Genomic DNA, 51,305 nt, shown 5'->3' on the forward strand with positions numbered 1-51,305 from the left:
TGGCAGATCAAACAAACTGGCACAGGAATCACCCAGATAGGCCATCTCAGTGGTCCATCTATGCCTTCAGATCTGAAACCGGTGTTGCTGAGCGCGATTCCCAACGGTGAGTGGTGCGAACCCATTTTGCCGTTTCTGTGGCAGAAACTGGCTATCAATGCGGCAATAAATCCGCTTACAGCAATTGATAACTGTGCAAATGGAGCCCTCGCAGCACCTCAATATGAGCAACGAATCTGCGATATAGTCACTGAACTGGTGGATGTCGCTATGGCCACTGGGGTTGAATTGAACAAGTTAGCACTCACCAACCGAGTGTACAGTGTTATCGAACTCACCAGCGCTAACTTCTCTTCGATGCATCAAGATGTAGCGAATAAACGTCGAACTGAGATAGACAGTATCAACGGTTACATAGTCGAAAGAGCCAAGGAACATGGGTTAACCGCCAAGGTCAACCTTTCACTGCTAAACCGCATAAAAGCAATCGAGGCTGACTACCTAGTTTGATCCCATTTGGGAGGCTGATCACTTTGCCTTCAGACCAATTGATAAACTATTTTCAAAATGCGGCAATTCATTTTTAAGTCTACTATTAGGTCATTGGGCAGTAGATTGAAAACAATGGATTAGTTTATGCAAAGAGAGCAGTGGAACTCGCGAGTTGGCTTTATTCTCGCCGCTGTGGGCTCCGCCATCGGCCTTGGGAATATCTGGCGATTTCCCTATATGGCCTATGAAAATGGCGGTGGTGCATTCTTCATTCCCTATCTGTTTGCCATGATTTCAGCCGGCATCCCCTTCATGATCATGGAGTTTAGCTTGGGCCATAAGCTAAGAGGCGCAGCCCCTAAGGTATTTGCCAAGCTGGGACAGAATTATGGACTAAGACTAGAGTGGTTAGGCTGGTTTCAGGTTTTTATCGCCGCCATTATCGCCATCTATTATGTTGCCATCATTGGCTGGGCGATATCATTTCTCGGTTTTTCGTTCACCCAGAGTTGGGGCGCGGATACCAATGCCTTCTTCTTCAAAGAGTATTTACAGTTAGAAGACAACTCACCCACCCGACTAGGTCAGTTTCAGCTGCATATCGCGATCCCTATGGCCATTGCCTGGTCTATTACTTCACTCGCCATCTTCACCGGGGTCAGAGGCGGAATAGAGCGAGCCAGCAAGATCATGATGCCCTTACTTTTCATCATGGTGCTGACACTTATTGGACGCATTATCATGCTCCCCGGAGCCCTGGAAGGCTTAAATTATCTGTTTGAACCAGATTTCAGTAAAATTTTCGATGCTAAGGTCTGGTCCGCCGCCTACGGACAGATATTTTTCACTCTCAGCGTCGGTTTTGCCATCATGCTGGCTTATTCAAGCTACTTGCCTGAGAAATCAGACATAAGCAACAATGCCTTCATGACAGTATTAATTAATTGTGGCTTCTCAATCATGTCGGGGATCATGATTTTTGGCGTCTTGGGTTATATGGCACAGGAGCAAGGTAAGGAACTGACCGAAGTAGTTTCCTCTGGTGTAGGTCTCGCCTTTGTTACCATTCCGGCTGCCATCAATTTACTCCCTGCCCCCTACATATTTGGGCCACTCTTCTTTCTCGCATTGGTGGTTGCCGGGTTAAGCTCTCACATATCTATCATCGAAGCCGTCACATCAGCAGTGATGGACAAGCTAAACCTGGCCCGTAAAAAGGCTACTTTCCTTGTCTGCGGTACAGGCTTCTTTGCCTCTATGGCTTTTGCAACCAACGGCGGCTTACTGCTTCTCGACCTTGTTGATTACTTTATTAATAATGTTGCCCTGCTCTTTAGCTGTTTTATCGAACTCATCATACTCGCCTGGTTATTTAAGATCGCCGACATCAGGGATTATGCCAATCGCTTGTCTGAATTTACTGTGGGCCTATGGTTCGACTTGTGTCTACGATTTGTCAGCCCCGCCATGCTCGCCATCATCTTAGTAAAAAACCTCATCAATACCGTCACCGACGGTTATGGCGGCTATCCAATCAAAGATCAAATCATCCTGGGTTGGGGGCTAATCGCAGCCATGCTGCTACTCTCATTAATCATCAACCTATTCACATCAGACAAGGAGGACGCTTTATGACAACTGGTGCCATTATCATGATGACTTTGGCCCTGTGCATTACTTGGGGCGGTGCTGCCTTATGCATAGCCATCGCAATGAAAAAGAGGAAAAAATCCCAAGGCTAACCGGTATTCTTACTTCAACACAGCAGTCTCTTAGCCCTTAAACAAAGTCTTGATGCAATTGGGCACACAAACAGGTAGATTAGCCGGCTATCTTCTGGGAAAACTCTCTACGTTGCAGCAAAACAATGAAAAATATCTCCTTACTTGAATCGAATCGAGTGCTGACTGCGCTACTTGGCTACGGCTTTATGTTGGCTTTGACTATTGTCAGTATTAATTTCTGGGACCGACCCATTGCGGATGCCATGCATGCCCATGGCTATTCAGGTACATTACTTAAGTTACTAAGCCAGATCCCAACTGTGCTCGAGGTCATCGCGGCGATTTTCATTATAGGCGTCTTAATTAAGCGCAGCCGCGAACGTTTTAGCTCACTCATCATTAATCTCATCGCCACTATTGTCTTAGCCAGCTTATTGAGAGTATCCGCCAAGATGGCTTTCGGTCGTACCTGGCCAGAGACCTGGGTCAATGACAACCCATCTTGGATTAATGATGGCGTTGAGGCATTTCATCCCTTTGCTCAGGGTGTTGCCTACAACTCATTCCCATCTGGCCATGCGCTATTTACCTTCTCTCTAGCCACAGTGCTTTGGTATCACTTCCCGCGTCTTCGACCCGTTTGGCTAGCCTGTATGCTAGGAGTGTTCATCGGCCAACTTGGACAAAATTATCATTTTCTTGGTGACTTACTTGCCGGAGCCACATTGGGTACGCTTATCGCGCATATGGTTATCCTAGTGAGTAACAAAGCGAGACAACACTTTCATAGCCAAAAGCATAAACAAGCCTAATAGAAAGTAATTATCTAGACGCCGTCTTAACCCCACATCACTAAGACTGCAGCCAAGGCGATGAGTATCAGTGCCAGCATATCTTTTATTTTTACTTTCTGCTTGAGCCAAAACATGGCTATTAACAAGGTGAAGAAAACCTCAATCTGACCTAAGGTTTTCACATAAGGTACGGCTTGAAGTGACATGGCGCTGAACCAACCAATAGAGCCCAGGCAACTCGTGATGCTAGTGAGTAAGGTGAGTCTGGGTCGCTCTATCAAGGCCGTTAATGTCTGCTTGTCTGTGATTAACAGATAGGCAAGCAAGACCAGAGTTTGAATAGTGATGACAAAAAGTAAGACCCAGGCAGCTCTGTGAGGGAAAGGTAAATCCAATATTAAACTGGCCTGGCGAACCCAGAGAGAAGTCAGTGCAAATAAAGTACCACAGGCCAAACCTATGAAAGCCGTCTTAAATGAGATGCCTCTGAACCCTTTGGCACTACTCATCATAAATACCGCTACGCCGCCTATTAGCACACCGAGCCAGCCTAAATCGGTAAGCTGAGTGCCAAAAAACAACACGCCTAACACGGCAGCGACAAGCGCCTCACTCTTGGCAAGCCCGGCTCCAACAGCGAAATTTTTAAGTTTAAACAGCTGCACCAGTAATACCGTTGCCAATATCTGCACAGCTGAAGCACCAAGCACGTATAGGCTGAACTGAAGCGATATTTCAGGCATACCCACCGGTTGCCAAAAATACAGGCAGCCGAGATAGAGTGCGGCTATGGGACCTGCCCACAGGAAGCGTGCCAAGGTGACACCGGCGACCTTAACCTCTTTGCTAAGTTGACTCTGAAATGCATTACGCCAAGCCTGCATACAGGCGGCGAGAAAGGTAAAGAAGATCCACATAGGGTACGACTACTTCTTACAAACAATAAAAAGGGGGCTAAGCATATCCCATAGATGAACAACAGGCGATATCAGAGCAGGGAAAGTTAAATATACTCACTATGACTACAATGAATAATCTGCATAAAAAAGCCCCGAAAAGTTCGAGGCTTAATATGATTGCTAGCTTACCAGAGAATGCACAGCTTAATAGGTGTAGCTGGCCCCCAAGCCTAGCGGCAGACCGATCGACCAGTAAATCAATAACCAGCTACTCCACAGCGCCAGTAAACATAAGCTAAACGGCAACATCATAGATATTAAGGTACCTATTCCTATGTTTTTCACATAACGCTGACAATAGACCACCACAAGTGGGAAATAAGGCATTAATGGGGTAATGATATTTGAGCTGGAATCCCCGACTCGATAGGCTGCTTGGGAGAGATCTGGGCTAATGTTTAGCTGCATCAACATAGGCACTAAGACCGGACCGATCAAGGCCCATTTAGCCGATGACGACCCTACAAACAAGTTCACAAACGCCACTAGCATGATCATGCCTATAACGGTCACCTCAGCAGGCAAGTTCATCGCTTGTAGTCCACTTGCTCCTTCTACCGCAATCAAGGCCCCAAGATTGGATGCAGAAAACGCCGCAACAAACTGAGCACAGAAAAATGCCATCACAATGTAGTGAGCCATACCGCTCATAGATTTGGACATGGCTTGAACCACATCACTGGAGTTTTTAAAGGTACCGGTCATATAACCATATACCACACCAGGAATAACGAAGAAGATGAAGATCAATGGCACGATTGATTGCATCAAGGGGGCGCTGAAACTGGTTAACGAGCCATTGGCATCTCTAAGTGTTGAAGTTTCAGAAATAGTAAGAGAGAAAAAACCAATAATCGCTGCTAACATGACTAAACTTGCTACGCGAAACGCTTTCTCCTCTTTAGGCGTACTTTCTTCCATAGAAGGCACATCGACCTCTTCAGTATTCACCTTGTGGGTGCGGTTCAGCCTTGGCTCTAGTACCTTATCGGTTAAGTACCAGATCACTAAGACAATAGGAATACATGAGGAAGCCGCGAAGAACCAGTTATTCAACGGATTAATTTGAATATCTGGATCGACTATTTGCGCAGCCGATTGCGTAAAGCTTTGTAGCAGTGGATCGATACCTGACGGAATAAAGTTTGCGCAAAAACCGCCAGAAACACCAGCGAACGCTGCTGCAATACCCGCTAGTGGATGACGACCAACGGTAAAGAAAATCACCCCAGCCAGTGGGATAACCACCACATAACCTGCATCAGTTGCAGTATGAGAAATAATTCCCACTAAAACCACAGCAGGAGTAAGAAACTTAAGCGGTGTCACTTTAAGCATCTTTTTAAGCGCGGTATTGATAAAACCTGAATTCTCAGCAACCCCCACACCTAACATAGCAACCAGCACAACCCCCAAGGGTGCAAAGGCGGTAAATGTGGTTACCATACTAGTTAAGAAATGAGTTAACGCATCTGCACTGAGTAGGTTTTTTACTTCTATCGGTGAACTGGTTCTAGGATCTATTGCCTCGAAACTCACTCCTGACAGTAGCGCTGATAATCCCCATACCGCAAAAAGTAAAATAAGAAATAACATGGCCGGATCAGGTAATTTATTACCGACCCTTTCGATACCATCTAAAATCCGCCCAAGCTTACCCGAGGCAATCTGTTCATTTGCCATAGTTCATCATCCTCTGTTTTGTTATTGACGCGCTCAGGCTCTTTGCAGTAAAAGACAGACGCGACTTTTTTAAAGTAGGATACAGACACAATCTGTAATCAAGCTTAATCCCGAGTAAAAACCACCTACAAAAAAGCCCCGGTCAATGACCGAGGCTTTTACGATAACCCGTTGGCCAGTACTATTTACTGGTATCAATCGCATCGAAAGACTTAACTAGGTCATCCACAGCCTTCATCTGATTCAGGTAGTTTTCTAGTTGATTCAGCGGTAATGCACATGGTCCATCACATTTAGCATTATCAGGATCCGGGTGTGCTTCAATAAACAAACCAGCTAAACCTAATGCCATACCACTACGTGCAAGCTCGGTTGCTTGAGCGCGGCGTCCACCAGCCGAATCAGTACGGCCACCAGGACGCTGAAGCGCATGAGTGGCATCGAAGATAACAGGATAGCCGGATTGCTTCATCTCATCCATGCCGAGCATATCGACAACCAGGTTGTTATAACCAAAACTAGATCCACGTTCACACAGAATAATATTGTCATTACCAGCTTCGTTGAACTTAGTGATGATATGACGCATCTCATGAGGCGCTAAAAACTGCGGCTTCTTCACATTGATGATGGCGCCGGTTTTTGCCATGGCAACCACAAGATCAGTTTGACGAGCTAGAAAAGCAGGTAACTGAATGATATCGACCACTTCAGCCACTGGCGCGCACTGGTGGATCTCGTGCACATCTGTGATCAGAGGCAGATTAAAAGTTTGCTTAATCTCCTGGAAGATCTTAAGCCCCTCTTCCATACCGGGACCACGATATGAATTTATCGACGAGCGATTAGCCTTATCGAATGAGGCTTTAAAAACATAAGGAATACCTAACTTTTGCGTCACTTCGGCATATGTTTCAGCGATTTTCATCGCTAAATCACGAGATTCGAGCACATTCATGCCACCGAATAACACGAAAGGTTTATCGTTTGCTATCTCGATAGCACCCAGAGCTATGACTTTATTACTCATCAATAATTCTCTCTAAAAGGCCAAGGCAATTGCCTTAGCGTTAATCAAAATAAGTTCAGCAGCTATCCACATATCCAGGCTATATATACCTTCACCCAGTTCACAGCACGACTCTTAACCTACAGGCCTTGAGTTGAGATTATCTGTAATAGCTGTCCACACATCCATGCCATATATGTTCCAACAGCATAGCCCAATACCGCAAGTAGTACACCCACAGGTGCTAATGCAGGATGGAATGCTGCGGCGACCACAGGCGCAGAGGCCGCGCCGCCCACATTGGCCTGGCTTCCCACCGCCATATAAAACAGCGGTGCCTTAATCAGCTTAGCCACAATGAGCATAAAGCTGGCATGAACTAACATCCAGATGATGCCGATGGCGAAATACCATAAGTTATCCGGATCTGCCAACTTAGATACATCCATATGCAAGCCAATAGTTGCCACGAGAATATACAGGAACACCGAAGCAACTTTTGAAGCCCCGGCAGCTTCCAAATGGCGTACAGGGCTGAATGACATGGCCAGACCAATAGTCGTTACAGTGACGATCAACCAGAAGAATTTAGACGTTAGACTGTAATCTCGGGTCCAGGGATAGTTAGCCTCGAAGAAGGGTCCAAGGAAATCGGCAAATACGTGAGCTAGACCCGTAACACCAAAACCAACCGCCACGATCAACATCAAGTCGTTTAGACTGGGAATTCGGGAGTTTTCGGCGTGGTACTTTTCTACCTTGTCTTTCAATTCTTCGATTGCCCTGGTATCGGCCCCCGTCCAGGCATCGATCTGCTTGGCCTTAGAAGCCATAAACAGCAATACAGCCATCCAGATGTTGGCGACAATCACATCGACAGTGACCATGATAGAGAAGATATCGCCACCAGCCTCATAGATCTCTTTCATCGCAGCCTGATTCGCGCCACCACCGATCCAGCTTCCCGCTAAGGTCGTCATGCCACGCCAAACGGCTTCGGGCCCAGTGACACCCAAAATTTCCGGATGTATGGCTGAAATGATAAGCAAGGCGATAGGTCCACCGATCACAATTCCCACCGTGCCAGTCAGGAACATGATTATGGCCTTTGGACCTAGGGAGAAGATGGCTTTAAGATCGACGCTTAAAATCAATAGGACTAAACAAGCCGGCAGTAAGTATCTTGATGCCACGAAGTAAAGCTGCGAGGTGTGTCCATCGATGACGTTAAAGGTGTTAAGCAATGAGGGAAGGAAATAGCACATGAGAAGTGCGGGAATAAATTTGTAAAACTTAGTCCAGAAAGGATGTTTACTGTTACTTGTATAAAAAACGAAACCTAAAACCGCTGCCAACAGACCCAAGGCCGTGGCATCATTTGTCACTATGGCTGTGCTACTCATGCTGTATTATCTCCCCTACGATAGCATTATTCTTATTATTTTTTTGTTATTGTTTAGCTTTGGTATTTCTTGCTTTTTGATTAGTTTAACGGCTCGATACAGGCGAATATAGAGCTAAATGAGAGTGACCAGAATCCTTGCCTGCCACTCGTTATTTAATGAAAATCACTTATCGATGCGTCCTCTGAACCGTAACAGCCTGCTTATTGACAGACATGTTAATGATAAACTTCTTGTTTACCCTTGAGCTCTTTGAGTTGCATCTTAACCAGTTCAATCACAGGATCATGTGGGCTGTTATCAACAAAGTGTTTAAGGTCCGCCGCGGCCACACTGATACAACCTAGCTGTTGCGCGATAAAGGCACGTTCTCGATTAAGGTTAAGATCATCTGAATGCCATTGAAGCAGTAAATTACAACACTCCATCGCTGGCTCAAACTGATGTGAGACGATACTGCCGGCTTTAAGCTCGTGTATCATTCTAGAGATCAGGCGCTTCAAGCTTACAGGCTTAAGATAACTCGGTTTAAAGCCTACGCCATTACCGAGCTCTCCCCGCACTAACACATGAAGTTCATGTCGTGTTAGGTCATCACCGGTTAACGGATCTATATAACGGATCTTGTCATCGATTCGGCTACATAGCACAGTCGTGCCAGGCAGTAGCAAAGGCTCTAATTCTAGATCGAGTTGCTTTGCGAGCAACATCAAGACTGTGGCCAAAGTCGTACTATTTCCCTGACGCGTGGTGACACAAGCCCCCAAATCAGCGGCTTCAACGCTAAAATAGGATTCACGGGCGCAAAAACCTAAGTCGTGGTAAAACCAATGTAAAAGGCCATCTAATCTCTCATGACGATCCGCTACATAGTGACTCAAGACTGAGCCCGCAATCTCTAACCAAGCCCATTTGGCAGATTCGAGTTTTGAGAAGCCCAGATGCTGTGAAATTTCAAATGCCATTTCCGGCAACTGAATACTGTCTTTCAGAGTCAGAGTTGTCATTAGACCATTAGCACCGCTTGCTTAAAAATGGCTATCTTAGCGGCATATACTACCCAAGCAATCGCACCGAAAGCAGCAAACACCTTGAATAGCTTTCCTTTGTTAGCCTTTAAAGAAATAGTAGCTAAAAGGATATATGCCACAACAGCGCCTAACTTCTCGGTGATCCAAGGGTCGACGAAGGGATATTGCTGAATGACGAAACACAAGGTCAAACCAGATAATAAGAGTAATGTATCGATGACATGGGGAGCGATTTTAACCAGCTTCTTATCCATGATAGGAGACTGACGCATATGAAGCACGAAACGGACTAAAAAAAACAATACGCTAGCGGCTACGAAGGTCAAATGAACGTGCTTAATAGCAGGATAAAAACTGTTTAGGGTTTCCATTTAAAACTCTTATTAGGCTGACAAAGGCGGTAGTGTACCCGATCCCCTTCCCCATCACCAATATCACTCGCTATTACAGACCGTATTTTAAACATAAATTTTGAACTTTCTCTGCCGTATTTTTTTATGCTGATAATTTCGCCAGTTTTAGCTGACAGACATTACCAAGGCTAACTTGGGTTAGCCTATTAAGTGAATGGTTTAAGCTGATACTTTGGCATAGCAAATCTTCCTCGACAACTTTTACTTAAGCTTAATGAAGTGACCTTTGTATCACACTTCTGATGGCTTAGTGATTCACTCCGGAAACACAAAAAGGATAGAGGATAGTGTCAGGGTAAAACCACTGACACCTTGGCGGACATAACCAAGTTATGTCCTATTTATTCACTTTCAGAAAATCTGAGTCTTACATTTTCTTAGTAATCAGGAAATATGATTGCACGCTGCTCAGGGTCTAATGAATGACTCATAGCAGATACATCAGAACGACTTTGAATGTCTTTAACTGTGTCTACAATCCATTGGATAATTCCAGGGCGCGTGAAGCCTGCATAATATGTAGCCACGTTATGTATTTGGCTATAACTATCCGTTCCAGAGCTGGCAACACCGTAGATCTTGCCCTCGAAAATCAGCGGACCACCACTGTCTCCTCTGAAAGTAGAGTACTTCGTTTCTACCGTACCAAGCTCATTCATTGACCATCTCGTATCTGACGGATCCAGAGGAGGGTTTTCTATGGTTATAGAGTGTTGATTGGGTATATAAGTACCAGATTCTACAAGTTTTTCATGCGATGTCTCTCGCCAACTACAATTTGACACGCTAGAGAACGGATACTCTTGTGTAAAATACTCACGAGAGAAATATATAGAATCTGGACAAAAACGCATAAATGCTTCTCTTTCATAGTCCGGAGAATGCGCCTTTGCAGCAACTCGTGCAGGTATAGGCATACGCTTTAAATTTGATGTTGAATATCCGATGGGATAAACCTCGGCTTCTAGTGGAATTGGGCTTGCTGAAACGGGTAACCAAGTTACGCCTTCTGGCATACTTTCCAGCTCTAAAATAGCAATGTCATCAAATTTACTCCTGTCAAACTCTCCATTAATGCGATAGATATGGGTAGCCGTATAATCCTTAACCACCTTCACTCGAACACCATTATGTGAAAAATCCTCACCTCTTGAATGCAATAAATACACGTAACTCCCTACCGTTACCTGAGATACACAGTGTGACGCAGTTAACACCGTCTTGGGTGCGATAATCGTTCCACTACAGTGAGCGTCTTTCAAATAAACCATATAAGGTGCATCACTGGCCGCTACGTCGTTACCTTCAACCGCGAGAGACAGAGGCGAATAAATTCCGCACAATGCTGAAAACAAAACAACCGAGGGTAAGCCAATATTAGTTTTTTTCATTGAAATTTCCTTTAAAATAATAACCATGAGAACAACGTTAATATATGCGATAAAATACCATTCGAAATCCAACGATATTAATGTTCGTCATGTGAAGGACTTTAGACCGGAATTATTTATTTTCCATTATATAATTCAAATCATAAATAACACCCGTTGGTAGAGTTAGTTCCAGCGTTAGACTATCAGGTAGAAGATCTCCATCATTATTTTTATATAAATATTTATAGTAGGTAACTTGATCTTCTACCGTTTGTGTTAATTTTTTTATTGGATAGAAAGAAAGTCCGAAAAAATCCATATCGACTTTCCATTCTTTAACTGGATCAGCATAGTACACACCATAGATAAGTGAGCCATCATCGATATATTCCATCTCAATGGTTTTCGTTCCTTTCCCGAAGATAGTCTGTGTGGCTTTTTTTATTTCACCATTATTATGGTATTGAAATAATAATGTACTTTTCTCTCTTGGTCTTATTTTTTTGATTTCTTGAATTTTTCTTAACTTACCATCGTTGTGATACGTATAATGAAATTCAAGATTTCCAAGATCATCACCACTTTTAGTGATCTGAGTTCTTTTGATTAACATTCCACGTTCATCGTAGATGTATTTTATTCGATAAGTTGAGATCGGAACACTATCTAAGCTAGATGTTAAACCATTGAAAACCTGCTTATTTTCTCGAATAACTTTCCCTTGATCGTTATAAGTATACTCAGAAATAAAGTTGATTTTGGTATGGCGAACATAACTATTTATCACACCATGCTTCATTAAAGCGCTAGCAGTTATTAATAAACCATCCGAGTTATAGACATAATCGAACCTGCTATCTGCATAATCTCTCTGGGTAACTCTGCCGTTGTGATCATAACGGTAAGTACCAGCTACCGATATGTTACCAGCAACATTTTTTCTGACTTGAGTTAAGCGTTCTACGTTAGACAAAACCGTATTTATGTCCATATTATCTTGAAATACAGAATATTGTTCATAAGCTGTAGCGTTAAAAGTAGTTAATATTACTAGAGCAGTAAAGCTTATTTTGAAATTCATTACCTATTAATCCATTCATTATTAATATTAAAGATAAGCCCCCACCCAATGACAATTTAAAAGTGATATTTATAAATAACTGATAAAATTAATATGGGAGGGTAACACTAATTAACAATTACGTTAATTACCAAAAAACTAAAAATCACTTTTACAATATACTCATGATGCATTCAAGATGCTTTACAATCTTTACTTAAAATAAAACAATATTAAACTACGATCCATATATGATATTAATAATATCCTATAGTATAAAACCCAACACTTAACCGATCATTATTTTATATATTAAATAAACATTCTACTTAATTTACTTATAATAATTAATTATGGGTTATGCTGATAGCCAAGATATTAGTATTTATTCGCTATGCTGTTTTCATTGAACATATGGCTTGTTGGACTCAGCCCACCAGAAAAATATTTTTATATTGTTGTTCTACAAACAAAAATGCCATCAGTATATGGATACCAATGGCATTAAAATTCAGCTTATTCAGAACACGCTCAAGGCTGTAAACTCAGCCTATGAGAAGGAACTGATGTTCAGCGGTGCTCTTTATCTAAAGGGGCTAAGCTAACGAGGGAATCGGCCTAAGGTACACCTGTCATTACTACCAAAATCTCGAACGGTAGCGACGTTCTCGTAGCCGAGCTCTATCATCTTTTTCCTGAGTGGAATGGCTTGCTGATAACCATGTTCCAGCAAAAGATAGCCGCCTGGGGCTAAATAGTCTCGAGCACTCGAGGCAATATGATAAAGATCGGCAAAGCCCGCCTCACCCGCAGTCAGCGCACTCTGAGGCTCAAACCTGACATCACCTTGATCCAGATGCGCATCTGTCTCGTCGATATAAGGCGGATTAGAGACGATGAGATTAAAGTCATAACAGGTTACCGAATCAAACCAGTCACTCTGGATGATCTGAACCTGTTGCAGCTTGAGATGCTCTCTATTCGCTTTTGCCAGTGCCACCGCCTCAATGATCTTATCGACAGCGGTGATCTGCCACTCTTTTTTCTCATAAGCTAGGGAGAGTGCGATAGCACCGGTTCCTGTACCTAAATCCAACACCTGCGCATTTTCTGCCAGTGGAAGATTTAACGCAGTTTCTACAAGAATTTCGGTGTCCGGACGCGGAATAAGTGTCGTAGGATTAACCATGAAAGGCAGAGACCAAAACTCTCTCTCACCAACAATGTGTGCGATGGGAGTACCCAGCACACGACGTTGGACCATCTTGGTGTAATCAACAACCTGATCCGATGTTAGACGTTCATCGGGCCAAGTATATAAGTAACCACGCTGTTTATGAATGATGTGTAGTAACATCACCTCTGCATCAAGCTTAGGTGTATCTGAGACATCAACCAATTGGGGTGAAGCCCAATCTAGGGCTCCAGCTAGAGTCTGGTGCAAGGGATTTCCTTAGTTTGATGCTTAATTCAAGCGCGTTAAGTGGAAGGAGATCTAAAAGATCACCCTTCAGACAAGGCCGCTAACATATCGGCTTGGTTTTCTTGCATCAAGGGAACGACCAACGCATCCAATTCACCTTCCATGATCTCATTGAGACGATAGAGAGTCAGGTTGATTCGATGATCGCTAACGCGTCCCTGGGGGTAGTTATAGGTACGAATACGCTCGGATCGATCGCCACTACCGACTAAGTTACGGCGGGTGCTCTCTTCGACGCTACGACGCTTCTCATCTTCAACCGCTTGAATACGGGCTGTGAGCACGCTCATGGCCTGTGCACGGTTCTTATGTTGTGAACGTTGATCTTGGCATTCAACCACAATACCCGAGGGTATGTGAGTGAGACGGATTGCTGAATCAGTTTTGTTGACGTGTTGTCCACCTGCACCCGAAGCGCGGAACGTATCGACCTTCAAGTCTGCCGGATTTATCTTAATCGCCTCGGCTTCCGGTACTTCGACAAGGACCGCAACAGTACAAGCAGAGGTATGAACACGGCCTTGAGATTCAGTTTCTGGCACGCGCTGGACTCTGTGTCCACCAGACTCAAACTTAAGTCTGCCGTATACACCTTCACCGGAAACTTTAATGATGATCTCTTTAAAGCCGCCATGCTCGCCCTCGTTAGCATTCATTATCTCTGTCTGCCAACGATTAGATTCGAAATATCGACTGTACATACGGTATAGATCACCGGCAAAAATAGCGGCTTCATCGCCACCCGCGCCGGCACGAATTTCAACGAAAGCATTGTTGTCATCGTTAGGATCTTTTGGAAGCAGTAAGATCTGCAGCTCATCTTCAAGCTTCTCGATGATAGACTTAGCTTCTTTCATCTCCTCCTGAGCCATCTCTTTGATCTCAGGATCATTTTCGCTCAACATCTCTTTCGCAGCGTCTAGATCTTCTGTCGCTTGCTGAAAGGCTTTGAATGCGGCAACGACATCTTCAAGCTGCGAATACTCTTTCGAGAGCGCACGAAAGCGCGTCTGATCTGCAATAACGCCAGGATCGCTCAACAGAGCCAATACTTCTTCATTACGCTCAAGCAAGCCTTCAAGCTTGCGGATAACACTATCCTTCATTAAAACATTAACCTTAGTTTTTATCTAATCCGAGCGCAGTTCTGAGCTGGCCAATGCTATTAAGATCGCCTTGACGGCTAGCAGCAGTCAAAGCTTGAGTTGGTGCATGAATCAATTTATTGGTTAACTTATTGGCGAGTTCGAGTAGCAGTTGTTCGCTATCTCCACCTTGGGCTAATTTTTTGATCGCTCGCTCAACTAACTCATCTTTTATCGCCATACTTTGGCTTCGATACTCACGGATACTGTCTACCGACTCTAATGAGCGGATCCACTCCATGAAAAGATGTGACTCTTCTTCTGCAATTATCTCAGCTTGCTCGGCAGCCTCTCTTCTTGAGGCCATATTCTGTTCTATGATGCTTTGCAGGTCATCCACTGTGTAGAGGAAAGCATCGTCAAGGTCGGCTACCTCGGCTTCAATATCACGAGGAACTGCGATATCAACCAATAACATAGGCTGATGACGACGCTGCTTCAGCGCTTTTTCTACCATGCCTTTACCGAGTATCGGTAAAGGACTCGCCGTAGATGATATCACGATATCGGCCTGAGCGAGAAAATCAGGGATCTGCTCGAGTGTGATAGCCGTTGCACCGAACTCCTCACACATGCCTTCGGCACGTGAAAGTGTACGATTTGCCACCACCATAGAGTCGACACCGTTATCTTTTAAGTGCCTGGCAACCAGCTCAATTGTCTCGCCTGCACCGATAAGCAGGACTTTAGTCGCACTCAGTGCAGAGAAGATATGCTTAGCCATGCTAACGGCTGCAAATGCCACAGACACGGCGGCAGCACCGATATCGGTTTCAGTTCTGACTTTCTTGGCTACCGAGAACGTATTTTGAAACATGCGGTCCATAGTGATAGCGACAGTCCCGGCTTCTCTTGCCTTAGCAAAAGATTGCTTTACCTGACCTAAGATTTGCGGCTCGCCAAGGATCAGTGAATCTAACCCCGATGAGACACGCATCAAATGCTGCACCACCGCTTGACCATGGTATTTGTATAGGCACGACTCAACCTCCTCGTGGGAAAGTTGGTGATACTCTTCCAGCCAACGCACGACCTCCGCTTCATCTGCGGTGTTGGTATACAGCTCAGTACGGTTACAGGTTGAAATGATCACAGCTTCACCGGTCTTGGTATGCCTCGCCAGACTCTTCATGGCTTCATGAATTTTATCTGGTGAAAACGCGACCTTTTCACGCAGGTCAACCGTGGCTGTTTTGTGATTAATACCGATTGCTACAAGGCTCATCTGACTCGTTTTGATCTCTTGGCATCTCATTTATTGTCGGACATTCTACTTAATTGAATGAACTAAAAACAGAATATGCTTAACAAAACCGAATAATAATCTCAGTTCTTATCCATTTATTCAATTTAAGCAGCCTGTTTTCCCAGGAAAGAATAATTGTAAGCTTAGTTTGATACCTAAGTGCGACGAGACATGCAGCGAATTTCGTATTTAGGGCTGGTATTCTTAACAAGCCTTCGTATCATAGAGAACCTCACTATCAGCCATAGATGAATAATTTGAGCTATATCACAAAAACACCTCTCTTATTGGTGCTCCTGAGCCTAAGTTTGCTATCGGCATGTACCACGACTCCAACTAACTTGGTCCCGATACAAGTCGATAAAGTATCTCAAGCCAACGCTTGGGAGATGCGAGGCAAACTTGCCGTCAAAACACCCGAGGATAGTTTCAGCACTAATTTATACTGGCTTCACACACAGACAAAAAATGAATTCAAACTCACCACTATGCTTGGCACTACTCTTCTGTCCTTAACCACTGAGCATGGCATGGCACGCTTAGAGGTTGATGGAAAAACATATGAACACCATGATGCGCAACAGCTGTTAACCAATGTCACAGGTTGGTCTATCCCAGTCGACGCCTTACCTCTATGGATAACGGGCCAAGTATCGTCGGATGATGAAGTCAGCTCATTTGATGAAAAGAATAGGCCAGTAAGCTTATTTACGCCATTAGAGACGCCTCCATGGCAGGTAGAGTTTCTCAAGTGGCAACATCAGAGTGGTGCTCAGATACCTAGGTTATTGCAATTAAAGAGAGTCGATCTGCGGCTCAAAATACAAGTGACCCAATGGCAAGCACTCGCTAATAATGATCTTGTCCCCTCGACGAACCAGATTAACAAGAGTACGAAAATTGATGCGAGCACACGCTAGATGACAGACACGAATTTATCATTAGGTTGGCCAGCCCCGGCAAAACTCAACCTCTTTTTACACATCAATAATCAACGTGATGATGGCTACCATGAATTACAGACTCTGTTTCAATTTGTCGATTATTGTGACTATTTAGACTTTAGAGTCACCCAATCATCAGATTTAACGTTACACTCGAACATGAATAACGCTGTCGCAGATTGTGATAACTTAATTCTCTTAGCCGCAAAATCATTGCAAAAATTTTGTAATTGCCAAAAAGGTGCAGAAATTTGGCTGGATAAACGCTTGCCTATGGGGGGAGGAATAGGTGGAGGTTCGTCCGATGCAGCCACCACTTTAGTGGCATTAAATGCACTCTGGGACACTCAGTTATCTAAGGATCAACTGATGGTGCTAGGCTTAGAGCTTGGTGCCGATGTGCCTGTTTTTATTAATGGTTTATCTGCATTTGCCGAAGGTGTCGGCGAAAAACTCATCCCCTTTGCACCGAAAGAGCATTGGTACTTGATCCTTATACCCGATGTACATGTTTCCACTGCAGCTGTGTTCCAAAATCCACAACTTACCCGCGACACTCCTAAGTTAGACATAGACTCCTTGATGAGTGCCCCATGGAAAAATGATTGCCAAGATTTCGTCGTTAAACGCTACCCTCAAGTTGCCAACACCTTGGGCTGGCTGATAGAATATGCGCCGTCTAGAATGACTGGAACCGGAGCGTGTATTTTCGGTCAATTCGAACTGCAGCATCAAGCCTTAGAGGTCCTGGCTAAATTGCCGAAGGACATGCGAGGCTTTGTCGCTAAAGGGACAAATATATCGCCCCTAGAGTCGCATTTAACTCGACTATAGAGGCTAAAGCTCTGGAGTAGACCTAATCTTACTCCAGCCACTAAAAATGAAGCATACGCCTGAGGTTCATACAGTGCCTGACATTAAACTTTTTGCTGGTAACGCAACACCTGCTCTCGCTAAGAAGATAGCCGATCGTCTATTCTGCAAACTCGGAAACGCAGCAGTAGGCGTGTTCAGCGACGGGGAAATCAGTGTCCAGATAAACGAAAATGTACGTGGGGCGGATGTCTTTATCATTCAATCTACATGTGCACCGACCAACGATAACTTGATGGAACTTATCGTGATGGTCGACGCATTACGTCGTGCATCGGCCGGACGTATTACCGCAGTGATCCCTTACTTCGGTTACGCTCGTCAAGACCGTCGCGTACGCAGCGCTCGAGTCCCTATTACAGCCAAAGTTGTCGCAGACTTCCTATCGAGCGTAGGTGTTGACCGCGTGTTAACTTGTGACCTGCATGCTGAGCAGATCCAGGGTTTCTTCGATGTTCCTGTCGATAACGTATTTGGTAGCCCTGTGTTGCTAGAAGATATGCTATCAAAGAATCTTGATAACCCAGTCGTTGTTTCTCCGGATATCGGTGGTGTTGTTCGCGCCCGCGCAGTAGCTAAACTACTGGATGACTCTGATCTCGCCATTATCGATAAGCGTCGTCCACAGGCTAACGTTGCTCAGGTAATGCACATCATAGGTGACGTTCAAGGTCGTGACTGTATCATCGTCGATGATATGATCGATACCGGCGGCACTCTATGCAAGGCTGCCGAAGCCCTGAAAGAGCATGGCGCTAACCGTGTATTTGCTTACGCGACTCATCCAGTATTTTCGGGTAATGCGGCTAAGAATATCGCCGAGTCTGTTATCGATGAAGTTATCGTTACCGACACCATTCCCCTAGAAAAAGATATTGAGGCACTTGAAAAAGTGACTCAATTGTCTATGTCTGCGGTTTTGGCCGAAGCTATCCGTCGTGTTAGCAACGAAGAGTCTATCTCTGCGATGTTTAAACACTAGTCAATATTTGACTGTAAATGATTAAAGGTACTCGATGAGTGCCTTTTTTGTGCCTAGCAATTAGAGATATATCTGCTTCAAGGCATCCTCTCGGAATGCTTTAGTCACAGCAAGCGCTATGTGCCTGCGCATACCTACTAACCAGGCGTCGACTTTATCTTGATCTATACTGCATTTTCTTTTGCACTCTGGACGAGCCACCGAAAGCTCAACTATGGATACCCCACCGTTTTCAACAAGCAGCTCAACTTCGATGCGATAGGACTTATATTCTAAATGAGCATAACGTCTCCCTTCCTCTACACGATACGTCCAATGATTACGACTAACGGCAGACTCAAGCAAGCCATCGATATCTTCGACATAAGGACTGAATGGTACAGGGTTCGCGTAAAACTTAAGCTCATATGCTTGGGATGAGAGGCTAAATAATAAAATGAGAATGATCGATATTTTAACCTTCATCGCTTACCCCTTAGCCAATTCACGTTTAATGCTATTTCGCAGGTTTTTTATATAGTTATAATAACCACGGCTGTTCTTATAGCAGATATCATCTAGGTTATTTTCACAAATGTAATCACCCAATGCAGCATGATATTTAAGCTGCACAAGCTTGTCATCATATTCGATACGCATCACATTGGTGTCACCTCTATAATCGAAGCGCGCTAAAATATAGCCATCTCCCTCGCCCTCAAAGACCCAGGCAATGCCTTTAGTATTTAGCATGCCTTCAATAATCGCAAAGCGGGTGAATTTGATGTTTTTAGATGCTGGAATTTCTTTATGAACCGCTCGAATATAGCGCTCATATGATTTAGGTTTTACCTTCGAGTCGATAACTAGCTCGCTTGGTGCAGCATATAAAAAACCAGACATCCCTATTAAGCAGAGAAAAGCTATAAATGTCCCTTTCAAAATAATCTCCTTTTCAGTTTAAATAGGATGATGCCATAAAAGAGTCGTTTTTACATCTGACTAACAAGGGAGGCTATCAAAAGGAAAGAGGTAAGCAATAGAATATAGGCGCGTTCATGACAGGGAGCCTCTATTTGTATCAAGCCTTTAGGTTCATAAGCCCTATTTGAGGTTCTAACAAGTTAAAGCCCTCTATCATACCCATGATGCCAGAAACTAAATCTGACGAGCCTACAGTCTCTAAAAGAACAAATCCTTTAAACCAGTCATCTCTTAAACAGACCTTTACAGCGGAGTGCTCCCGCACAGCATCAAGTTTACATCCTGATAAAATTGCAGAGATTGACCTGTAAATTCCAGACACAAAAAAGCCCGTCGTAAGACAGGCTTTACTGTTTCAATAAATGGTACGGGAAGAGAGACTTGAACTCTCACACCTTACGGCACCAGAACCTAAATCTGGCGTGTCTACCAATTCCACCACACCCGCACTGACTTCAATTTTACATCTTGAATAGATGACAGGCTAAGAGATAAATCTGGCGTGTCTAATATCAACACCACCACTCCCGCACTGACTTCAATTTTACATCTTGAATAGATGACAGGCTAAGAGATAAATCTGGCGTGTCTAATATCAACACCACCACTCCCGCACTGCATAAGTTTTACATCTGAATAGGATGAGATACATTAAATGTATCTGAGACATAAAATCAGTTTAACCCAACCTTTATGTTTAAAATGGTACGGGAAGAGAGACTTGAACTCTCACACCTTACGGCACCAGAACCTAAATCTGGCGTGTCTACCAATTCCACCACTCCCGCACTGCATCAAGTTTACATCTTGATTAAGATGTCTTGGAATTAAATCCCGCTTCTATATAAATATAGCACGAGTCAAATTCACGCTCTAGTTTTTCATCTTGAGTAGATGTTAAAAGTGGCTGGGGTACCAGGATTCGAACCTGGGGATGCCGAGATCAAAACCCGGTGCCTTACCGCTTGGCGATACCCCAACAAATTTCTTACTAAGCTACAGACTCTATTTACTACTTTCGCAGCTAAAATAGCCTTTAACCTTTTTAATAATGGTACGGGAAGAGAGACTTGAACTCTCACACCTTGCGGCACCAGAACCTAAATCTGGCGTGTCTACCAATTCCACCACACCCGCACTGATTTCCAATTTTACATCTTGAATAGATGGTAGTGAACAATGAGACTTGAACCTAAGCACTAGACCTCACTTAACACTGCACTCGATTTTACATCCTGAGAGAAGATGGTAGCAATAGCGGGACTTGAACCTGCGACCCCAGCATTATGAATGCTGTGCTCTAACCAGCTGAGCTATATTGCCACATAAACCAATCGATACGTTATCACGTATAAAAATGGCTGGGGTACCAGGATTCGAACCTGGGGATGCCGAGATCAAAACCCGGTGCCTTACCGCTTGGCGATACCCCAATAATCTTTTAGATTACTGAAACGTGAGAAAATGGCTGGGGTACCAGGATTCGAACCTGGGAATGCCGAGATCAAAACCCGGTGCCTTACCGCTTGGCGATACCCCAATCAAAACACGTTTCGAAAAATAGGAAAACCTATTATTCAATATAAATGGTACGGGAAGAGAGACTTGAACTCTCACACCTTGCGGCACCAGAACCTAAATCTGGCGTGTCTACCAATTCCACCACACCCGCACATATCTCTAGTTTTACATCTAGGGGAAAGATGACTCGGTTTAACATCCTGAGAAAAGATGCTAGTGAATAATGAGACTTGAACCTAAGCACTAGACCTCACTTAACACTGCACTCGGTTTAACATCCTGAGAAAGATGGTAGCAATAGCGGGACTTGAACCTGCGACCCCAGCATTATGAATGCTGTGCTCTAACCAGCTGAGCTATATTGCCACTGTACACCTGTTCCTCTTGGTGAGGAACGGGGCGTATTATGCTTATTCAGCGTATTGAGGTCAACCGCTTTTTTCGCTAATTGAAACTAAATCTACCGTTCGGCTATTACTTCACCAAACTGAGCAGCAGATGCACAAATATAGCCGCTTAAACGCCATAGAGATAGAGAGCTGACGCGAAAGAGCCCTCCCATAAAAGCAAAAAGGCTCAATGAATACCATTGAGCCTTTATTACATCACCAACTTATAGCCATGAAATTAAGCTTCACGTCCTAATATGAGTATGAGCATAAGGGTCAAACCCTTATACGTTAAAGAGGAAATGCATCACATCTCCATCTTTCACTATATAAGATTTGCCTTCTACTTTTAGCTTACCAGCTTCTTTAGCGCCGGCCTCACCTTTATAGGTAATGAAGTCGTCATAAGCCATAACTTGAGCACGAATGAAGCCACGTTCAAAATCTGTGTGGATCACGCCGGCAGCTTGTGGGGCTGTCGCACCTATGGCAACAGTCCAGGCACGAACCTCTTTAACACCTGCAGTGAAGTATGTTTGCAGTGTCAGTAGATCGTAACCGGCACGAATTACACGGTCTAAACCAGGCTCTTCCAAACCAAGATCTGCCATGAACTCGTCGCGATCTTCAGGGTCCATCTCTCCAAGCTCTGATTCAATCGAGGCGCATACTGCCACGACAACAGCATTCTCTTTCGCTGCTATTTCACGAACTGTATCCAGATGCGGATTGTTTTCGAAACCATCATCGGCCACGTTAGCGATATACATGGTAGGCTTTAGCGTCAAGAAGTTCAGATAAGCAACAGCGGCTTTCTCTTCGACCGACAAATCTAAAGAACGTAACATAGTGCCTTCGTTCAAAGGAGCAAGCATCTTCTCCAGCACAGAGACTTCAAATTTAGCCTCTTGATCGCCACCTTTAGCACGCTTTGCCTGACGATGAATAGCACGCTCACATGAATCCAGATCCGCCAAAGCCAGTTCAGTGTTGATCACTTCGATATCTTCGGCTGGTGAGATCTTATTAGCGACATGCACAATGTTCTCATCTTCGAAACAACGCACAACGTGACCGATGGCATCTGTTTCACGGATATTAGCCAGAAACTTATTACCCAGTCCTTCACCTTTAGATGCACCTGCAACCAGACCTGCAATGTCGACAAACTCCATCGTTGTCGGTATTACACGTTCAGGGTTAACTATCTGTGCTAAGGCATCGAGACGAGAGTCGGGTACAGGCACGACACCAGTATTGGGTTCGATCGTACAAAACGGAAAATTCGACGCTTCGATGCCAGCTTTAGTTAACGCATTAAATAACGTTGATTTACCTACGTTTGGCAGGCCTACGATGCCACATTTAAAACCCATATCTTTACCTTTAATATCAATAGTAAACTAACAGTAATACTGCCAGTTAAGTTCTTAAGAAGTCACCAAGTGTCACTTCATCAAATTTTGTTATAAACCAATGCGGTTTAAGACTTAAACAAATACACCTCTAAGCTTTAAAGGTGTGCAACCTGTTCATGGCTTTTGCCATGTCTTCAGTAAACAATAACTCGGTTGAGCGTACAGCCTCATCGAGCACAGTTTCAATCTGAGTCTGCTCAGCTGCCGAAGCCTTGCCCAGTACATAATTACTGACTTGGTTTCTATCACCAGGATGACCTATGCCGATTCGTAATCGATAGAAACCTTTATCATTCCCCATGCTGGCAATGATATCTTTTAAACCGTTATGACCACCGTGCCCACCACCCAGTTTGAACTTGGCCACTCCAGGTGGCATATCGAGTTCATCATGAGCGACTAAGATCTCATCGGCTTGGATACGAAAGAAATTCGCCATCGCACCAACTGACTTACCACTGAGATTCATAAACGTACTCGGGATCAGTAAACGAACATCTTTACCATGCAGGTTCACTCTAGCGGTTAAGCCATAATACTTGCTATCGGCGATCAGAGTTGCACCGCATATTCTGGCGAGCTCTTGTACATACCAAGCCCCAGCGTTATGTCGGGTCTGCGCATATTTTTCACCAGGATTAGCGAGTCCTACAATCAGTTTTATGTTACTCATTTAGCCCATTCTTTAATACGAGGCGCACACCCGCCGTACAATGATGCCGGCTAAACGTCACGCGCAAAATAAAAACGCGGCATTTTAACACTCAATCCACGGCGCAACAAATTATAAGCAAAATTGGTTTGATCGAGAAACTCGTAGATGCGCCATACGGATCCTAAGGCCCGAGTTTAAATAGCGCTAATATCCGTAATTGGGTTAGAGTCCCATGGCATATTTGAGCACTTGTTTCTTAATCGGCGAGTCGATATTCGCAAACTTAAGCGCAGCATTTCGCAGTACTTTTAGTGGTAGTAAATCATTGCTAAATCCGGCATAAAACAGATCCATTGCCGACATCATCAGTTGATTATCTCGGTAACGACGAGTTTGGTATTCACTCAATGCAGCATTGCTCCACCAAGCCTCTTGCTGACTCAGTTTATTCGAAATCACCGAGATCAATGCATCGACATCTTTAAAGCCAATATTGACCCCTTGTCCAGCTAGGGGATTAATGGTGTGAGCCGCATCACCTAAAATTACCAGATTATCGGAAAAGTAAGATTGAGCATGGCGTCGGGTCAACTTAAAACTGCCTTTATTCAAGACTTCAAACTGCCTGTCCAATCGCTCAGGAAAATGCATCTTAATCTGCTGAGCCAGAGCTGTGTTACTCAATTTCGATAGCTGAGCGATTCGACTGGCATCATCATACCAGACCAGAGAAGCATTATTTCCCGGGAGTGGTAACAGAGATCTGGGACCTTTGGGGGTAAACTGTTGCCAGGTCACATCTTGTTGCTCTATGGCCGTCTCGATATTAATCAACATGGCCGACTGGGCATAATCCCAACCCGTTAAGCCGATCCCGGCCCAAGTTCTAACCTGAGAGTTGGCCCCATCGGCACCGACTAATAACTTGGCATCGAGTCGCTGACCATCGTCTAAGGTCACACAAACCCCGTTCTCGGAGCGACTAAAGCTATCAAGACTTCTGGGGCAAAGTAACTCGAGGTTATCGAGAGACTCGAACTCTTGCCACAAGGCCAACTGGATCAAACGGTTCTCGACAATATGCCCGAGATGAGACACACCTATGGCATTGGCATGAAAACGAGTGATACATCCCTCTAGCTCCCAGGTTTCCAGACCTAAATATGGCGCTCGTCGCATCTGAGTCAAACTCTCGAGCGCACCTAGACGCTCCAGCAAGGTCTCAGTAGCTAAGCTAATTGCAGAGACTCTTAAATCTATGGCCTGCTCACTGCAGTATGCCTCGGGTCTGAACGCCTCAATCACGGTAACACTCAAGCCTAGTTGCGCTAAACCTATGGCCGTTGCGGCACCGATCATGCCTCCCCCCAAGATAACCACATCTCTTTTAGTAATTTCAGTTTGCGATTGACTCACCAAGACTCCTACACATCAAATAACCATTCCCTAATCACTCATTCTAATTTACAGGCATTAGATAGCCCAACAATCATTTCAAAATTCTCAGATGAGTATGCAAATGTTTCTATAGCCGAACTACTCACACCTGCTTACAATCCGTACAATTATCACACAAATTCCTGCCTTACACTCAGTCTTGCAAATCAAACCAATGGAATGAGTGAGAATACTATGAAATTTATCACAGCCTTTATATTAGTCATGAGCAGCCTGTTACCTACCACAGCTTTGGCAGCGCCATCGAATCCGGCGATGAGATCCTCCGCCATGGAAGTCATTACTGTAACCTATCGCTCGCCTATAGATTATGCCCTATATCAATATACGACGGAACTCTTGGCCTATTTCAGACTACAGATACAGGCAGACATTTATACTCAGGCTCGGGCAGGTTCAATGCAAATGGCTCAGTCAATACACAGACAACTTCAGGCAGACAAGTCCGCCAGGAAAGCACCAAATACACTCAATACTTGGCAAGGTAACACTTACAGTCCGCAGTATTTTTGAATAAAAATGCCCAAAAGCTAGCCAGTGACTTGTTCAAGAGGTAAAATGTCGCGCTGTTTTTCCCGTGGTTCCAAGAGTGACATAAACTGATGAGCAAGAAACTCCATATCAAAACCTGGGGCTGTCAGATGAATGAGTATGACTCATCCAAGATGGCCGACCTGATGGACGAATATAAGGGCTACACCCTGACAGATGACGCTGCAGAAGCCGATGTGTTGTTACTGAACACCTGCTCTATTCGTGAAAAGGCTCAGGAAAAAGTGTTCCATCAACTTGGACGCTGGAAGAAGTTAAAAGATAAAAATCCGAACCTAATAATAGGTGTCGGTGGCTGCGTTGCCTCTCAGGAAGGCAAGATGATCAAAGAGCGTGCTCAATGCGTCGACATCATCTTTGGCCCGCAAACCTTGCATCGTTTGCCTGAGATGGTCGATCAGGTCAAGCAAGGCGGCAAGGCTGTTATCGATATCAGCTTCCCTGAAATCGAGAAGTTCGATCGACTGCCAGAGCCTAGAGCCGATGGTCCGACGGCTTTCGTTTCGATAATGGAAGGCTGTAGTAAATATTGCTCTTTCTGCGTGGTACCATACACACGTGGCGAAGAGGTGAGCCGTCCCGTGGATGACGTCATCCTGGAAGTCGCTCAGCTTGCCGAGCAAGGTGTTCGTGAAGTCAATTTACTGGGCCAGAATGTGAATGCATTTCGCGGCGCGACCCATGATGATGATATCTGTACCTTTGCCGAGCTACTGCGTTATATCGCCGCTATCGACGGTATCGACAGGGTTAGATTTACCACCAGCCATCCAATCGAATTCTCTCAAGACATCATAGATGTCTATGAAGATACCCCCGAACTGGTTAGCTTCCTGCACCTGCCGGTACAATCGGGTTCAGATCATATTCTGACTCAGATGAAACGTGGTCATATGGCTATCGAATATAGGTCGATCATTCGTCGTCTGCGTAAGGCGCGTCCTGATATTCAGATCAGCTCAGACTTCATCATTGGCTTCCCGGGGGAATCTAAGCAAGATTTCGCCGACACCATGAAGTTGATTGAAGATGTCGCTTTCGATCATAGTTTTAGCTTTATCTATAGTGCACGCCCCGGCACTCCCGCAGCTGATCTACCAGACGATGTAACTCTGGCAGAGAAGAAAGAGCGCTTGGCCATCTTGCAAGAGCGTATCACTCAGCAGGCGATGCGTTACAGCCGTCAAATGTTGGGCACAGTTCAGCGCATTCTGGTCGAAGGCCCTTCGGTCAAGAACCCAATGGAGCTTAGAGGACGCACTGAAACCAGTCGTGTGGTTAACTTCGAGGCCAATCCTAAACACATAGGCAGCTTCGTCGATGTCGAAATTGTGGATGTCTACGCCAACTCACTGCGTGGCACCTTTATTCGCGGTGAAGACGAGATGGATCTACGTCGCTCATTAAGACCTTCCGATATTGTTTTGAAACATAAGAAAGACGATGAATTAGGTGTGACACAGTACATACCTTAAACATAACAAGATAAAGTATTAAGGCGGCTTCATTGCCGCCTTTTTTATTTGCTTAACAGGTATCAAATACCATTAGCATTTCTTGTTCTGTGCTCGTAAAATGAAACTATAGTGACACCCTAATTATTGTCAATTGGAGCCATTCTTGTCTAACAAGTTAACCACGCTTAATCTCTATCTTGAGCCATCCGAGATCCACAGATTGGCATCACTATGTGGGCCATTCGATGACAATATTAAGCAACTAGAACGCCGGATCGGCGTTGAAATAACCTATAGAAACAACCACTTCCAGATTGTTGGTCAAGCGAGGAACTGTTTAACCAGCAGCAATCTGCTGAGGGCTCTCTATGTCGAGACTCAGCCCATAAGAGGCAACACACAGGATCTTGAACCCGATACTGTGCATCTGGCAATACAGGAAGCTGTCGCTCTGGAGGCCGAAGTACCTCGGGATGATAAAGAGTTCTATATCAAAACAAAGCGTGGCGTGATTAAACCCCGCAATCCGAATCAGAGTGACTATGTCGCTAACATAATGCGCCACGATATCACCTTCGGCGTCGGTCCAGCCGGTACAGGTAAAACCTATCTGGCGGTTGCTGCAGCTGTGGATGCCCTGGAACGTCAAGAAGTTCGCCGAATTCTACTTACCCGCCCCGCAGTCGAGGCGGGTGAAAAGTTAGGTTTCTTACCCGGAGATCTGAGCCAGAAGGTCGATCCTTACTTGCGACCTCTCTATGATGCCCTTTTCGAAATGATGGGATTCGAGAAGGTCGAACGCCTGATAGAAAAAAACATCATCGAAGTCGCTCCACTCGCCTACATGCGTGGTCGAACCCTGAATGATGCTTTCATCATCTTAGATGAGAGTCAAAATACCACCTTAGAGCAGATGAAAATGTTCTTAACCCGTATCGGATTCAACTCACGAGCGGTGATCACAGGCGACATCACTCAAATCGATCTGCCCAAGAATCAGAAATCGGGTCTGCGCCACGCTATCGAGGTTCTCAGTAAGGTTGAGGAAATTAGTTTCAACTTCTTCCAGTCTAAAGATGTGGTTCGTCATCCAGTAGTCGCGCGAATAGTCGAAGCTTACGAAGAGCATGAACAGAAAGCTCAACAAGCTAAGGAAAAACGTGACAATCAATATAAGCTTCAGGAAAAGACGTTAAATGAATCTTAAGCATAAACATCTCGAGTTAGATCTCGATCTGCAAGTCGCCATAGAGAATGAGTCTCTGCCATCTCAAACAGATTTTGAACTTTGGGTTCGCATTGCACTCAGAGATACCATGACTCAAGCCGAATTAACCATTAGAATAGTCGACGAAGCTGAGAGTCAAACGCTCAATAGCAGTTATAGAGGAAAAGATAAGCCGACCAATGTGCTCTCTTTTCCTTTCGAGGCGCCGCCTGAGATTGATATCCCTCTCTTAGGCGATCTCATTATCTGTGCCCCGGTGGTTGAATGCGAGGCTAAACAGCAAAACAAAAGCTTACAAGCCCACTGGGCCCACATGGTTGTACATGGTTGTCTGCATCTGCTAGGGTATGATCATATCCAAGATGCTGAAGCTGAAGAAATGGAGTCACTAGAGACTCAACTTATTGAAAAATTAGGTTTTAATAATCCATATAAGGAGCAGTAATTGGTCTGTTCACCCATCAATTTGATAGGATTACAGGCTAGGAAAACACTATGAGTGACGATATCCCCCCGAGTACCAACGCCCAGAAGAAGGGCTGGTTTGAAAAAGTAAGTCAGTTATTTCAGGGCGAGCCCCAGAGCCGCGATGATCTTGTTGATGTCATTCACGATGCAGAGCAACGTGAGGTCATCTCAGAAGACACACGCGAAATGATCAAAGGTGTATTAGAAGTCTCAGATCTAAGAGTTCGAGACATCATGATACCCAGAGCTCAGATAGTCGCACTGCAGATCGATGATACAGTAGAAGAGCTACTCTCTACGGTTATTAGTTCCGCACATTCACGTTTCCCCGTCGTAAATGAAGATAAAGATCATATCGAAGGCATCTTGCTGGCAAAAGATCTACTCAAATACGGTTTTAAAAACAACGATGAGCCCTTCACCCTCGGCCAGGTTATTCGCCCCGCTGTCGTTGTTCCCGAAAGTAAACGTGTCGATGTACTCCTCAAAGAATTCCGTTCCCAACGTTATCATATGGCCATAGTGGTCGATGAATACGGTGGAGTATCGGGTTTGGTCACCATCGAAGATATTCTCGAAGAGATAGTGGGTGAGATCGAAGACGAATTCGACCACGATTCAGCCGAAGATACCGAGATACGCAAGGTGGGTAAGCAGGTCTATATGATCAAAGCTCTGACCCCGATTGAAGACTTCAATGATGAGTTTAAGACTCAATTCAGTGATGAAGAATTTGATACCGTTGGCGGGCTGGTCTCACATGCGTTTGGCCATCTGCCGGAACGTAATGAGAAGGTCGTCATAGATGGCATAGAGTTTAAGGTCATCAGCGCCGATACACGCCGATTACTTCAGCTAAGAGTCAAGCTCCCCGATCCTAATGCCGCAGAGAAGATAGCCTAGAACAAGCGCTGTCGGCTCAAAATACGGTTGTTTTATATGATGAGGCTTAAATGCTGAATAAACTTCGGGCATTTGCCCATCATGAAAAAATACGTCTGGTACTGGCATATCTTGCCGGTGCCAGCACGGCACTCGCTTTTGCCCCCTATGGCTTATGGCCAATCTATCTCATCGCTACCGTCTTCGCACTACATCAGAGTAGCGGCTTATCACCTCGAGCCGGATTAACATACTGGCTGAGCTTCGGCTTTGGCTGCTTTTCCGTCGGAATTAGTTGGATACATGTCAGCATGTCCACCTATGGCGGTATACCACTGATCGCTTCCATGGCCTTGATGGCGCTGCTCGCCTTGTACCTTGCCCTTTATCCGGCATTGACGGGTTATCTGCTTCAAAAAATATCACCCACGACATCCATTATGAGAAACATCATCTTGTTTCCTGCGTTGTGGACCTTAACCGAATGGCTAAGGGGCTGGGTGTTGACTGGTTTCCCTTGGCTCTGGGCTGGCTATTCTCAGACCGAAGGGCCGATAAAAGTACTCGCCAGCGTCATAGGCGCACTCGGCTTAAGCTTTGTTTTGGCATTAATTGCTGGCGTATTCGCCCTGTGTTTGCAAAAACGTTGGCGTCCGGCTGTTATTATTTTCCCCTTGCTGGGATTAGCGACTTATCTGTCTCCCATGCTATCTAGCGTCGAACCCGATGGCGAAACAGTCAAGGTGGCCATGGTACAAGGAAATATTCCTCAAAGTATGAAATGGGAGCCCGAAACGCTCTGGCCTACCATGAGCAAGTACATGGACCTTTCTCGTCCACTGCTAGATGCAGATATCATCATCTGGCCCGAGGCCGCGATCCCTGCCCCGGAATATATGGTGTCAGAATTTCTCGATAATGCCAGCAAGGTCGCTAATCTCAACAACAGTGCCATCATCACAGGCATTATTAGCCACCAGCAAGATAACTTCTACAATTCACTGATCGTGCTCGGCAACCACAACAGTGAGCACCAGAGCCAGGCAGATTACATAGGAGACGGCAGCAACGAATTTAAGAAACATCACCTATTGCCAATTGGTGAGTTCGTTCCTATGGAGTCTCTGTTAAGACCCCTGGCACCACTTTTTAACTTACCCATGTCTTCGTTTAGTCGAGGTGCGTATCAACAGCCAAATCTCAACGCACTAGGTCATCAGATAGCGCCGGCAATCTGCTACGAGATAGCCTTTCCTGAACAATTAAGAGCCAACGTCAATGAGGGTACAGAGCTTCTACTGACCGTGTCTAACGATGCCTGGTTCGGCAGTTCCAACGGGCCGCTGCAACACATGGAAATAGCTCAGATGCGCTCAATCGAACTTGGCAGACCTTTAGTAAGAGCGACCAACAATGGTGTCACCGCCGTCGTCGATGAGCTGGGCAATATTACTCACCAATTACCTCAATTCGAGACAGGGGTGCTGGTCGCCGATATCCCTCTGGTGAAGGGGCAAACCAGCTTCTCCAAATGGGGCCAGTCGCCGATATTAATCTTGTCGGCTATGTTACTGGGACTGGCGATTCTCCGTCAACGCTGGCTTTTGAAGAAGTAAGATCCCAATCCAAGTACGGCGATTAGAGTCCCACACAAAAAAATACCCGCTGAATGCGGGTATTTTTTACTGAAGATGATGAAAGAATTGTTAGACGATAAATTGATTCAACAGCTGTTCCTGCCTCTTAACTTGCTCCAGTTGGTTTCTCATGGCCTCATTGGCTTGCTCCGAGTTGTTGGCAACCTGCGTCGACAGATCCCGGATATTAGAAGTGTTGCGGTTCATCTCTTCAGCAACTTGGCTCTGCTCTTCAGCGGCACTGGCTATTTGCAGGTTCATGTCGGTGATCTCTTCGATACTACTGCGGATCTTAACTAAAGTTTCATTCGCCACCTGTGCTTTCTCGACGGTAGTCACTGTTGTCTGTCGACTGTCATCCATCACACTCACGACAGTAGCCACACCGACCTGTAACTTTTCTATTTTCTCTTTAATTTCTGAAGTTGACTGCTGAGTTCGCGCAGCCAAAGTACGCACCTCATCGGCGACAACAGCAAAGCCCCTACCCGACTCTCCCGCCCTTGCGGCTTCTATTGCCGCATTGAGAGCTAACAAATTAGTTTGCCCAGCAATCGCGTTAATCACACCTAAAATAGACTCGATACTCACGGTATCGGCTTCAAGCTCTTTTACCGCATTGGCCGCATTATCTATCTGAGCTGATAGCTGCTCGATGGACTCTGTGGTTTGCACTACGGCAGTCACTCCTTCACTTACCGCATTGTCGGCTTGCTGGACTGCATAGGCCGCGCTCTGCGCGTTATTGGCGACATCTGAAGCCGTTACCGACATCTCATGCATAGCCGTGGCGAGCTGCTCAACTTCTTGTGTCTGCTGCCCCATGGCTTCCAAGGCTTCACTGGCTCCTCTGGCCGTCGCTTGAGTACCTTGACTAACTTCACTGCCAATTGACTTCACCTGCTGAATCAAATCTTGCAATTTGATCACAAAATTATTGAAGTTACCAGCCAAAGTCGCGAACTCAACATCTGAATCAGTGCTCAACCTACGAGTCAGATCACCTTCACCTGTAGACACATCTCGCATGGCTTCATTCAATATATCCAGAGGCTTCATCAACTGGCGTATGATGCCACTCATAAGAAGAATAGCCACAATTAACGCCAGTACTGAATACAAGATTGCATCACGGCGAAGATCATCGGCAGCAGAAAATATCACCCCCTCATCCAGTACGATTCCCAGACTCCAATCCAGTCCAGATAGAGGCCTGAAGATGACCAAGTGCATCTTGCCATCAATATCCAGTTGTGAACTAGCCATTGACGTATCCAGCTGACTGCCGAAAACCTGACTCATTGGACGTCCATTTTTACTCGAGTCCGGATACGCAATAAACTCACCTTTCTTGCCAACGATAAATGCATATCCAGCGCCGAAGAGGTTAGCCCGGTTACTGATGTCAGCCAGACTCTTAAGACTGATATCAGTGAATAAGGCCCCCTTAAACTCACCATTTTCAGATAAAGGCATGGCCGCAGAGACTAATATTTCACCACTACCAGCATCGGCATAGGGCGCCGTAAACAAAAACTCACCCTGATTTTTCGTCTCCTGATACCACGTGCGTTGTCTAGGATCATAACTCGATCCAGGATTCCAGCTAGGATCATTGCCGACGAAATGTCCGCTCTCCAATCCCATACCCGATAAGATAAAGTGCTGTTTGATTATCGGCTGATCCAGCACCTCAAGAAAATGTTCATCGGATAGATCGGTTCCCAGCATAGAGGCTGCATATTCGGTAATGCTCTTCTTTTCAGCCATGATAGCTTCAATATTATTGCTCATGGAGCTAGCCAGCTCATCAACACTGCCCGATACCTGTTGGTAAATTTGTTGCTTCACCTGAAAATATTGATAACCGGATAAACACGCCAGTGACAACATCAAGATGAGACTCGCAGTAATAACTATTTTATGTACAAACTTCATATACATCCTCACAGGAACCACAAGTGGATTCGAAAAAAGTAGGCTTCCGTTATCGAAACTGAAAACCTTTAGCAAGTTCCAAGGTCACAGCTTCATTTTCATTGCCTACTACCTTTGTAGAGTAATCTGTGAAAAAATAACAGGTATTTCACATGATAATTGATAGAAATATGTGAATAATTGTGAGTAAGGCATCTATTTGACGATTCTATTTACCCATACTAACGGCTATTGCAGCCAGACTAGGCAAGATACTAGGCCTAAAATAAACCTCCGAGTCATCCAATTATCTGAGTAGATAAGATTCAAAGCTAAACATACCGAAATGAGCAGAAAATATCTGCTCATCGATTAGCCTATAGCCAGACTAAAACCAGCCTAATTTTAAGGTGCCAGAGCCTCACGAATAAAATCACTCTTATCACATTGAGGGCAGTCAGGAATAATCCCGGGGAATTCGATTCTCATCTCGTGGCCGCAGTGAGTGCACACCATATTGCCCTGATTAACGATTTCACCGCTTTGATAATGGCCCTGATGCTTAAAATCCTGCAAGACTTCATGCCACTCGATCTGGCTTCTGTCTGTGATACTGCTCAACCAATGCCATAATGTATTCTCTACCGTGATCATTGTCGGGCTATGGCTCAGATCTAAGTCATTTTTTTCATGTAAAAAATTCGCTATGTCACGTTTTAAAAATTGTTCAACTAATGCCAGCTCATTATCCTTAGCTCGGTCTTTGATAGAAAGAAAATCTTTACTGTTAGTAACAATATGAAATAACTCTTTTATAGTTATAGAGTTATCTTCAGAATAATCAGATTTAACTTGCGCTAGAAGCGCCTCGTAAACCGACAGTAGTTCAGTACTTCTCTTACTCATCTTAAATACTCCTCATCCGAACCTTTTTAATGACTCACTTCTAGTTTATTCTATGCAGATCTAACTCGCGTATAAAGTGCGCAAGATCAAATAATGGGCCCCATGGCCGGGAAATATTGATGCAAGAGCAATATCAACCTTCAGAAATTGAAGCTAAAGTGCAGCAGCACTGGCAGGACAAGAAAACATTTGAAGTCACCGAAGATGAGAACAAGGAGAAGTTTTACTGTCTCGCCATGTTCCCTTACCCTTCAGGCCGGCTGCACATGGGTCATGTACGTAACTACACAATAGGCGACGTAATAGCCCGTTACCAGCGATTACAGGGAAAAAATGTATTACAGCCTATCGGTTGGGATTCATTTGGCCTACCCGCTGAAAACGCAGCGATCAAGAATAAAACGGCTCCAGCCCCTTGGACTTACGAAAATATCGACTACATGAAGAACCAGCTGAAGATGCTGGGATTCGGTTACGATTGGAGCCGTGAAATCGCAACCTGCACCCCCGAGTACTACCGTTGGGAGCAGTGGTTCTTCACCAAGTTATTTGAAAAAGGTCTGGTCTATAAGAAGACCTCATCGGTTAACTGGTGCCCCAACGATGAAACGGTTTTGGCTAACGAGCAAGTGATCGATGGCTGTTGCTGGCGCTGTGACACTGTAGTTGAGCAAAAAGAGATCCCGCAGTGGTTTATCAAGATCACCGAATATGCCGATGAGCTACTAACCGATCTCGACCAACTCGATGAGTGGCCTGAGCAGGTCAAGACCATGCAGCGTAACTGGATAGGTCGCAGCGAAGGCATAGAGATGACCTTCAAAGTTGTCGATAGCGAAGAGAGCTTCGATATCTATACCACGCGTCCCGATACAGTTATGGGTGTGACCTATGTTGCTATCGCAGCTGGCCACCCTCTCGCCGAGCAGGCAGCAGCAAATAATACCGAGCTTGCCGCATTCATTGAAGAATGTAAGAACGCCGACACCACGGAAGCCGCGATGGCAGCCATGGAAAAGAGAGGTGTTGCTACAGGCCTTTACGCCACTCACCCTTTGACTGGTAAGCAAGTGCCAATCTGGGCGGCTAACTTCGTGCTGATGAATTATGGCACTGGCGCCGTGATGTCTGTACCGGCTCACGATCAACGTGATTATGAATTTGCCATTAAATATGGCTTAGCCATAGAAGGCGTCATTAAGCCAAGCGATAGCGAGCTCGATATCAGCGAAGTAGCCTACACGGAAAAAGGTGTGCTGTTTAATTCGGGAAACGCTTTCCCCGAGCTTGACGGATTGGATTTCCAGGCCGCATTCGATGCCATCGACGCTCGATTAATGGCTGAAGGCAAAGGTAAACGTCAAGTTAATTTCCGTCTGCGTGACTGGGGCGTATCCCGTCAACGCTACTGGGGTGCTCCTATCCCTATGATGACACTGGCTGATGGTACTGTGGTAGCGACACCGGAAGATCAACTACCGGTTATCTTGCCAGAAGATGTGGTAATGGATGGGATCCAGAGCCCAATCAAGGCTGACAAAGAATGGGCCAAGACCACATATAATGGCGAGGAAGCCTTCAAAGAGACGGATACCTTCGACACCTTTATGGAGTCATCTTGGTACTATGCTCGCTACTGTAGCCCCCATGCAGATCAGATGCTAGATCCGGCTAAGGCTAACTACTGGCTACCAGTTGATCAGTATATCGGCGGCATCGAGCATGCGTGTATGCACTTGCTCTACTTCCGCTTCTTCCACAAGTTACTCAGAGATATCGGCTTAGTCGATTCTGACGAGCCAGCAAAACGCTTACTCACTCAAGGCATGGTGTTGGCAGATGCCTTCTACTATAACAATGAGAGAGGCGCTCGCGTCTGGGTTGCACCTTCGGATGTGACTGTTCAGGAAACTGACGATAAGGGCCGTATCCTTAAAGCCATAGACAAGGATGGCAACGAACTCGTCTATACTGGCATGAGCAAGATGTCTAAGTCTAAGAACAACGGCATCGACCCTCAAGAGATGGTCGATAAGTTTGGTGCCGATACCGTTCGCTTGTTCATGATGTTTGCTGCGCCACCTGAGTTAACCTTAGAGTGGCAAGAATCAAGTGTCGAAGGCGCACACCGTTTCATCAAGCGTCTTTGGAAGCTGGCTCATGACCATATCGCTAAGGGGCCGACTGCCACTCTTGATATCAAGTCTCTCGATGCTAAGCAGAAAGAGCTTCGCCGTGAATTGCACAAGACGATAGTCAAGGTTACCGACGATATCGAACGTCGTCAGATGTTCAACACAGCCATCGCCTCTATCATGGAGCTAATGAACCGCTTACTGAAGGCGCCTCAGGAGTCAGAGCAAGATCGTGCTCTGTTAAATGAAGCACTATCGGCCGTAGTTCGTTTGCTATACCCAATCATTCCCCACACCAGTTTCAGCCTATGGAATGAGTTAGGTAATGCAGAGGCAATCGAAGATGTATTGTGGCCAAAAGCCGATGAATCAGCCCTTGTCGAAGACAGCAAGTTGATCATAGTACAGGTCAACGGTAAGCTTCGTGCAAAGATAACGGTTCCAGCCGATGCAACGAAAGACGTTGTTGAAGAGCAAGGTCTTGCAGAAGAAGGTGTGCTTAAACACACCGAAGGCAAGACCATTCGAAAAATCATCTATGTACCGGGCAAATTGCTCAACATAGTGGCTAACTAAGCATTCACCAAAAGGAAATACTGCCTAGCCTATGCTTATTAAACGCATATGTTTCGCAATAGCGGCACTGAGTATCATGCTCAGTGCCGGTTGCGGCTTTAAACTCCAGGGCAACTACTCGATACCTGAGCAGTTACAGACCCTGCACCTAACGAGTCAAGATGAGTACAGTGAGCTGACTCGACTGGTTCGCGAACGTCTACGTCTGCACAGCATTACTTTAGTCGATGCAAGCGATGACATCCCCACCTTACACATTTTACATGACTCATTGGACAGAACGACTCTTTCCCTCTACCCGACCGGTAATGTGGCCGAGTATGAGCTAACTTACCATGTGACTTTTGCCGTACGTTTACCTCAAGGTGAAGCGCAGGAGTTCGACGTCGATATTCATCGCGATTATCTTGACGATCCCAGAACCGCATTAGCCAAGAGCCGTGAAATGGAAATCTTGCTAAAAGAGATGCGTAATCAGGCTGCGGATCAGATGATTCAAATCCTTGCTTCCCTCGAGGTGAAATGATGCTGCTTTCAGCATCATTTCTGTATCGAGCCCCCGCTTATCTCTTGCCCCATCTAGGGGTATATTAATGCGGGTCTATCCAGATCAACTCCTACGTAATCTCTCTCCCTTGAAGCAGTGTTATCTCATCTTCGGCGATGATCCTTGGCTGTGCGAAACCAGTCGTAGCCAGATCTATCATCAAGCCAAGAGTCAAGGTTTCGAGGAGAAAATCCAACTGACCCAGGAAAGTGGATTTAACTGGAATGAATTGGTCGATCAATGGCAAGCCATGAGCCTGTTTTCCAGCCGTAGAGTGATCGAATTAATTTTACCTCAGGCCAAGCCTGGAGCCGAAGGCGGCACTATATTTCAAAGCCTGATGCAGATGGCTAATCCAGATGTGCTATTGATCATCACCGGACCTAAGCTCGCAGCGGAACAGACAAAGAGTAAATGGTTCAAAACCTTAGATAGCCAAGGTATATATGTTCCTTGTATGACCCCCGAAGGTTCACAATTTCAGCGTTGGTTAGAGGGTCGGATCCAACACTTCGCGCTAAACTTAACTCGCGATGCTAAAGATATGCTGTTCAGCCTCTATGAGGGGAATTTACTCGCAGCCGACCAGTCATTGCAGCTGCTGCAGTTATTGAGCCCAAATGAGCAGATAGACAGCCCGGAGCTGAGCCGTTATTTCGAAGACCAATCGCGTTTTAGCGTGTTTCAGCTCACTGATGCTATGCTCAATAACCGTCAGGACAAGGCGCAACATATCCTCTCCCAGCTAAAAGCCGAAGGCGTCGCCATGCCGATTATCTTGTGGGGGATATTCAAGGAACTGGCCATTCTTTTACAATTAAAATCAGCCCAGGAGGCCCAAGAATCTTTGCAAGGCCTCTGGGGTAAATTACGCATTTGGGATAAACGAAAACCTTTTTATCTGGCAGCCTTAAACAGACTGTCCCAGTTCCAGATAGAGGCCTTACTCGCCAGCGCTTCAGATATAGAGTTAAAACTGAAACAACAAGGTATAGAAGATTGGACTGGCGTGAGTCATCTGAGCTTACTGTTCGATCCTAAAGCCCATGCGGCCTTATCTCATATTCAACTCAACGACTGGAGCTAAACTCGCGATGCGGATTGGTATCTTGGGGGGCACATTTGACCCTATTCATTTCGGGCATATACGTCCCGCACTCGAGATCAAGTCACAGCTTAATCTCGATAGTGTCTGGCTAATGCCTAACCATATCCCCCCCCATAAAACATCCACAGTAGTGAGCACAGAGCAACGACAGGCCATGGTCGAATTGGTCTGCCAACAATACAGCGAATTTGAATTGTGTGATATTGAGGCCCGCCGTTCTGGCCCCTCTTACCTGCTGACAACCTTAGAAGAGCTTCATACGCTATATCCAGAGCACGAGTTTTTCTTCTTAATCGGCACAGACTCTTTAGTCTCATTACCCAGCTGGTACCAGTGGCAGTCCCTATTTAGCCTTTGCCATTTTGTTGTGTCGGCACGAAGCGGCTGGCAGCTCACCTCCAACATGCCGGTATTTAAGCAATATGAACAAAGATTAACGAGCCTAGAACAACACAAATCGCAGAAGTCTGGCCTCATTTTCCAAGTCAATATTACCCCACAAGCATACTCCTCGACTCACATTCGACAGCAACTGGCACTAGGTTTAAGCCCATCAGAAGCCGTCCCCAGCCAAGTGCTCAAATTTATCGCCGAAAAAAACCTGTACCAAACACCAGCTTAATCCCCAACCTCGACTCTTGCCTCAGCTTAATTGCCCCAGCGCATCCTCAACGCCGGGATAACCTGTTATACTACTGCGCTGTCAAAATTTATTAAGGAATTACGCGTGGAAAGCGCCGAGCTAAAGCAATTTGTGATCGACAAGATCGAAGATTTAAAAGCCAAAGATATAGTCACGCTAGCAGTGGCCGAACAGTCAAATATGACTGATTATATGGTGGTTTGTTCTGGTACATCTAAGACTCACGTTAAGGCTATTGCCGAGAATGTGGTCCTTGAATGTAAGCGAGCTGGCTTAACCATAATCGGTGTCGAAGGCCGTGAAGGCAGTGAGTGGGTTCTTGTGGATCTAGGTGATGTGATTCTTCACGTCATGCAAGATAAAACTCGCGACTTCTATGAGCTTGAAAAACTCTGGTCAGCCAAGCCAGCTTAATGAAATTACAGTTAATCGCCGTTGGTACACGGATGCCAGATTGGGTCACAGCTGGTTTTCAGGAATACCAACGTAGATTTCCCAGAGACATGGCGCTGGAGCTGGTAGAGATCCCAGCAGGAAAGAGAGGCAAGAATGCCGATATCGCCCGCATTCTCCATAAGGAAGGCGAGCTGATGCTGGCTGCGGTCCCCAAGAGCAACCACATAGTCAGCTTAGATCTTCCGGGAAAAACCTGGAAGACGCCAGATCTGGCCTCTCAGCTCAGTCGCTGGCAACTCGATGGCAGAGATGTCAGCTTGCTCATTGGCGGCCCAGAGGGTCTCTCTCCCGCTTGCAAGCAAGCTGCGTCACAAAGCTGGTGCTTATCGGCTTTGACTCTGCCACACCCCCTAGTAAGAATTGTGGTAGCCGAGAGCCTGTACCGAGCTTGGAGCGTGAATAACAACCACCCTTATCACAGGGAATAGTAAAGTTCGGTATAACCGGACTTTTTTCGCTAAGGACCAGGCTTTATGCCGATTGCTATGCCGGAGAGAGTGTAAGTGGCGCCAAGAAAGCGAATTACGATGCATGACCACGCAGCTGAAGCATCGCTTTTTAAACGAAGAGCCATGTTCACTTTTGCTTGCGTAGTCATCCTATTAAGCATACTGCTAGCAAACTTATATCACCTACAAATCCTCTCATACAAAGATTACGAAACTCGCTCGAACGATAACCGTATCAGGGTCGTTCCCGTAGCCCCGAGTCGAGGCTTGATTTATGACCGTCATGGCAAATTATTAGCTGAAAACCGACCATTTTTTTCTTTAGAACTTATCCCTGAAAAAATAAAAAACATCCCTGAAGTACTCGAAGAGTTAAGCCAGATCATTCCCATCTCGGCCGATGAGCAGGAAGATTTTATTGCATCTCTGAAACACCACCGACGTTTCAAACCACTCACCTTAAAGAACCGTTTAACCGAGGAGCAAGTTGCACTCTTTAGTGTTAATCAGCATAAATTTCCGGGTATTTCTGTGATTGCTGGTCTCAAGCGACATTACCTCTATAATGGCTTGATGACTCATGCACTAGGCTATGTAGGCCGCATCAACGACCGAGATCAAGCGAGACTGCAGCGAAGTGAACAGTGGAAAAACTACGCCGCAACCAAAGATATAGGTAAGCTGGGCATAGAAAAATTCTATGAAAGTTTACTTCACGGTAAGCCGGGTCATTTAGAAGAAGAAGTCAATAATCGCGGGCGAACCATACGCACGCTTAAATCTGTAGCACCACAACCTGGGCAGGACATTTACCTGACCTTAGACTTAGATTTACAACGAAAAGCCATGGAACTGCTAAACGGCAGAAGGGGTTCGGTGGTAGCCATAGACCCACGTGACGGTGGTATCCTTGCCCTAGCATCCAGCCCCACCTACGATCCAAATTTATTTGTTCATGGCATCAGCAGCAAAGCCTACAACAAACTGCTTAACTCAAAATCCAGACCATTGATCAATCGAGCAACCCAGGGACAATACGCTCCGGCATCCACGGTCAAGCCCCATCTTGCTCTACTCGGTTTGGATGAAAAAATCGTCACCACTAAGACTCGCATCTGGGATCCAGGGTTTTGGCAGATCCCAGGCGTTGCCAGAAAATATCGAGACTGGAAGCGGTGGGGACATGGCTGGGTCGATATTAACAGCGCCCTAGTTCACTCCTGTGATACCTTTTTCTATGATCTAGCCTATAAAACTGGTGTCGATAAGATTGCCGAGTTTATGGGGCCTTTCGGCTTCGGTGAACGCACAGGGATAGATATCTTCGAGGAATCTGCCGGTATCATGCCCTCTAAAGACTGGAAGCGCCTTCGCTACAACCAGCCTTGGTATATTGGCGATACAATTTCTGTGGGTATTGGGCAAGGTTACTGGACAACGACCCCTCTTCAACTCGCCAACGCAGCGGCAATTATGGCCAATAAGGGCCGGCGTTTCACACCACACTTGCTCAAATCGATTAAAGATAGTACCTCTAAGATCGACACTCCAATAGATGAACTGGCACCAATCGAGCTGAATAATCCTGAGAACTGGGATATTGTCAATAAAGCGATGCAAGACACAGCCCAAAAGAAACGCTTTAAAAATGCAGGTTACACCGCAGCCATGAAGACTGGTACAGCCCAGGTCATTAGTGTCGCCGAAGATGCCAAGTATGATGCCGATGCCATCGCAGAGCACTTTCGTGATAACGCATTAGTTATTGCCTATGCCCCTTTTGAGAATCCCACCATAGTGCTCGCAGTGGTATTAGAAAATGCTGGTTGGGGTGGCGCCAACGCAGGTCCAGTAGCTAAAGCCTTGCTCGATGAATATATGTTAAGAGATACCTTGGAGCACCTTCAATGAGTTCGCAAAACCACAATCCTAATATTTGGCAACGCTTACACATAGACCTGCCATTATTACTCGGTATTTTGAGCTTGATGCTGTTCGGTCTATTCGTCATCTATTCCGCCGGTGGCGAAGACTTAGCCCTAATGGAAAGACAACTTGTCAGGATGGGACTGTCTCTGGCAATCATGTTTATCGTGGCGCAGATAAATCCCGAAGTATTCAGGCGTTGGGCCTTTCCAATCTACCTGGCAGGAATAGCCTTATTGCTTGGCGTTCACTTCTTCGGTGAAATCAATAAGGGCGCGCAACGTTGGCTCAACCTTGGTTTCATGGAATTTCAACCCTCAGAGCTGATGAAATTAGCCTTCCCTATCACCATGGCTTGGTATATCAGTAAGTACCCGTTACCACCAAAGAAAAGATATTTAGTCGGAGCCGGAGTTATCTTGCTGATCCCGACCTTGTTAATCGCAAAACAACCGGATCTGGGAACTTCAATTCTTGTGGCCGCATCGGGCATTTTTGTACTGTTTCTATCAGGCATGAGCTGGGCGATAGTGGGTACCTTTGTAGGCGGCATATTAGCTATGCTGCCCGTGCTCTGGTTTTTTCTGATGCATGACTATCAGAGAACCCGCGTTCTCACCCTGCTCGATCCTGAGAAAGATCCTCTGGGCGCCGGTTATCACATCATACAATCTAAGATTGCCATAGGCTCAGGTGGCCCTTGGGGCAAAGGCTGGCTAGATGGAACCCAATCACAACTAGAGTTCTTACCCGAGCGCCACACCGACTTTATCTTTGCCGTCATAGGAGAAGAGTTTGGCCTGATAGGCAGTGCGCTATTATTGATCATCTACCTCTATGTCATAGGCAGAGGATTGGTGATTGCATCCCAGGCACAGACCAGTTTTGCCCGCCTTCTTGCTGGGAGCATCACCTTAACCTTCTTCGTCTACATTTTCGTTAATATCGGCATGGTTTCCGGCCTTTTACCTGTAGTTGGGGTTCCTCTTCCGCTAATCAGCTATGGGGGCACCTCTATGCTCACATTGATGACAGGTTTTGGCATTCTAATGAGTATTCATACCCATAGACGATTTATCGACAGGTGAATCGACACGATTAAGACATTACACTAGTGCGTTATTACTAGTAAGACAGCTTATAGGCTTTCTCCCAGCAAGCATGTAGGCTGAAACTTTCTTAATGAATTAAGACAAGATTAAAGAAACTCACGTATGTTACTCGCTCGTCTTAGCGGTTTTACCCATAGCATTATCCAGATACAGGGAACGGTTTCAGTGAATATAAAACCACAACTAGTCACGACTCTACTCATAGCAGCATTCTCCATCTCGGCCACGGCAAATACTGAGACGTCCCACGATGACTCCAGTGTGGCACCATTAAAAACTGAATTTATGCAGACCCAAAAAGCCTTAGGCTTTTCGGAAAAAGAAGTTCAACAATTTCTTGATACGGCGAAATACGATCAAGGTGTCATTGATGCAATGACCAAGCCTTGGGAAGCCAAACCTTGGCATCAGTATTACCCCATATTTCTCACTGAGAAACGGTTAAAGGCAGGCATCGCTTTCTGGGAGAAACATAAGGCGACAGTGAGTCGCGCGGCTAAAGAGTTCGATGTAGATCCTGAAATCATCATCGCCATCATAGGCATTGAAACCTTCTATGGCGGTTACATGGGTAACTACCCGGTCGTTGATGCCCTCTATACCTTAGGTTTCTATTACCCACCCAGAGCGACCTTTTTCAGGAAAGAATTAAGTAATCTACAAACATTGATCAAAGATGAACAGCTCGATATAAATAACCTTAAGGGATCTTACGCCGGCGCCATGGGTTTCGGACAGTTCATTCCTTCGAGCTATCGCCATTATGCCGTCGACTTTGATCATGATGGACGCAGAGACCTGCTAAATAATCCAGTTGATGCCATAGGCAGCGTAGCAAACTATTTCCACCAACATGGCTGGCAGCCAGGTGCCCCCGTTGTGCTGCCTTTATCGGTCGATAATCAGCTACCCTCTCAACTGAACGTTTGGGCTGGTGAGAAGTTGGCCTATACCGCTGCCGACATTTTATCGCCAAGCGTTGCCCTGGCTGAGGCCATCGATATCGACGTATCCCAACCGGCACTAATTGTCGAATTGGAGCACGAAAAAAATACTGAATATTGGATGGGCTTGAATAACTTTTATGTGATCACACGCTACAATCGCAGCCCTCTATACGCTATGGCGGTCTATCAATTTAGCCAAGAGTTGAAAAATGCAGCCTCTCTTTAAGCAAGCTATCTTGTTTATCGGGCCCATAACTCACACAAATAGCCATGATAATTAATGACTTGGGCTGGAAACTAGAACCTTTATGACATTTGATATAAAAATCACACGCACGCTGGCCATTTTGGCCGCATTAGCTCTATCTGCCTGCTCTAGTTCAGAAAGCAGCAACAGCAGTCGATATGAACTCGCCAATGATAAAGCCCCAAGCAGCGCACCCGATGTATCTAAGGTAGAAAACGCTCATCCAAAATATGAAGCCTATAGTCGCGGTGGTAACAAGAGCAACTACACTGTGCTTGGAAAAACTTACCAGGTTTTGGACTCAGGAAAAGGCTTTCAACAAACAGGTCTTGCATCTTGGTACGGCTCAAAATTTCATGGTCACCTGACATCCAACGGTGAAACCTATGATATGTATTCCATGTCCGCAGCGCACAAATCATTGCCCCTGCCAAGCTATGTCAGAGTCACCAATATCAAGAACGACAAGCAGGTGATTGTTAGGGTTAATGACAGAGGGCCTTTTCACGAAAATCGAATCATAGATCTTTCCTATGCGGCAGCACATAGGCTAAATATGCTTAAAACAGGGACTGCTAATGTCAAAATTGAAGTAATATATATTGCAAGCCCTGAGTCTATTGCCCTAGCAGAACTAAAAAATACCAAGCTTCACTATATCCAGGTTCTGGCGTCCTCTGACAAGGCTAAGCTAAGTGCACTCTCAAAAGAGCTAGAGAATAAATATCAAGTTAAGACAAGAATACTACCGGTCAATAATCTCTATAAGTTGCAACTTGGCCCCATAGGCCAGAAGCAGCTTGCGACTAAGTTAAACCAAAAATTAAAAAGCAATGGCTACCCTCAAAGTTATCTAGTCACACAATAGTATTTGTCTTTAGAATTTGAGTTAGAGGTAATAGTTGAATATTACTTCCATTTACAAAAGATTAATGAACCTTCACTGAATTAGGGAGTCGACTAGTGATATACTGCGGCCAATTTCGCTTTCCGATTTTAACCAAATAAGACGTGCCTTGTTGATATGAATTTTTTAAATCGCCCTTTAAAAACGCTTATTCTTGCGACCTCAATCGCGTGCTCATTCACCTATGCAGCACCAGTCGTTACTCCTAATGCGCCGACTGTCGCTGCGAAATCCTATGTCTTAATGGACTACAATACAGGACAGATCATTGCGGAAGAAAATGCTTATGAGAGCTTAAATCCGGCAAGCCTTACTAAGATGATGACTAGCTATGTCATAGGCCATGAAATCAAGGTAGGCAATATCTCACCTGAAGATGAAGTCACTATCAGTAAGAAGGCTTGGTCAAAAAACTTTCCTGACTCTTCTAAAATGTTTATTGAAGTAGGAAAGCAAGTCACGGTAGACGACTTAAACCACGGTATCATCATCCAGTCGGGTAACGACGCTTGTGTTGCCATGGCTGAGTATATTGCCGGCACAGAAGATGGTTTTGTCGACCTGATGAATTCCTGGGCAATACAGCTTGGCATGAAGGACAGTTTTTTTGAGAACTCTCATGGTCTGGATGCCGAAAATCATAAGTCGACTGCCTATGATATGGCCCTCTTAGGGGCTGCACTTATCCGTGATGTACCAGACGAATATGCCGTCTATAGTCAAAAGTCATTTACCTATAACGGTATCAAGCAATATAACCGTAACGGTCTCTTATGGGACAAGAGCATGAATGTCGACGGTATAAAAACCGGACATACATCTGGTGCCGGGTATAACTTAGTCACATCAGCGACAAAAGATGGCATGCGTTTAGTTACTGTGGTCATGGGCACCAGGAGTGAAAGTGCACGTAAAGCAGAAAGCAAAAAACTTCTCAACTATGGTTTCCGTTTCTTCGAAACCATTACTCCATACAAGGCGGGTGACAGCTTTGTTTCACAACAAATTTGGTTTGGCGACAAAGAATCCGTTGATTTAGGTGTCATTACAGATACACCAATCACTATCAGCCGTGGTCAGGCTAAAAACCTACAGGCCAACTTCGAGCTTACCAAAGAGCTAACGGCGCCATTAGCCAAAGGCGAGACCGTAGGCCGTATCTACTTCCAGCTTAATGGTAAAGATATCGCTCAATTCCCGCTAGTCACCCTGCAGGAAGTCAATGAAGGTAGCTGGTTCAGTAAGCTAATGGATTACTTTAAGCAGATGTTTGCAGGCTGGTTTAGCTAGAGATTCTTTTATAAGCAAAATTTGAAGCCACCTTAGGGTGGCTTCTTTGTTTCAAGTCTCCCTTGAAAAACGTATAATGAGCTCCATATAGAGCCTATTACATCGGCAAGAGATTATAGTTATGTTAGATACAAAATTTGATGAAGTGATGGAATTCCCAGCTTCATTTCCGTTTAAAATCATTGGAGATGCCAGTGACACTTTGGCCGACAGAGTCGTTGCCGTCGTTCAACAACACATTCCAGGTGATTATGTTCCAAGCACCAAGGTGTCCAGTAAAGGCACTTATAATTCGATCACCATTCGTGTTACGGTTCAAGATAAAGCCCAGGTAGAGACACTCTATATAGAGCTTTCCGCCATTGAAGGTGTGAAGCGCGTCTTATAGTCGCTGTATTTTGTCTTTCGAATTATGATTAACGAACGGCACTTGAAAATCAGACACTTGTCAATTTCTTCAATACTCCTCTAACCAATAAATGTGATCTAGCTTACATTTATTGGTTAGAGGAGTATAATGCCGCCATTATTGTTTAAGGGGAGAGGTTGCCCTTGTCTCAGAGCACGTTACACGTTAGATATCTTGGTCAGCAAGATTACGAATCGGTATGGCACGCGATGCAGGACTATACCGACAACCGGGATGAATCTAGTCCAGATCAACTTTGGATAGTTGAACATCCACCTGTGTTTACCCAAGGTCAAGCAGGCAAGAGTGAGCACATTATCAACCCAGGTGATATACCAGTTATACTGGTCGACCGAGGTGGTCAAGTGACTTATCACGGACCAGGTCAGCTTGTGGCTTACCCTCTTATCAATATAAAAAGACTCAAGATTGGTGTACGTCAGCTCGTCACCGACATTGAAAATAGCATAGTGCAGATGCTTGAAACATATCAAGTTAAAGCCTATGCAAAAGCCGATGCTCCAGGCGTTTATGTCGATGAACGTAAAATCGCATCGCTAGGCTTAAGGATCCGTAAGGGCTGTTCTTTTCACGGTTTAGCCCTTAATGTCGATATGGATATGAGCCCGTTTCAACGAATTAACCCATGTGGTTATGTCGGTTTAGAAATGGCGCAATGCAAGTCGTTAGGCGGACCTCAAACTGTCGAAGAGGCAGGAGAGCAACTCGTTAAAACATTTAGCCAGAACTTAGGCTATCAGAATCTAGTTCATCATCAAGGATTGTCAGAGTCATGAGTAGGCCAGAAAGATTACAACCTGGAGTTAAACTAAGAGATGAAGCTAAGCTCTCTCGAATTCCAATTAAAATCGTTCCTTCAGAGCGTGCAACCATGCTACGTAAACCCGATTGGTTGCGAGTAAAGCTGCCGGCATCGAATCAAAGGATCACAGAGATAAAACAGGCTTTGCGCAAGAATGGTCTTCACTCTGTATGTGAAGAGGCATCCTGCCCCAACCTTGCTGAGTGCTTTAACCATGGTACGGCCACCTTTATGATTTTGGGCGCCATCTGTACCCGTCGCTGCCCATTCTGTGATGTTGCCCATGGTCGTCCTCTAAAACCTGATGCCGAAGAGCCTGTAAAATTAGCTCAGACTATCAGGGATATGAAGCTTAAGTATGTGGTTATCACCTCTGTGGATCGTGACGATCTGCGTGACGGTGGCGCTCAGCACTTTGCGGATTGTATCCGTGAAATACGCTTACTCAACCCTGATATCAAAATCGAAACCTTAGTCCCTGACTTCCGTGGACGTATCGATGCAGCGTTAGAAATTTTGGCCACCGAGCCACCGGATGTGTTCAATCACAACCTTGAAACTGCACCTATGCACTACCGTAAGGCAAGACCAGGTGCTAACTATCAATGGTCTCTCGACCTGTTGAAAAAGTTTAAAGCGCGTCATCCACACATCCCGACTAAGTCAGGACTGATGATGGGCTTAGGTGAAACCAACGAAGAGATAGCTCAGGTATTACGCGATCTGCGTGCTCATAATGTTGAGATGCTGACTCTAGGTCAATACTTGCAACCATCAAAATTCCACTTGCCGGTAGAACGTTATGTGCCACCTGCAGAATTTGATGAACTGAGAGTCTTTGCCGAAGAGATAGGCTTTACTCATGCAGCCTGTGGACCTATGGTGCGCTCTAGCTACCATGCTGATCTGCAAGCCCAAGGTAAAGAAGTCAAATAGACCTCTTAGCTAGACATCTAGCGTCGCTGATCCGTTAGCCGGCGCTATTTTTTTGCCTGAATTTTGTGGTTTTAGAAGTTAGGCTTAATATCGAGTTCCATCAAGATAGCGTCTTCATTACCATTCTCGGTCTTATAATAAAACTGACGAATACCAGACTCTTTGAAATCATACTTAGAATACAAGTGTCTCGCAGCCAGACTCGACGCTCTAACTTCCAAAAATAATGTCTCGGCTTTTGATTGCACGGCATTCGCAATCACAGCCTGTAATAACATTTCACCATATCCTCTCCCCTGCTCAGAGGGGTCGACGCAGATATCCATCAAGGTCGCATCTTCAAATATTTGATGAAGAATGGCGAAGCCCACCAAGTTACCTTCAACCTCAAGCCCGAATGTGGAGTACAAGGTGCCAAAACAGCTCTCAATGGTTCTTAGGCTCATCGGGTGCGAATGTGCAATCGCTGCAAGTTTAGACATGTTCACAGCATCTACGGGGCTTAATGAGCATACTTGGTGTAACGAACTCATAGTTATCCTATTTGAGATTCTTTGTTATGAGCAACAATTAGCTCCCACAACTCACGTTTAGCTTCAGCCTTCTTAAGCTCAGCTAAAGGTGCAGAACTCAGTACAGGATTAGATTTAGGCATCTTGAGACGACGCATATCCCAAATGACATCGGCTCCTTTACTCGCCTTCTCTGTAAATGAGCAGTTGGTGATAGGACAGCCTATGAGTGACAATACTGAATTAATCACAGGGTGATGCTCAATACCTGGCTCAACACTATCAACTAAGATGATATAAGCCTTAGCAGCATTACTAGTCTGTACCCACCTCTTGATCCCCATCGCATCTAAATATGCCGCTTTTTCCACTCTGATTAATGCCTTTCATTCTTTGATGATTAATAGGATACCAGCTTATAAAGCAAGGCTGAATAAAATCACAAAACCGATTAGAACAATCACTTCTTACCACTTTATAAGAACTAATTAAGGGAGATAAAATACATGTATTAACTCAGGAGAAAACTCATGATCAATATCGAAATTAAAGAGCAAGATAGGAAAGAGATAACGGCTGGCCTCAATCAAGTCTTAGCTGACACTTATAGTTTATACCTCAAGACACACAGCTTTCACTGGAATGTCACTGGACCTATGTTTACCAGCTTACATCAGCTGTTTGAAGAGCAATACACTGAATTAGCCGCTGCCGTTGATTTAATTGCCGAAAGAGTTAGAGCATTAGGAGCACGAGCATTGGGCTCATACAGCGCTTACGCAGCCCTAACAGGCATCAAAGAAGATCACGGCATCACTGATGCTAATGAGATGCTCAGGGAACTGTTGAAAGGCCAGGAAGTAATCATACGTAATATCAGATCACTCTACCCTTTGATAAACCAAGCTAATGATGAGGCGACAGCAGATCTGCTCACCCAGAGAATCCAGACCCATGAAAAAACGGCATGGATGTTAAGGAGTCTGTTAGCAGTTTAGTCAGTAGCCAGAAGAGAGTCTTAAAAACACTGAATGGGAACTATTTAATAAAATCGCAAATCCCAGATGCAAAAAAGCCGAGCTAATGCTCGGCTTTTTCTAAATGTGGCAGGGGTAGCAAGACTCGAACTCGCAACCATCGGTTTTGGAGACCGCTGTTCTACCAATTGGAACTATACCCCTGTTGACGAGACGCATTATGCTTAAACTCCCCTAAAAGGTAAAGTACTTTTTATTCTATAACCGTTTAACTGCGGCATTTTCAAGCAAGAATTATAATCAGAGTAATTTTTAAACGTTATCGTATAGGGTAAAGGTTAGATCACAGAAAATCCAATCTATAATGTCTGTATTCCCAAAAATACTGGCAACAACTCAATCTTCAATTTACAAACCACAAGGCGAAGCTAAAGCTGGCGTTAATTCAGGTACTCTATCGAAAGAATTGACCTTTCCGTCTCTGAATTAAGTCACATAATCCTTCACTTCAACAGTTGAAAGTAATGCTCCCTTAATATGGAATACCCAGTCGATGTCTTGTCGATATTCTCGCATCTCATCGGAATCAACCGGACCGATAGATCCATCGGCGCCTTTTGGCATAAACCATAAATTAAAATTGATCGACATAGGCTGCTCTGGTGCCACCTTGTCACTGTGAGTTGAGATAAGTTGACCATCTACATAGTAATTAACTTGATCGGCTTCGACTGTCGCATGAATGCAATTTCTGACCAAGCTCAGCGGCGTGACGACCGTCATGGATGGCGGAAGTGTCGATATTGAACGACTATATGGATATAGGAGGTACGAGACCAAGGATGGACGAAGGTAGAATAATGCAGGAACTGTTACCGAGGAGAATTTATCGACCGACATCGACTCTTTATAAACCAAAGTGGCATTGCACGTGCGTGCTTAAGTGGATAAGCCACCTGCCTACATTGACGTTGGATATGGGCAATAGAATTTATATTTAAAAATATCCAGACGCAAAAAGCGGAGGCGCCTTCCAATAGCCCAGTTTCGGATAAATCCTCCGCGTTCTACCGCAGCATCAAACTTCGTTTGCTGAACGCAGCGATATCACCCTACTAGCACATAAAAGGATGCATGCTGCGCATGCGCTATCTATATTCCCCATGTGAGAAGCTCATTTCAAAAGCTGTTAAACGAAAAAATCCCCAACACTAGGTGCTGGGGATTTATCGACTCTCTT

49 protein-coding genes and 10 tRNA genes (1 of these 59 only partly in view) are annotated in these 51,305 nt (G+C 45.1%); 28 read left to right on the top strand and 31 right to left on the bottom strand.

The features are described from left to right. The 4 genes from FS373_RS09350 to FS373_RS09365 all read left to right on the top strand — a co-directional run. Positions 1-510, top strand: the 3' portion of a protein-coding gene (locus FS373_RS09350; RefSeq protein WP_144045319.1) for a ketopantoate reductase family protein. The gene continues 429 nt to the left of window position 1, outside the view; 510 of the gene's 939 nt are visible here — the last part of the coding sequence; its start codon lies off the left edge, out of view; the stop codon is at positions 508-510. Positions 511-636: 126 nt separating this feature from the next. Next, positions 637-2,127 carry a sodium-dependent transporter gene (locus tag FS373_RS09355; protein WP_144045318.1) on the top strand — a complete coding sequence of 497 codons (1,491 nt, stop codon included), beginning with the start codon at positions 637-639 and terminating at the stop codon, positions 2,125-2,127. Then, positions 2,124-2,234 carry a methionine/alanine import family NSS transporter small subunit gene (locus FS373_RS09360; protein WP_152829300.1) on the top strand — a complete coding sequence of 37 codons (111 nt, stop codon included), beginning with the start codon at positions 2,124-2,126 and terminating at the stop codon, positions 2,232-2,234. The genes FS373_RS09355 and FS373_RS09360 overlap by 4 nt, the downstream gene beginning before the upstream one ends. A gap of 125 nt (positions 2,235-2,359) precedes the next feature. After that, a complete protein-coding gene (locus FS373_RS09365) occupies positions 2,360-3,028 on the top strand; it encodes a phosphatase PAP2 family protein (protein WP_144045316.1) in 669 nt (222 codons plus the stop codon). Between the two features lie 26 nt (positions 3,029-3,054). On the opposite strand, the gene FS373_RS09370 is transcribed toward FS373_RS09365, so the two are convergent. From FS373_RS09370 to hemA, 11 genes are all read right to left on the bottom strand, one after another. Then, entirely contained in the window at positions 3,055-3,927 is an 873-nt protein-coding gene (locus FS373_RS09370; protein ID WP_144045315.1) for a DMT family transporter, read from the bottom strand. A gap of 186 nt (positions 3,928-4,113) precedes the next feature. Then, entirely contained in the window at positions 4,114-5,652 is a 1,539-nt protein-coding gene (locus FS373_RS09375) for an AbgT family transporter (protein ID WP_144045314.1), read from the bottom strand. Positions 5,653-5,833: 181 nt separating this feature from the next. Then, positions 5,834-6,682, bottom strand: a complete 849-nt coding sequence (kdsA, locus tag FS373_RS09380; protein WP_144045313.1) for a 3-deoxy-8-phosphooctulonate synthase — start codon at positions 6,680-6,682, stop codon at positions 5,834-5,836. A 119-nt stretch (positions 6,683-6,801) separates the two neighbouring features. Continuing rightward, complete coding sequence (locus FS373_RS09385) at positions 6,802-8,064, bottom strand: DUF819 domain-containing protein (protein ID WP_144045312.1); 1,263 nt, start codon at positions 8,062-8,064, stop codon at positions 6,802-6,804. 218 nt (positions 8,065-8,282) lie between these two features. Continuing rightward, positions 8,283-9,071: a tetratricopeptide repeat protein gene (locus FS373_RS09390; RefSeq protein ID WP_144045311.1), complete on the bottom strand. Its 789-nt coding sequence runs from the start codon at positions 9,069-9,071 to the stop codon at positions 8,283-8,285. Then, positions 9,071-9,466 (bottom strand): SirB2 family protein, encoded by a 396-nt coding sequence (locus FS373_RS09395; protein WP_144045310.1) that lies wholly within the window; start codon positions 9,464-9,466, stop codon positions 9,071-9,073. The genes FS373_RS09390 and FS373_RS09395 overlap by 1 nt, the downstream gene beginning before the upstream one ends. A gap of 419 nt (positions 9,467-9,885) precedes the next feature. Then, positions 9,886-10,899, bottom strand: coding sequence for a trypsin-like serine protease (locus FS373_RS09400; RefSeq protein WP_144045309.1), 1,014 nt, complete (start codon positions 10,897-10,899; stop codon positions 9,886-9,888). Between the two features lie 112 nt (positions 10,900-11,011). After that, a complete protein-coding gene (locus FS373_RS09405) occupies positions 11,012-11,962 on the bottom strand; it encodes a hypothetical protein (protein ID WP_152829301.1) in 951 nt (316 codons plus the stop codon). A gap of 580 nt (positions 11,963-12,542) precedes the next feature. After that, positions 12,543-13,385 carry a peptide chain release factor N(5)-glutamine methyltransferase gene (prmC, locus tag FS373_RS09410; protein ID WP_144045307.1) on the bottom strand — a complete coding sequence of 281 codons (843 nt, stop codon included), beginning with the start codon at positions 13,383-13,385 and terminating at the stop codon, positions 12,543-12,545. Between the two features lie 59 nt (positions 13,386-13,444). Then, entirely contained in the window at positions 13,445-14,530 is a 1,086-nt protein-coding gene (gene prfA / locus FS373_RS09415; RefSeq protein ID WP_152829302.1) for a peptide chain release factor 1, read from the bottom strand. Between the two features lie 13 nt (positions 14,531-14,543). Next, positions 14,544-15,794 (bottom strand): glutamyl-tRNA reductase, encoded by a 1,251-nt coding sequence (hemA, locus tag FS373_RS09420; RefSeq protein ID WP_144045306.1) that lies wholly within the window; start codon positions 15,792-15,794, stop codon positions 14,544-14,546. A 269-nt stretch (positions 15,795-16,063) separates the two neighbouring features. On the opposite strand from hemA, the gene lolB reads away from it, so the two are divergent. The 3 genes from lolB (at position 16,064) to FS373_RS09435 (ending at position 18,614) form a co-directional block, all read left to right on the top strand. Further along, positions 16,064-16,735, top strand: a complete 672-nt coding sequence (gene lolB, locus FS373_RS09425; protein WP_144045305.1) for a lipoprotein insertase outer membrane protein LolB — start codon at positions 16,064-16,066, stop codon at positions 16,733-16,735. Further along, positions 16,736-17,593, top strand: a complete 858-nt coding sequence (ispE, locus tag FS373_RS09430) for a 4-(cytidine 5'-diphospho)-2-C-methyl-D-erythritol kinase (RefSeq protein ID WP_144045304.1) — start codon at positions 16,736-16,738, stop codon at positions 17,591-17,593. Positions 17,594-17,666: 73 nt separating this feature from the next. Then, positions 17,667-18,614 carry a ribose-phosphate pyrophosphokinase gene (locus tag FS373_RS09435; protein ID WP_144045303.1) on the top strand — a complete coding sequence of 316 codons (948 nt, stop codon included), beginning with the start codon at positions 17,667-17,669 and terminating at the stop codon, positions 18,612-18,614. 60 nt (positions 18,615-18,674) lie between these two features. Here the strand turns inward: FS373_RS09435 and FS373_RS09440 are convergent, their stop codons facing one another. The 14 genes from FS373_RS09440 to FS373_RS09505 form a co-directional block, all read right to left on the bottom strand. Then, positions 18,675-19,079 carry a hypothetical protein gene (locus FS373_RS09440; protein ID WP_152829304.1) on the bottom strand — a complete coding sequence of 135 codons (405 nt, stop codon included), beginning with the start codon at positions 19,077-19,079 and terminating at the stop codon, positions 18,675-18,677. 3 nt (positions 19,080-19,082) lie between these two features. Beyond that, positions 19,083-19,535, bottom strand: coding sequence for a hypothetical protein (locus FS373_RS09445; RefSeq protein WP_227992635.1), 453 nt, complete (start codon positions 19,533-19,535; stop codon positions 19,083-19,085). A 405-nt stretch (positions 19,536-19,940) separates the two neighbouring features. Continuing rightward, a tRNA-Leu gene (locus FS373_RS09450) sits at positions 19,941-20,025 on the bottom strand. A 255-nt stretch (positions 20,026-20,280) separates the two neighbouring features. Beyond that, a tRNA-Leu gene (locus tag FS373_RS09455) sits at positions 20,281-20,365 on the bottom strand. 116 nt (positions 20,366-20,481) lie between these two features. Continuing rightward, positions 20,482-20,556, bottom strand: a tRNA-Gln gene (locus FS373_RS09460). Between the two features lie 73 nt (positions 20,557-20,629). Further along, positions 20,630-20,714 (bottom strand) — tRNA-Leu (locus FS373_RS09465). A 109-nt stretch (positions 20,715-20,823) separates the two neighbouring features. After that, a tRNA-Met gene (locus FS373_RS09470) sits at positions 20,824-20,900 on the bottom strand. Positions 20,901-20,935: 35 nt separating this feature from the next. Continuing rightward, positions 20,936-21,010 (bottom strand) — tRNA-Gln (locus FS373_RS09475). Between the two features lie 32 nt (positions 21,011-21,042). Continuing rightward, a tRNA-Gln gene (locus FS373_RS09480) sits at positions 21,043-21,117 on the bottom strand. A gap of 47 nt (positions 21,118-21,164) precedes the next feature. After that, positions 21,165-21,249 (bottom strand) — tRNA-Leu (locus tag FS373_RS09485). Positions 21,250-21,387: 138 nt separating this feature from the next. Further along, positions 21,388-21,464 (bottom strand) — tRNA-Met (locus FS373_RS09490). Positions 21,465-21,771: 307 nt separating this feature from the next. Beyond that, positions 21,772-22,863, bottom strand: a complete 1,092-nt coding sequence (ychF, locus tag FS373_RS09495; RefSeq protein WP_144045301.1) for a redox-regulated ATPase YchF — start codon at positions 22,861-22,863, stop codon at positions 21,772-21,774. Positions 22,864-22,993: 130 nt separating this feature from the next. After that, entirely contained in the window at positions 22,994-23,578 is a 585-nt protein-coding gene (pth, locus tag FS373_RS09500) for an aminoacyl-tRNA hydrolase (protein ID WP_144045300.1), read from the bottom strand. 204 nt (positions 23,579-23,782) lie between these two features. Then, complete coding sequence (locus FS373_RS09505) at positions 23,783-24,976, bottom strand: FAD-dependent oxidoreductase (RefSeq protein WP_322619476.1); 1,194 nt, start codon at positions 24,974-24,976, stop codon at positions 23,783-23,785. 216 nt (positions 24,977-25,192) lie between these two features. On the opposite strand from FS373_RS09505, the gene FS373_RS09510 reads away from it, so the two are divergent. The 6 genes from FS373_RS09510 to lnt all read left to right on the top strand — a co-directional run bounded on the left by FS373_RS09510 (position 25,193) and on the right by lnt (position 31,221). After that, the gene (locus FS373_RS09510; protein ID WP_185976968.1) at positions 25,193-25,531 is read left to right on the top strand and encodes a hypothetical protein; all 339 of its coding nucleotides are present in this window, start codon (positions 25,193-25,195) and stop codon (positions 25,529-25,531) included. A gap of 89 nt (positions 25,532-25,620) precedes the next feature. Continuing rightward, positions 25,621-27,045: a tRNA (N6-isopentenyl adenosine(37)-C2)-methylthiotransferase MiaB gene (gene miaB / locus FS373_RS09515; RefSeq protein ID WP_152829306.1), complete on the top strand. Its 1,425-nt coding sequence runs from the start codon at positions 25,621-25,623 to the stop codon at positions 27,043-27,045. A 145-nt stretch (positions 27,046-27,190) separates the two neighbouring features. Continuing rightward, entirely contained in the window at positions 27,191-28,234 is a 1,044-nt protein-coding gene (locus FS373_RS09520; RefSeq protein WP_152829307.1) for a PhoH family protein, read from the top strand. Continuing rightward, complete coding sequence (gene ybeY, locus FS373_RS09525) at positions 28,224-28,700, top strand: rRNA maturation RNase YbeY (protein WP_144045296.1); 477 nt, start codon at positions 28,224-28,226, stop codon at positions 28,698-28,700. The genes FS373_RS09520 and ybeY overlap by 11 nt, the downstream gene beginning before the upstream one ends. A gap of 50 nt (positions 28,701-28,750) precedes the next feature. Then, the gene (gene corC / locus FS373_RS09530; protein ID WP_152829308.1) at positions 28,751-29,626 is read left to right on the top strand and encodes a CNNM family magnesium/cobalt transport protein CorC; all 876 of its coding nucleotides are present in this window, start codon (positions 28,751-28,753) and stop codon (positions 29,624-29,626) included. A 50-nt stretch (positions 29,627-29,676) separates the two neighbouring features. Next, positions 29,677-31,221 (top strand): apolipoprotein N-acyltransferase, encoded by a 1,545-nt coding sequence (gene lnt, locus FS373_RS09535; RefSeq protein WP_144045295.1) that lies wholly within the window; start codon positions 29,677-29,679, stop codon positions 31,219-31,221. Between the two features lie 90 nt (positions 31,222-31,311). Here the strand turns inward: lnt and FS373_RS09540 are convergent, their stop codons facing one another. Both FS373_RS09540 and FS373_RS09545 read right to left on the bottom strand, forming a co-directional pair. Beyond that, positions 31,312-33,180 carry a methyl-accepting chemotaxis protein gene (locus FS373_RS09540; RefSeq protein ID WP_185976967.1) on the bottom strand — a complete coding sequence of 623 codons (1,869 nt, stop codon included), beginning with the start codon at positions 33,178-33,180 and terminating at the stop codon, positions 31,312-31,314. 384 nt (positions 33,181-33,564) lie between these two features. Beyond that, positions 33,565-34,065 carry a zinc ribbon-containing protein gene (locus FS373_RS09545; RefSeq protein WP_144045294.1) on the bottom strand — a complete coding sequence of 167 codons (501 nt, stop codon included), beginning with the start codon at positions 34,063-34,065 and terminating at the stop codon, positions 33,565-33,567. A 119-nt stretch (positions 34,066-34,184) separates the two neighbouring features. Between FS373_RS09545 and leuS the strand changes: the two genes are divergently transcribed. From leuS to lipA, 14 genes are all read left to right on the top strand, one after another. Continuing rightward, entirely contained in the window at positions 34,185-36,776 is a 2,592-nt protein-coding gene (gene leuS, locus FS373_RS09550) for a leucine--tRNA ligase (protein ID WP_144045293.1), read from the top strand. Between the two features lie 31 nt (positions 36,777-36,807). Then, a complete protein-coding gene (gene lptE, locus FS373_RS09555) occupies positions 36,808-37,302 on the top strand; it encodes an LPS assembly lipoprotein LptE (RefSeq protein ID WP_144045292.1) in 495 nt (164 codons plus the stop codon). Positions 37,303-37,369: 67 nt separating this feature from the next. Next, positions 37,370-38,410: a DNA polymerase III subunit delta gene (holA, locus tag FS373_RS09560; RefSeq protein ID WP_144045291.1), complete on the top strand. Its 1,041-nt coding sequence runs from the start codon at positions 37,370-37,372 to the stop codon at positions 38,408-38,410. A gap of 7 nt (positions 38,411-38,417) precedes the next feature. Then, complete coding sequence (nadD, locus tag FS373_RS09565) at positions 38,418-39,053, top strand: nicotinate-nucleotide adenylyltransferase (protein ID WP_152829309.1); 636 nt, start codon at positions 38,418-38,420, stop codon at positions 39,051-39,053. A gap of 105 nt (positions 39,054-39,158) precedes the next feature. Beyond that, positions 39,159-39,488: a ribosome silencing factor gene (gene rsfS / locus FS373_RS09570; RefSeq protein WP_144045290.1), complete on the top strand. Its 330-nt coding sequence runs from the start codon at positions 39,159-39,161 to the stop codon at positions 39,486-39,488. Further along, positions 39,488-39,958, top strand: a complete 471-nt coding sequence (rlmH, locus tag FS373_RS09575) for a 23S rRNA (pseudouridine(1915)-N(3))-methyltransferase RlmH (protein WP_144045289.1) — start codon at positions 39,488-39,490, stop codon at positions 39,956-39,958. The genes rsfS and rlmH overlap by 1 nt, the downstream gene beginning before the upstream one ends. A 75-nt stretch (positions 39,959-40,033) precedes the next feature. Beyond that, a complete protein-coding gene (gene mrdA / locus FS373_RS09580) occupies positions 40,034-41,890 on the top strand; it encodes a penicillin-binding protein 2 (protein WP_144045288.1) in 1,857 nt (618 codons plus the stop codon). Beyond that, positions 41,887-42,993, top strand: a complete 1,107-nt coding sequence (rodA, locus tag FS373_RS09585) for a rod shape-determining protein RodA (protein ID WP_144045287.1) — start codon at positions 41,887-41,889, stop codon at positions 42,991-42,993. The genes mrdA and rodA overlap by 4 nt, the downstream gene beginning before the upstream one ends. 189 nt (positions 42,994-43,182) lie before the next feature. Then, positions 43,183-44,190: a lytic murein transglycosylase B gene (mltB, locus tag FS373_RS09590; protein WP_144048854.1), complete on the top strand. Its 1,008-nt coding sequence runs from the start codon at positions 43,183-43,185 to the stop codon at positions 44,188-44,190. 82 nt (positions 44,191-44,272) lie between these two features. Further along, the gene (locus FS373_RS09595; RefSeq protein WP_144045286.1) at positions 44,273-45,079 is read left to right on the top strand and encodes a septal ring lytic transglycosylase RlpA family protein; all 807 of its coding nucleotides are present in this window, start codon (positions 44,273-44,275) and stop codon (positions 45,077-45,079) included. 156 nt (positions 45,080-45,235) lie between these two features. After that, positions 45,236-46,408 (top strand): serine hydrolase, encoded by a 1,173-nt coding sequence (locus FS373_RS09600; RefSeq protein ID WP_144045285.1) that lies wholly within the window; start codon positions 45,236-45,238, stop codon positions 46,406-46,408. A gap of 121 nt (positions 46,409-46,529) precedes the next feature. Continuing rightward, positions 46,530-46,796 (top strand): DUF493 family protein YbeD, encoded by a 267-nt coding sequence (gene ybeD / locus FS373_RS09605; protein ID WP_144045284.1) that lies wholly within the window; start codon positions 46,530-46,532, stop codon positions 46,794-46,796. 164 nt (positions 46,797-46,960) lie between these two features. Then, complete coding sequence (lipB, locus tag FS373_RS09610; RefSeq protein ID WP_144045283.1) at positions 46,961-47,614, top strand: lipoyl(octanoyl) transferase LipB; 654 nt, start codon at positions 46,961-46,963, stop codon at positions 47,612-47,614. After that, positions 47,611-48,576, top strand: a complete 966-nt coding sequence (gene lipA, locus FS373_RS09615; protein WP_144045282.1) for a lipoyl synthase — start codon at positions 47,611-47,613, stop codon at positions 48,574-48,576. Before lipB ends, lipA begins: the two co-directional genes overlap by 4 nt. 71 nt (positions 48,577-48,647) lie before the next feature. Here the strand turns inward: lipA and rimI are convergent, their stop codons facing one another. Together rimI and FS373_RS09625 are read right to left on the bottom strand one after the other, a co-directional pair. Next, positions 48,648-49,109 (bottom strand): ribosomal protein S18-alanine N-acetyltransferase, encoded by a 462-nt coding sequence (gene rimI / locus FS373_RS09620; protein WP_227992639.1) that lies wholly within the window; start codon positions 49,107-49,109, stop codon positions 48,648-48,650. A 2-nt stretch (positions 49,110-49,111) separates the two neighbouring features. Next, positions 49,112-49,459 (bottom strand): hypothetical protein, encoded by a 348-nt coding sequence (locus FS373_RS09625; protein ID WP_144045281.1) that lies wholly within the window; start codon positions 49,457-49,459, stop codon positions 49,112-49,114. Positions 49,460-49,618: 159 nt separating this feature from the next. Here FS373_RS09625 and FS373_RS09630 point away from each other — a divergent pair, with 159 nt between their 5' ends. Beyond that, a complete protein-coding gene (locus FS373_RS09630) occupies positions 49,619-50,086 on the top strand; it encodes a Dps family protein (protein ID WP_152829311.1) in 468 nt (155 codons plus the stop codon). 106 nt (positions 50,087-50,192) lie between these two features. Here the strand turns inward: FS373_RS09630 and FS373_RS09635 are convergent. Both FS373_RS09635 and FS373_RS31450 read right to left on the bottom strand, forming a co-directional pair. Beyond that, positions 50,193-50,269, bottom strand: a tRNA-Trp gene (locus tag FS373_RS09635). Between the two features lie 282 nt (positions 50,270-50,551). Then, entirely contained in the window at positions 50,552-50,965 is a 414-nt protein-coding gene (locus tag FS373_RS31450; protein ID WP_185976966.1) for a hypothetical protein, read from the bottom strand. Positions 50,966-51,305 lie beyond the last annotated feature (340 nt).

It is taken from the genome of Shewanella sp. YLB-07 (assembly GCF_009377275.1).

What these genes read in the sequence shown, in the direction of transcription:
- rodA (WP_144045287.1), top strand. Translation starts at nt 41,887, where the DNA reads ATGAGTTCGCAAAACCACAATCCTAATATTTGGCAACGCTTACACATA.
- kdsA (WP_144045313.1), bottom strand. Translation starts at nt 6,682, where the DNA reads ATGAGTAATAAAGTCATAGCTCTGGGTGCTATCGAGATAGCAAACGAT.
- lolB (WP_144045305.1), top strand. Translation starts at nt 16,064, where the DNA reads ATGAATAATTTGAGCTATATCACAAAAACACCTCTCTTATTGGTGCTC.
- FS373_RS09545 (WP_144045294.1), bottom strand. Translation starts at nt 34,065, where the DNA reads ATGAGTAAGAGAAGTACTGAACTACTGTCGGTTTACGAGGCGCTTCTA.
- FS373_RS09390 (WP_144045311.1), bottom strand. Translation starts at nt 9,071, where the DNA reads ATGACAACTCTGACTCTGAAAGACAGTATTCAGTTGCCGGAAATGGCA.
- FS373_RS31450 (WP_185976966.1), bottom strand. Translation starts at nt 50,965, where the DNA reads ATGTCGGTCGATAAATTCTCCTCGGTAACAGTTCCTGCATTATTCTAC.
- ybeY (WP_144045296.1), top strand. Translation starts at nt 28,224, where the DNA reads ATGAATCTTAAGCATAAACATCTCGAGTTAGATCTCGATCTGCAAGTC.
- prfA (WP_152829302.1), bottom strand. Translation starts at nt 14,530, where the DNA reads ATGAAGGATAGTGTTATCCGCAAGCTTGAAGGCTTGCTTGAGCGTAAT.
- FS373_RS09360 (WP_152829300.1), top strand. Translation starts at nt 2,124, where the DNA reads ATGACAACTGGTGCCATTATCATGATGACTTTGGCCCTGTGCATTACT.
- ychF (WP_144045301.1), bottom strand. Translation starts at nt 22,863, where the DNA reads ATGGGTTTTAAATGTGGCATCGTAGGCCTGCCAAACGTAGGTAAATCA.
- FS373_RS09365 (WP_144045316.1), top strand. Translation starts at nt 2,360, where the DNA reads ATGAAAAATATCTCCTTACTTGAATCGAATCGAGTGCTGACTGCGCTA.
- FS373_RS09600 (WP_144045285.1), top strand. Translation starts at nt 45,236, where the DNA reads ATGAATTTTTTAAATCGCCCTTTAAAAACGCTTATTCTTGCGACCTCA.
- rlmH (WP_144045289.1), top strand. Translation starts at nt 39,488, where the DNA reads ATGAAATTACAGTTAATCGCCGTTGGTACACGGATGCCAGATTGGGTC.
- FS373_RS09440 (WP_152829304.1), bottom strand. Translation starts at nt 19,079, where the DNA reads ATGAAGGTTAAAATATCGATCATTCTCATTTTATTATTTAGCCTCTCA.
- miaB (WP_152829306.1), top strand. Translation starts at nt 25,621, where the DNA reads ATGAGCAAGAAACTCCATATCAAAACCTGGGGCTGTCAGATGAATGAG.
- nadD (WP_152829309.1), top strand. Translation starts at nt 38,418, where the DNA reads ATGCGGATTGGTATCTTGGGGGGCACATTTGACCCTATTCATTTCGGG.
- FS373_RS09370 (WP_144045315.1), bottom strand. Translation starts at nt 3,927, where the DNA reads ATGTGGATCTTCTTTACCTTTCTCGCCGCCTGTATGCAGGCTTGGCGT.
- FS373_RS09385 (WP_144045312.1), bottom strand. Translation starts at nt 8,064, where the DNA reads ATGAGTAGCACAGCCATAGTGACAAATGATGCCACGGCCTTGGGTCTG.
- lptE (WP_144045292.1), top strand. Translation starts at nt 36,808, where the DNA reads ATGCTTATTAAACGCATATGTTTCGCAATAGCGGCACTGAGTATCATG.
- ybeD (WP_144045284.1), top strand. Translation starts at nt 46,530, where the DNA reads ATGTTAGATACAAAATTTGATGAAGTGATGGAATTCCCAGCTTCATTT.
- FS373_RS09510 (WP_185976968.1), top strand. Translation starts at nt 25,193, where the DNA reads ATGAAATTTATCACAGCCTTTATATTAGTCATGAGCAGCCTGTTACCT.
- FS373_RS09355 (WP_144045318.1), top strand. Translation starts at nt 637, where the DNA reads ATGCAAAGAGAGCAGTGGAACTCGCGAGTTGGCTTTATTCTCGCCGCT.
- FS373_RS09400 (WP_144045309.1), bottom strand. Translation starts at nt 10,899, where the DNA reads ATGAAAAAAACTAATATTGGCTTACCCTCGGTTGTTTTGTTTTCAGCA.
- lipA (WP_144045282.1), top strand. Translation starts at nt 47,611, where the DNA reads ATGAGTAGGCCAGAAAGATTACAACCTGGAGTTAAACTAAGAGATGAA.
- corC (WP_152829308.1), top strand. Translation starts at nt 28,751, where the DNA reads ATGAGTGACGATATCCCCCCGAGTACCAACGCCCAGAAGAAGGGCTGG.
- rimI (WP_227992639.1), bottom strand. Translation starts at nt 49,109, where the DNA reads ATGAGTTCGTTACACCAAGTATGCTCATTAAGCCCCGTAGATGCTGTG.
- FS373_RS09630 (WP_152829311.1), top strand. Translation starts at nt 49,619, where the DNA reads ATGATCAATATCGAAATTAAAGAGCAAGATAGGAAAGAGATAACGGCT.
- ispE (WP_144045304.1), top strand. Translation starts at nt 16,736, where the DNA reads ATGACAGACACGAATTTATCATTAGGTTGGCCAGCCCCGGCAAAACTC.
- FS373_RS09375 (WP_144045314.1), bottom strand. Translation starts at nt 5,652, where the DNA reads ATGGCAAATGAACAGATTGCCTCGGGTAAGCTTGGGCGGATTTTAGAT.
- hemA (WP_144045306.1), bottom strand. Translation starts at nt 15,794, where the DNA reads ATGAGCCTTGTAGCAATCGGTATTAATCACAAAACAGCCACGGTTGAC.
- FS373_RS09540 (WP_185976967.1), bottom strand. Translation starts at nt 33,180, where the DNA reads ATGAAGTTTGTACATAAAATAGTTATTACTGCGAGTCTCATCTTGATG.
- FS373_RS09395 (WP_144045310.1), bottom strand. Translation starts at nt 9,466, where the DNA reads ATGGAAACCCTAAACAGTTTTTATCCTGCTATTAAGCACGTTCATTTG.
- FS373_RS09595 (WP_144045286.1), top strand. Translation starts at nt 44,273, where the DNA reads ATGACATTTGATATAAAAATCACACGCACGCTGGCCATTTTGGCCGCA.
- pth (WP_144045300.1), bottom strand. Translation starts at nt 23,578, where the DNA reads ATGAGTAACATAAAACTGATTGTAGGACTCGCTAATCCTGGTGAAAAA.
- lnt (WP_144045295.1), top strand. Translation starts at nt 29,677, where the DNA reads ATGCTGAATAAACTTCGGGCATTTGCCCATCATGAAAAAATACGTCTG.
- FS373_RS09405 (WP_152829301.1), bottom strand. Translation starts at nt 11,962, where the DNA reads ATGAATTTCAAAATAAGCTTTACTGCTCTAGTAATATTAACTACTTTT.
- holA (WP_144045291.1), top strand. Translation starts at nt 37,370, where the DNA reads ATGCGGGTCTATCCAGATCAACTCCTACGTAATCTCTCTCCCTTGAAG.
- leuS (WP_144045293.1), top strand. Translation starts at nt 34,185, where the DNA reads ATGCAAGAGCAATATCAACCTTCAGAAATTGAAGCTAAAGTGCAGCAG.